The organism is Brucella sp. NBRC 12950, assembly GCF_030268145.1.
In the GTDB taxonomy this organism is placed as follows: domain Bacteria; phylum Pseudomonadota; class Alphaproteobacteria; order Rhizobiales; family Rhizobiaceae; genus Brucella.
In genome coordinates this window covers 226,065-282,907 of sequence record NZ_BSQC01000005.1, presented here as the reverse complement: position 1 = coordinate 282,907, position 56,843 = coordinate 226,065, and the positions used below count along the sequence as shown (strand labels likewise).

The window sequence follows — 56,843 nt, the reverse complement described above, 5'->3', positions numbered from 1 at the left end:
TGGGGCGGCTGGGTAGGCATTATACTGATCTGTAGCGGCGTTCTTGCAATGGCGCTCGAAGCGCGACGTCGTAACGGCGGCACATCGAGCAAAACCGCTTTGCTTGCGCTTGCCAATGCAGGTTTCATTGCAACTTATACCATCATTGATGGTGTCGGCGTACGTGCATCGGGTAACACGCTGTCCTATACGCTGTGGCTGTTTCTGATAAACGCTTTTCCGCTCGGGTGCTGGGCGCTTTATCGTGAGCCGGATCGTTTTCTCAATTATGTTCGTAACCGATGGCGCCCGTCGCTGATTGGCGGCATTGGCACTTTGGCTTCTTACGGCCTGGCACTGTGGGCAATGACAATGGCTCCAATCGCGGTCGTCGCAGCTTTGAGAGAGACGGCAATCCTGTTTGGTGTTCTCATTTCAGCACTTATTCTCAAAGAGAAAGTGGGCCTGCCACGTTTTCTGGCTGCGGGCTTCATTGTGCTCGGCGCCATTACCTTGAGACTTTCTTGAAAATCTATTTCGTCGCAGGTAGTTCAATACGTCAGAAATTCGTTTCTGCGGAACTTCGCTTGCGCTAAAAAGCGCTATGAACCAGCCATCCCCCAGATCAAATATCAAAATCGGACATTCTGCCTGTCCGCATGATTGCCCTTCCACCTGTGCGCTTGATGTCGAGCTGCTGGATGAACGTACAATCGGCCGCGTCCGTGGTGCGAAGGACAACAGCTATACCGCTGGTGTAATCTGCGCCAAGGTTGCCCGCTATGCCGAGCGTGTTCATCATCCGGATCGCCTGAAACATCCGCTCATTCGTGCTGGCCGTAAGGGTGACGGCGAGTGGAAGCAGGCATCCTGGGAAGCCGCGCTTGATCTGATCGCCGAACGCTTCATCAAGGCCGAACAGACCTATGGCAGCGAAACCGTCTGGCCATATTACTATGCTGGCACAATGGGGCTGGTGCAGCGCGATTCCATCAATCGCCTGCGCTATGCCAAACGCTATTCGAACCAGTTTGACAGTTTCTGCACCAATATGGCGTGGACCGGCTATTTTGCTGGCACCGGCAGCCTGACAGGCCCAGACCCGCGTGAGATGGCAAAGGCGGATGTGGTGGTCATCTGGGGGACCAACGCCGCAGCCACGCAGGTCAATGTGATGACCCATGCGGTACGGGCACGAAAAGATCGCGGTGCCAAGATCGTTGTCATCGACATCTACGCCAATGCGACCGTGCGACAGGCGGATATGGGCATTGTGCTTAAGCCCGGAACGGATGGCGCTTTTGCCTGCGCTGTCATGCATGTCCTGTTTCGTGATGGTCTTGCGGACTGGGATTATCTCAATCGCTACACTGACGATCCGAAAGGGCTGGAAGCTCATCTTGAAACCCGCACACCGGAATGGGCAGCTGAAATCACCGGCTTGAGTGTCGAGGAAATCGAAGTTTTTGCACATCTGGTGGGTCAGACCAAGCGCACCTATTTCCGGCTTGGCTACGGCTTTACGCGCCAGCGGAATGGCGCTGTGAATATGCACGCCGCAGCATCGATTGCTTGTGTGACGGGCGCGTTCTTACACGAGGGCGGCGGCGCGTTTCATTCCAATTCCGGCATCTTCAAGATGGATAAGCGCGAGATTGAAGGCAGCGCAATGCAGGATAAAAGCCTGCGTTTCCTCGATCAGTCGAAGATCGGACGTATTCTTACCGGCGATAGCGAAGCGCTATATGGCGGCCCGCCCGTAACAGCGATGCTGATCCAGAACACCAACCCAATGAATGTGACGCCAGAACAGCGTCTGGTGCGTCAGGGTTTTGCCCGTGAAGACCTGTTTCTTGCCGTGCATGAGCAATTCATGACTGATACGGCCAAAATGGCCGATGTACTGTTGCCAGCGACCACATTTCTTGAACATGACGATATTTACCGTGGCGGCGGACAGCAGCATGTGGTGCTGGGGCCGAAGTTGATCGAGCCTCTTGCAGATGCTCGCCCGAATGTCTTTGTCATCAACGAGTTGGCTGAGCGTCTGGGCGTCGCACATCTGCCGGGCTTTAACGTCGACGAGCGCACGTTGATCGACAACATGAATGCCAACAGCGCTCTTCCGCATTTTGATGACTTGAAGGAAAAGCGCTTTGTCGATGTGCAGCCTCCATTTGAGGAAGCGCATTACATCAATGGCTTTAAATGGCCAGATGGAAAGTTCCGCTTCCGTCCCGACTGGACCGGCAGCCCGTCACCAAACAAACCACCGGAAGTCATGGGCTTGCAAGGACCACATCACTCCATTCCAGAGTTTCCGGACTATTGGAATGTGATTGAGGCTGTGGATGCCGAGCATCCATTCCGTCTCGCCACATCGCCTGCCCATAATTTCCTGAATTCGACATTTGCGGAAACACCGACATCTCTCACGAAGGAAATCCGGCCAGAGCTTCTAATCCACCCGGATGATGCGGCTCAACTGGATATCGCAGATGGTGAACGGATTGAAATCGGCAATCATCGTGGTGAAGTGGTACTTCATGCAGTGTTGCGCGCTGGTCAAAAGCGCGGGGTCGTTGTGTCAGAAGGTATTTTCCCAAACTCCACGTTCGAGCGGGGTGAGGGGATTAATACGCTGATTGGAGCGGAGCCCGCGGCGCCATATGGCGGTCTGGCGGTTCACGACACCAAAATCTGGATCAGAAAACTTTGATGAAATAAAAAAACCGCGCTTAGTTTTAATTAAGCGCGGTTTTTGATTGTATCAGGCCGGATTAGCCTGCGTAATTCAGCTTGAGCTTGGAAAGGCCAACAGCTGCGTTGAGGCCTTTCTGGCCCTGAACCGAAATTGGCTGCAGCGAAATTGTCTTCCACGAGCCGCCGGTCAGGATGTTGGTGCCTGCGCCAATGCCGATTGAGGCATTTGCCGATGCGCCGACATAGCGGCCCTTGAGCGCGCCTTCAGGGCGAACGGTTGGAGCCCAGACAGCCCATGCAACGGTGCCGCCATTGATGAAGCCGATATCTACGCCGATTTTTGTGATGTTGCCGGTGTAGTGCTCTACCGGGCCGCGACCGCGAACAGGGCTGAACACACAATCCACGTCCTGCTGGCTGCCAATAATGACGCCGATTGCAGGGGAAATATCACAAGTAAGAGTGCCAACTTCCGAACGCGGCTGGGTGCGACCTGAGCCGGGAGGCGCTACGAAGTCAGCAGCAAGAGCAGGGGCAGTGATAGCAATGCCCGAAACGACGGCCATAGCCGACAGGAAGGAAGTCGAAAAACGGAGAGACATGATGTTGTCCTCTAATAAACACATACTGAAAGAGACGCTTATGCGACTCTCACGGGTTGCCGAAGCAGCTTCCCTTACGAACCTGAATTAGGGCATTTTCGCGAGAATTAAAGTTTTGTTAACAAAAATATTCGGGTGTGATTAATTTGTCGCGTTTAATCACGCTTTTGCAACTTAGGCGCTGATCACCATCGCATCTTGCGACAGGCCTGTTTCCGCGTCACCGCTGGCAAATTTGCTGAGCGCCAAAGCGTAGATCTTGTGTTCGGCTTTCAAAACGCGCGCAGCAAGGCTGCTTTCCGTATCGCCTTCGACGATAGGCACAGCGGCCTGTGCAAGAATCGGACCTTCATCCATGCCTTCCGTCACCAAATGTACGGTGCAGCCAGCGAGTTTCATGCCTGCGTCGAGTGCACGCTGATGCGTGTGAAGGCCTGCGAAAAGCGGCAACAGCGAAGGATGAATGTTGAGGATACGACCTTCATAAGGCGCAATGAACCGGGCAGTAAGAAGCCGCATGTAACCTGCAAGGCAGATAATATCCGGGTTCAATGCGGCAAGTGCCTCAAGGATCGCATCTTCATGCGCATCCTTGGAGGCATAATCTTTGCGGGTAAATACCTGCGTTTCGATGCCCGCAGCCTGCGCTTTGGCTAGTCCGCCTGCATCTGACTTATCAGAGAAAACCGAGACGATTTCGGCTGGAAAATCGGGTGCCTGAGCAGCGCGGATCAGCGCCTCCATATTGGAGCCGCCGCCCGATATGAAAATGACGACCCGTTTGCGGCTCATAGTTTGAGCGTGCCCTGATAGACGACGCCTTCGCCTTCACGCTTGACCATGCGGCCGAGTGTTGTGACGTTTTCGCCTTCATTGGTCAGGGCTGCAATCACTTCGTCCACCTTGTCTGGTGTGACAACAGCGATCATGCCGATGCCGCAGTTGAAGGTGCGCAGCATTTCGAGTGGTTCGACACCGCCGGTCTTTGCAAGCCATGAGAATACGGCAGGAACATCGATTGCATCGAGATTGATTTCAGCCGCAAGACCTTCTGGCAGCACGCGCGGGATATTGTCCGGGAAACCACCGCCAGTAATATGGGCCAATGCCTTGATACCATCCGAAGCACGGATAGCGGCAAGCAACGGCTTCACATAAATGCGGGTTGGCTCCAGCAGCGCTTCACCAAGCGTTGCACCTTCCTTGAACGGCGCATCAGACTTCCAGCCAAGGCCGGACATTTCGACAATACGACGAACCAGAGAGAAGCCGTTGGAGTGAACGCCCGACGACGAAAGGCCGATAATGATGTCGCCTTCCGAAACATCGCCGCGCGGCAGCAGACGGTTGCGTTCAGCAGCGCCAACCGCAAAACCAGCCAGATCGTAATCGCCATCGCGATACATGCCGGGCATTTCAGCGGTTTCACCGCCAATCAGCGCACAACCAGCCTGAAGGCAACCTTCCGCAATACCGGAGACGATAGCTACGCCCTGATCAGGCGACAGCTTGCCGGTTGCGAAATAATCAAGAAAGAACAGTGGCTCTGCACCCTGAACGACGAGATCGTTCACACACATGGCAACAAGATCGATACCAACAGTGTCGTGCTTGTCTGCATCGATTGCAATTTTAAGCTTTGTGCCAACGCCATCATTGGCTGCAACCAGCACCGGATCGGTGAAACCTGCCGCTTTGAGATCGAAGAGACCGCCAAAACCACCAATTTCGCCATCTGCGCCGGGACGACGCGTGGAGCGAACAAGTGGCTTGATCTTGTCGACCATCAGATTGCCGGCATCGATATCGACACCCGCTTCAGCATAAGTCAGTCCATTTTTTCTGGCGGGGTTATTTTCCGTGGTCATCACCTGCTCCTGAAACTGGCCTGAAACGGGGCTGTGCCCCTAGTGGGGAATAATGAGGGCGCAATGACATGAGATTGCGTGTCCTGCAAGGCCAGAAGGCCGGAAAAGCGCAAAACATCGCAGGAATCTGCTGAAATTTCCGCGATTGTGGATTTGCAGTAACCTGTCGATGCATAGCCAGCGCCGCGCTCATAAGCATTGCAATCTTTTTGCTACGATCTAACTATCTCTATCTGCCTGCGCTTACGAGAATAGTAACACCGACATATTATAGCTGAGACGCGGGAAATATCTTTGCAGAGAATGGATCAAAATGGCCAAGAAACCAGCGCCTGCGCGTGACACGACGACCAAGACGATACAGCAGGCTGAGGCTGTAGCGCGGGATGGCGATATTCACGTCAATGTGGAAGTCGGCGGCTTTACAGGTTCTGTCGTTCGTCGTCAGGCCATGTTCTGGACGTGTACTGCGGCGATATTCCTTCTGTTTCTGGTGATTTTCAGCCCGGTTCTTCTGCCCTTTGTGGCAGGCATGGCACTGGCATATTTTCTTGATCCTGTTGCAGACCGTCTGGAACGGCTGGGTCTGTCGCGACTGGCTGCAACGATTGTCATTCTGCTGGTCTTCCTGATGATACTCGTCGTCGGGCTGATGATCATCATACCGGTGCTTGCGACACAGCTCGCAGACTTCATCTCCAAGCTACCGGATTATATCTCGCAGTTGCAGGCGCTTCTTGCCAATGAGAATTCGAGCTGGCTGAAACGCTATATCGGTATCGATAGCTCGGTCATTCAGGAAAACCTCAGCACGCTCCTGCAACAGGGCGCCGGTTTCCTCTCCACATTGCTCCAGTCCCTGTGGAATTCGGGGAAATCTCTCATTGATATTGCGGGCCTTTTCATCGTTACGCCGGTGGTTGCGTTCTACATGCTGCTCGACTGGGATCGCATGGTTGATCGCATCGATTCATGGGTTCCTCGCAGGCAGCTTTATACCGTCCGCGGCATTGCTCGCGACATGGATGCAGCGGTGGCGGGCTTCGTGCGCGGGCAGGGTACTTTGTGTCTCATTCTCGGCACCTATTACGCTATCGGCCTGACCCTGACCGGACTTAACTTTGGCCTGCTTATCGGCTTTTTTGCGGGGCTTATCAGCTTCATTCCCTATATCGGTTCCTTCGTTGGTCTGACGCTTGCAGTCGGTGTTGCGCTGGTCCAGTTCTGGCCGGATTGGATCATGATTGTGGCTGTTGCCGCGGTGTTTTTCCTGGGCCAGTTTGTTGAAGGAAACATCCTCCAGCCAAAGCTCGTCGGATCGTCTGTGGGCCTGCATCCGGTCTGGCTGATGTTCGCTCTGTTCGCCTTCGGTTCTCTGTTTGGCTTCACTGGAATGCTGGTTGCAGTGCCAGCTGCGGCAGCGGTCGGGGTGCTTGTGCGTTTTGCCCTGAATCGCTATCTCCATTCTCCGATGTATGACCCTGCTTACAAGCGTTCGCATTCAGATGTCGGACCGCTGATAGAGGCGGGCGAGAATACAGGCAAAGAGAAATGAAATTGAAACGTAACCGGGCCAGATTTTCAGGAGCCAGACATTCTGGAGGCAGCGATGAGTGACGCGCCGCGTCAGATTCCGCTCGCCCTTGAGCATCAGCCCGGCTATCACCGCGAAGACATCATGGTCACGGGGTCGAACCGTGCGGCGGTGGATCTTATCGACCGTTGGCCGAACTGGGTTGCCCCGGTGGTTATTCTTGCCGGGCCGACGGGCGCGGGTAAAACACATCTTGCAGAAGTGTGGCGTGCAGCAACAGGTGCGTTGCTGGCTGATCCAAAATCCATCAGCGAGCGCGTAGTGCATGGTGCTGCGGAATATCCTGTGCTGATTGATAATATCGGTGGCGCACGTTTTGACGAAACGGGCCTGTTTCATCTCATTAACAGCGTTCGGCAGAATGCAGCCCTTGGTCCGGGGCCATCGCTGCTGATGACTTCGCGTCTTCTGCCCGCAAACTGGAAAGTCAAACTCCCCGATCTCGCATCGCGCCTCAAGGCGGCGACAGTGGTGGAGATTGCCGAACCGGACGACATGCTGCTGGGTGGTGTTATTCACAAGCTCTTTGCTGATCGGCAGATCAGCGTTGAACCGCATGTGGTGAGCTATCTGGTCAGCCGCATTGAACGCTCGCTTCTGTCAGCGATCCAGATTGTCGATCGTCTTGATAACGCCGCTATGGAGCAGAAAACGCGCATAACGCGCACGCTTGCCGCGCAGGTTTTATCCGAAGCTGGTCACGGTGAGGGATGAAGGTCGCTGTCACTGGAGCTGGCGGATTTATCGGAAGTGCTGTTCTGCGCGAGCTGGCCGGCAATGGACACGAAACGCTCGCGCTTTCACGCGATGCGCTTTTGGCGCCAGACTTTGACGGCGTTGATGCGGTCATTCATTGCGCTGCACTTGCGCATCGAACTGGTGCCGAACGCCCGCAGGCGGATGAGTTTGACGCTGTCAATCATCGCCTGACAGTCGAGCTTGCGGAAAAAGCCAGACAGGCCGGTGTACGCCGTTTTATCTTTGTCTCAACAATCTACACGATCGCAGGCAATCCATCGCCGTTAATGCCGGATATGCCGTTTTCACAGCGTGATGATTACGGCCATGCCAAAGCGAAGGCCGAAGCAGCATTGCTTGCGATGCGTGGTATTGAGGTGGTTATTGCGCGTCCGGTACTCGTTTATGGCCCACATGCACGGGCCAATCTGCGGGCTTTAATGAAGCTTTGCGACACAGGACTACCGCTTCCCTTTGGTTTGGCCGATAACCGGCGCAGTTTTGTCTCGCTGGAGAATGTGGCGCGTGCGTTGGTGTTTCTCGTCAATGCACAAAAAGCTCAGGTTTCAGGCCAAATTTTCCATCTCGCCGAGCCAGAACCCCGCTCAACCCGCGAACTTGTCTCAAAAGCCCGCAAAGCAATGGGCCGTCCGTCACGGTTGCTGCCGGTGCCAGCCTTTCTTATGAAGGTTTTGCTGACGCTTGTGGGCAGACAGATGCTTTATGAGCAGCTGTTCGGCGACATGGTCGCCGATACCTCGTCGCTGCTCGCAATTGGCTTTGACTATCTGCCGGGTGATCCGCAAATCGCAGCCATGGCAACAGCCGCACAGAAAACCTAGTTTTTCTGTCCAACGGCCATTGGCGGCTGAATGCGTGCCTTCTGCACGACGGGTGCCGCTGGAGTTGGTGCTTGCGTCTTCTTGGCAATCGAGCCGGTGGTCATCATTTGTGCGCTGTCGGGCTTGTTACGGCCACCGAGCAACTGATCTTCATGAACCCAGCCAATCATGTTGGTTGAAGGCACGACCACGCGATGCCACTTGCCGGTCTTACCATAGGAGCGCATTTCGCGACCCTTTTCGACCGTACCGATGGCCGGTGAGCGATCCCATGCATTCTTGTGAATGGTGAGTTTTGCTTTGGCGTAAATTACCGATGGAGAATGAGCGACCGTATTGGTGCCGCGCGGCGGCATAGGCAACGCGCGTGCGGATGCAGGGGGAGGCGGCGGTGGAGCCACTTTCTGTGTCGCGACTGCGGGCTTTGAAACCTCAATTGCGGCTTGCTGCACAGGCTTGGCCGGTGCGGGCGCTACCAATGCGGCCGGGCGTGGCACCGGACCCACCGCGCCAGCATAATCTCTGCTTTGCGACTTCTTTTCGACCACTGCCTTCTCGGCAGGTTGTCTGGCTTCAACCTTGGCAGGAGCAGACGAAGTGGTTGTCGGGACAGTGCGTTGGAACAAGGCGGTCAATGCTGCTTGCGGGCTTTTATGCTGAGCCGTTGCCCACAGGCTGAACGCACCCAATCCCAAAATAGCGCCAAGCGCCAGAATTGGTGCGGATGAACCTGAATTGTTCTTGCGCCCGCTAGAACGCCCGGTTGAGCGTTTTGTCGGGCGGGAACTCCGTTTCCGTGGCGCCATTTTTCATGTCCCCTGTCCGAATCGCGACAGGAAGACACTACCGTGTCTTCCTTCGCATTTCGTTACCAGGGTTTTTATCAGACCGAGCGGGTGAGGCCGCCATCCACGCGCAGGTTCTGACCCGTGATGTAGGCAGCACCTTCGGAGGCAAGGAATGAAACCGTCGCAGCGATTTCTTCGCTTTTGCCATAGCGCTGCATAGGCACGCTATCCCGGCGTTCTTCTGTTGCTGGCAGACTGTCGATCCAGCCCGGCAAAACATTGTTCATACGGATATTGTCTGCCGCATAGGTGTCGGCGAAGACTTTTGTAAACGAGGCCAAACCAGCACGGAAAACTGCTGAAGTCGGGAACATCGCGCTTGGCTCAAAAGCCCATGCAGTCGAGATATTGATGATCGTGCCGGATTTCTGCTTTTGCATGAAAGGCACGACGAGACGGCTCGGACGTACGACATTCAGAAAGTAAGTATCGAGACCCTTATGCCAATCTTCATCTGTAATATCGAGGATCGGTGCGCGTGGACCGTGGCCGGCACTATTCACCAGCGTATCGATACGCCCCCATTTTTCGATAGTGAGATCGACGAGCTTCTTCAGGTCGTCAGCCGACTGGTTTGACCCTGTGACACCAATGCCACCCAATTCCTCGGCCAATGCTTCGCCTTTGCCAGATGACGAGAGGATTGCGACGGAAAAACCGTCCGCTGCAAGCCGCCGTGCGGAAGCCGCACCCATTCCGCTGCCACCTGCCGTAATGATCGCTACTTTCTGTGTCGACATTTCCTGATCCCAAAATACTGAAATTGTTTCGATATGCAGAAGGTAGCGGACGGGATTGAAATCCCAAGTGAATTTTCTTGAATTTAAGATTTTATAGCGTTGTTCCGGCAATAAAAAACGCCGCTTTCGCGGCGTTCTAACTAAGTGGGTCGGAATGAATTATTCCTGTCCGGATGCCTTGTTGCCCGAAAAGGGTTCACCGGAAGCAGTCTCACCGCGTTTCTGGCTCGCCTCTTTTTGCTGAACAGCATCACGAAATGCTGCCCACTCATTTTCGTGGCGACGATAAAGTGCATCTGAAGTCTGGATATCCATTTCGATCCTCCATTGGCTCTTGGCATGGCAAATAACATGGACCTTGAAGAATCGTTGCATCACAAACGGTAAGCGTTTGAAATCTTAATCGGTTTATATGTTTATAACCGATTTAGACTTGAAACTTTTTGCCGTGTTGACGCGCCTGTCTTAGCCTAAAAGCTTAGTTTTCCTGAATGGAAACGCCACCCTCTCCAATTTTCATTTGGATGCCGGAAGGTTTTGATTCCTCCTGATAGGTATAGATCGCGAACCCTGCGACCACGACAATAAGAGCACCGATAATCAGATAAAGCCCGTTGCGATTCACTCTGAAACTCCTGAAAATTTGAGGATGAAAACAAAACGCACCAGAGCAAGCTTGGTTCCTGGCTGTGAGCTAAGCCATAAACGCACCGAGTGGCGTAACACTGTGAATAAAATTTGAAAAATCTGTTTTTAGCGCTTGCTTTATACACGGCGATTATCTAGGGAAGGGCCGCTTACAAAGCACGGAGCGTAGCGCAGCCTGGTAGCGCACCTGATTTGGGATCAGGGGGTCGGAGGTTCGAATCCTCTCGCTCCGACCATTCTTTCCAGACAATTTGCCAAGATGAGTATGTCGCAGTCAGATGCTGTGGCGTGCGCCTTTATCGCGTTGACATGGTGTGACGTGTAAACTATTGCCTTGGTGAAATTATCGCCCTTCATGGGCTCAAGAGATAGATCAAGGTTTGTCAAATGGTTGCACGTATTTACCGTCCAGCTAAGACCGCAATGCAGTCTGGTAAAGCCAAAACCGATAACTGGCTTCTGGAATATGAGCCAGAAAGCGCTCGTAAGGTCGAGCCGCTTATGGGTTACACATCATCCGGTGACATGAAGAGTCAGATTCGCCTATCTTTCGACAGCCGCGAAGACGCAATTGAATATGCGACCCGCAACGGTATCGCTTATCGCGTAATCGAGCCACATGAAGTGAAGCGTCGCAAGGTTTCCTATTCGGATAACTTTAGCTTCTATCGTCCACAGCCTTGGACGCACTAACAGCTTTTCCCGGCCTCATGCTTTGTGCTATGGCCGGGCTCTGATGGTGAGGTCCCGTAGCTCAGCTGGATAGAGCACCGGCCTTCTAAGCCGTAGGTCACTGGTTCGAATCCAGTCGGGATCGCCATCAAAACAATGACTTGGATCATTGAATCTTCCTCTGCCAAAAACCTCACATTACAGCAATCGTATCCGCCAGCATTAGCGCTGCCGTCAGCAATTCTGCTAATCACCTTCGACACAGTTGCAATTGCGTTCCCAAGTGCTAAACGGGAATTCCGGTAACTCGAAGGAATACGATATGCCGGATCTCTCCACACTTATGCTTTTTGCCACTGCTTGCGTCGTGCTCACTGCTACGCCGGGGCCAGATATGCTTCTCATTGCCTCCCGCAGTATTAGCCAAGGACGGGGTGCAGGTTTTCTCACCTATGTTGGTATTGCCGTGGGCACATATTGCCACGCAGTTGCGGCAGCCCTTGGTCTTTCGCAGCTCTTTTTGGTTTTACCCGTAGCCTATGAAATTGTGCGCTGGGCAGGCTGCATCTACCTCCTTTATCTTGCCTGGAAGACCATTCGCTCAGATGGCACTGTCTTTTCACCCGTGGCGAGCCTTAGGCGTTTTTCTTTGAAGCGGATGTTCGGTGAGGGGCTTTTTACCAATTTGCTTAATCCGAAGATGGTGCTCTTTGTGCTGGCGTTATTTCCCCAGTTTGTGAAGCCTGAGGCTGGTTCCCTCATCTTACAAATGTTGGTTTTGGCAACCGTGCTCAACGGCATTGGTTTGATTGTGAATGGAAGCGTTATTCTTTTGAGTACGCATGTTCGCAATCGCATTAAAGCACGGCCCTCTATGCGAAAGCTGCCACAATATCTGCTGGCGACTGTGTTCGCAGCGCTTGCCTGCCGCCTCGCGCTCGGAGGTCGCAATTAGGTTTCACCTGGTACAATAACAAAAACGCCGCAAATTTTGCGGCGTTTCTCAATTCGAAATTGTTTGTCTTATTGGCCATGGGGTCCATCGCCGGAGCGGCTTCGTGGGAAAAATCGCGGACCACGATCACGATCCCAATTTCTTCCACCACGGTCCCAGTGGCGGCCTCTATCCCATCCACGGCCGCGGTCCCAATGGCGACCACGATCCCAATGACGGCGGTCATAATGACGACGATCCCAGCGGTCGTTTCGGTCGTTGAGGGCAGCGCCAATCGCGACACCAGCAATCAATGGAATGCCGATCAGAGCGGCATTGCGACCAAAATCGTCTGAGTAACCGCCGCTCGATCCTTCACGCATGGCGAGGTAGCGGGATGATGCCCAGCCGGACAATCCGCCGTAACTAATCTGGCACCAGCCATAACCCGAGGTGCAACCATGCACATTGACAGGCGCTCTATTTGGAATGCTGCCGAGCGCGGCATAACCCGTTCCCGGACCTGTGCGTACATTAAGATTGGTTGTTACAATCGCGTTAGCGGCTTGCGCTGCACCCGCAGAAAAAACACCCAGCGCAATCAAGGCGGCTTTAAGAGTGAGTTTCATGGGTCTTCTCCCTGGATTTATATGCCCGGTAAACGAATTTACCGGGCAAGAAGTTCCCAATGGTTCTGCTTATGCGTGTATTTTAGCGACGGTGACGCAGAATGACGGCAATGGCCAGTCCTGCCAGACCAATAGCGATTACACCTTGCAACACGAAAACCCAGTTCATCATGGCATTTCCTTTGGGTGCTTTCGACACCTGAAGACAAAATAGACTTATCTGGTTGGCTTCCTACCGTATTTCAGGGGCATGTGAAATGGATAAGTGCCGAAAAGCAGCCGCGGGCCATGAATGTTGATTTTAAATATCAACTTTTCAATCTATGAAAACAAAAGCGACCATTCGGACGCTTCTGTATTTTCCGACTATTCGTCCCGTCCGAAATATTTGGTTTTCAGCGCAGCCAGCTCTTCGCTTTCCTGAAGGCTGATGATCGCAATCGAAGCGGGCTTAACCAGATCACTATGGCGCGGGAAGGCGAAGCCATATTTATCAGGGCTGAAGGTGTTGCCCACGATCTCGATTGGCGCATCGACATTTTGGTGTACATAATATTCAAGCACAGGACTATCGCCAACGATTGCCGAGATTTCGTCATTGGTCAGTGCGGTTACAGCTTCGGGAAGGTGGTCGAAACCTACAGTTGAGATGGAGCGCGCTGCCATTGTCTGCTCTGCAATACTACCCGTACGCACACCAACCGTCTTGCTTTGAAGGTCAGCCAAGTTGTTGATGTTATTGGAGATATGGGCGACGGTCATAACGCTCGTTACGGACGATGTTACGTAAGCAACCACGGCAATACCAAAAACCAGCCAGAATGCCTGCCATATACGTCCTGCCCAACCGAAGAGATTCTTGCGTGAGCTTTTGCCGGAAGTGGCAAGCGAAACAACGTGATAGAAGCTTTCGGCCAGGCCCTCAAGCCAACGACGTGGGAAATTCTGGTCAAACCGGCGATCAAAGAGCGTAAGCAAAACTGTGGCAACCAGAATGACGATGCCAATCCAGGCGTAGGTGGCAAGATGGCCTGCATCTTCCAGGTCACCTATCAGATCTTCCCAGCCATTTCCCGCTTGGGTGTGAACCATGATCCGAAGGCCTGCATCAAACCATGGATGAGTAAAATCAACCACTTCCGCACGTTTTTCAGTGATTGTAATGTTGGTGACAGCCGCATCGACTTCGCTCTGAGAAACGGCCTTCACCAGCGCATTATAGTTCGGATATTCGACGAATTGAGACGCAAGCCCTAGACGTGTGCTTATACTGCTCCACAAATCGATAGCCATGCCAGTGTAGATGTCGCCCTGTTTGCTGACAAAAGGCTCACTGACATAAACCCCGACTTTCACCTGACGCAGAGCTGTGTCCTGAGCGACAGTCGGAATCGCTGATAGAGTTAGTAAAAAGAGCGCGAGTAGACTCTGCGTAAAAAGGTGAAGCGGATGCTTAATTGAATTCCAAGAAGACACTGACCCAAGCCGATATTTATTTTCGATAGTTCATAAGTATAAATATTCCAACACTCGATGGAAGCAAAAGAATGAGCTAATTTCACCCTAAATTTTTATTTATATATAACTAAAATACTATGTAAAAACAAAGCGGCTCCCTATACCATCAAGAGCCGCTTTGCTATTTTATGTGTCTATTCCGTGGAGACGAGCACGAGATAAGGCAATTCAGATTGCTGCAAAGCCTTTTTCGAGATCGGCAATCAGGTCAGGTACATCTTCAAGGCCGATCTGCAAGCGAATGACTGGGCCCGGATAATCGCCCTTGGCAACCATGCGATCCTTGATGCCAACTTCATTGGCGAGGCTTTCGTAGCCGCCCCAAGAATAACCGAGCCCAAAAATCTCAAGCGCATTCAGAAATGCGTGAGCTTCCTGCCGTCCGCCGCTTTTCAGAACGAAAGCGAAGACGCCTGACGAGCCTTTGAAGTCGCGCTTCCAGATTTCATGGCCGGGATGGCTTTCAAGGGCCGGGTGCAGCACACGATCAACCGCTGGATGGCTTTCAAGCCAATGAGCGACTTCAAGCGCACTTTTGCGGTGATGTTCCAGACGAACACCCATTGTGCGCAAACCGCGCAGGATCTGATAGGCATCGTCAGGTGCAGCACAAAGGCCAAGCGTGCCATGCGTTTCCAGAAGCTGCGGCCAGCACTTTTCATTGGCCGAAATTGTCCCGAAAAGAATATCGGCGTGACCGGATGGATACTTCGTTGAAGCATGGATGCTGATATCAACGCCAAAATCGAGCGGTTTGAAGTAAAGCGGCGTTGCCCAGGTGTTATCCATCATCACAATCGCACCGGCCTTATGCGCTTCTTCTACGATTGCCGGGATATCCTGCACCTCAAATGTGTTGGATGCTGGCGACTCCGTGAAGACGACCTTGGTGTTTGGGCGCATCAGCTTTGCAATGGCTGCACCGATCTCCGGATCGTAATATTCAACCTCGATACCCATACGCTTGAGGATCGTATCGGCAAAGTGACGGGTTGGATTGTAAATAGAATCGACAAACAAAACATGGTCGCCGGGTGACAGGAAAGCCAGCAGAGGGATAGTGACTGCAGCAAGACCAGAAGGCACGCAAACAGTGCCAGCGGAACCTTCAAGAGCGTCTATAGCCTTACAAAGTGCTTCGCTGGTTGGAGTGCCGCGCGTTCCGTAAGTGTATTTCTGCGCGCCCGTCGCCATGGTCTGTGCATCCGGGAAAAGAACGGTAGAGGCGCGCACGACGGGTGGATTGACGAAGCCATAATAATCGCGCGGTTCATAACCATCATGGGCCAACCGTGTGTTTATGCCCAGCTTTTCTGTCTTGTCCTGTTTGTTAGTCACGAAATTGCCTCCAGGCCATGTTGCATGCTTTGCCACCAGTTCTCATTTGGAGAGCTTTGCAAACTTGTTTCCGGCGGATTCAGTCTTGCATGTGCAGGTTTTGGTCCGCTCCGGTGGATACTCCAATTTATTGGATAAGACGCACATGAAGCGGATGCAACATGGCGCTTTGTAACAGTGATAATGTAAACCAGAGAAAGAGTAATTCCGATATGAGTGAGAGTAAGGCCACAAGCACAATTCTTTATCCGATCCGCATCGCTTCGGAGTTGGTAAGGGCGCTTGTCAGGCCGGCTTATCCGGGTGCGCCATCGAGCTGGACACTTGAAATGACGGCGCTTGTAGTTCTGCTGCCCTTTGTTTTGCTTGTTCTGCATATTTGGGATGCGCAGATTGTTCGCGCTGCAATGAACAGCGACTTCTTTGTCATGGAAGTGCTTAGAACCATTACGGATTTGATTCGCACTTTGGTCTGGCTTGGCGTCGGCATTATCGTTTGGCTGAGCACGGCTTTCTTGCTCTCACCAAACATTCGCTTAGCTTCACAAGAAGTGCTCGTCCGTTTTCACAGTTGGGCGACTCTTGTTCTTGCATCGATCGTGGTCGGCAGTTTTCCCACGGAGATCGGAAAGCTCTTGATTGGACGCGCGCGTCCGCTTTTGCTGGATGAATTGGGCTCCGCGTATTTCGCTCCGTTTCGGGGCGAACATTCTTATGAAAGTTTCCCCTCCGGACACTCCATGATGGCCGGTATCATGCTGGTTTCACTGTGGATTTTCTTGCCTCGCTGGCGGTTTCTCACGGTTCCGGTCTGTGTTCTTTTCGTTATCAGCCGACTGGCAGCAGGTGCGCATTATCCGACAGATGTCGTGGCTGGACTGACAATTGGCTTTATCGCGACATGGTGGGTGGCTCGCTATATGGCGACGCGAAATATTATTTTTTCGCTAGATGAAGATCAGGTGATGCCGCGGGTCTGAATGGGGCAAAATTGAGGTGCTGATCGCTATGTTCAGCGCCTCTTTTTATCTGTAACGATCTGTAATTATTGAATTTTAATAATATTCTCTTTTTTATGTTCGGCTGATTTTTCAAGCTGAACGCCTTTACCCTAAAATTGGGAAATCGTGTAAAAATCTGCATGTCGATGACCCATTTTTTAGGCAAACGGGCTTTTTCCACGACGTTAATAGCTTGACCAAAACCAAAATATCGCCTTCGATAGCGCTGTGAAGGCGACAGGCATCACTCCGCCCATAAAAACAACAGAGGGTCGATAACGGCTCCGGGCGAGGGATATCTGCGTAAGCAGGGGTGGGGGAGGTCTTGTGGCCTGTTCTTCAACCTCATGCAAAAAATAAAGCAACAGAGACGTGCATGGATCATTTGTCCACCACGATCTCCAGGGAACATAAAAGGTTGCAGGCCAGATGAAAAAGACTGTTTTGACAGGGGTATTGGGTGCAGCGGCGTTGTTTGGCGCAGCTTCGGGAGCATCGGCCGATACACTTTCGGATGTAAAGGCTAAGGGGTTCTTGCAGTGTGGTGTCAACACAGGTTTGCTCGGCTTCGCATCGCCTAATGACAAGGGCGAGTGGTCGGGTTTTGACGTTGATTATTGCCGTGCGGTTGCTGCCGCGATTTTCGGCGATGCAACGAAGGTAAAGTTCACGCCTCTCAATGCTAAAGAGCGCTTTACTGCATTGCAGTCGGGCGAAGTGGATGTCCTCATCCGCAACACGACATGGACCATCAGCCGCGATACGTCGCTGGGTCTCGATTTCCCTGGCGTCAATTACTACGACGGTCAGGGGTTCATGATTAACTCGAAGAAGCTGTCGGGTATTAACTCAGCACTTCAGCTTTCCGGCGCTTCAATCTGTGTTCAGGCTGGCACCACGACCGAGCTGAACATGGCTGACTACTTCCGCGCCAACAAGATGGAATACAATCCGGTGGTCTTCGAAAAGCTCGAAGAAGCCAACGCAGCTTATGATTCTGGCCGTTGCGATGCCTATACGACTGATCAGTCGGGCCTCTATTCGACCCGCCTCACGCTGGCAAACCCGGATGACCACGTTGTTCTGCCGGAAATCATTTCCAAGGAACCACTCGGACCGGCTGTCCGTCAGGGCGATTCCAAGTGGGCAGACGTTATCCGCTGGACCCACTACGCGCTGCTGAATGCTGAAGAGTTTGGTATTACGCAGGCCAATGTCGAAGAGATGAAGAATTCCGATAACCCGGAAATCAAGCGTCTTCTCGGCTCGGAAGCGGATACCAAGATCGGTACGGATCTCGGCCTCACCAATGATTGGGTTGTGAATATCGTTAAGGGCGTCGGCAATTACGGCGAACTCTTCGAACGCAATCTGGGTGCCAACAGCCCGCTCAAGATCGCTCGCGGTATCAATGCGCAGTGGAACAAGGGCGGCCTGCAATACGGTATGCCGATCCGCTAAGGCCGATCCGTTAAGGAACGCGCTTTTATTGGATAAATATCGGGCGGGGGCAGCAATGCACCCGCCGGATTTGTCGGCTGTATGATTTTGCAGCTGACCTCAGAATCCGCAGCGCATTCAGGGTTCGGCACTCAGGTCCGACGACTGCACCAAGCAATTTAACTCGCGCTTTGTATCTTATGAGCAAGGCTGCAAGGTTCGGCATTTATACGTAACTGCTTTGAAAAGATTTCCCGGTGGGGGTCGGGAGCCACAGCTATTTTCAAAGCTGATGCGAAAGGCCGAAAGAAAACAGGGAACATATGGCTTCCTATTCTGCAACCGAACGACGCCAAAGCGGCGGCGGCACATCACTCCTCTATGATCCGCGGCTTCGCGGCATTTTCTATCAGGTCGTGGTTTTTGCTGCCGTTATTGGCTTGATCTACTGGATCGTGGGTAACACGATCACCAATCTTCAACGCGCCAACATCGCTTCCGGCTTCGGATTCCTGAATGGTCGTGCTGGCTTCGATATCAGTCAGACGCTGATTTCCTATTCAAGCGATTCCACCTATGGCCGGGCCATTCTGGTTGGCCTGATGAACACGCTATACGTCGCTGGACTTGGTGTTGTTCTGGCGTCGATCATCGGCTTTCTGGTGGGTATTGGGCGGCTCTCGCGCAACTGGCTGATCCGCAAGATCTGCATGGTTTATGTCGAGATCTTCCGAAACATTCCTCCGCTTCTGGTTATCTTCTTCTGGTATTTCGGCGTGCTTTCCGTTTTGCCGCAGGCGCGAGAAAGTCTTTCTCTGCCGCTTGGCAGCTACCTCAATAATCGCGGTTTCTTCATGCCGTCGCCCGTATGGGGTGAGGGTGCGTGGCTGTTGCCGGTTGCCTTGTTGCTTGGCATCGTCGTTTCATTTTTCGTTGCGCGCTGGGCGAAGCGTCGGCAGATGGCGACGGGCCAGCCGTTTCATACGGTTCGCGTTTCCGCAGCACTAATTATCGGCCTGCCGATACTGGCGCTGATTGTGACCGGATTTCCTATCTCGTTTGATTTTCCGAAACTCGGAACCTTCAATCTGACGGGTGGTGCTCAGGTTAAGCCAGAATTTCTCGCGCTGCTTTTGGCTTTGTCGTTTTATACGGCATCCTTCATCGCTGAAACCGTTCGTGCTGGCGTTCTGGGCGTCAATAAAGGCCAGACCGAAGCGTCTTATGCGGTGGGCTTGCGTCCAGGTCAGACGATGCGTTTGATCATCGTGCCGCAGGCGCTGCGTATCATCATTCCTCCGCTCTCCAGTCAATATCTCAATCTGATCAAGAACTCTTCGCTGGCCATCGCAATCGGCTATCCGGATCTGGTCGCCGTTGGCGGTACGATCCTTAATCAGACCGGTCAGGCTGTTGAAGTCGTAGCTGTCTGGATGGTGATCTATCTCGGTATCAGCTTGATCGTTTCTGTTCTGATGAACTGGTTCAATGCCAAGATGGCGCTGGTGGAGAGATGACAATGGAAAACGCAAATCTCCAATATGTCCGCCCGCAAATGGTCGAAGGCGACGCACCTCCGCGTTCTGTGCAGGGGCTTTCGCATTGGTTGCGGGTCAATCTTTTTGCCACGCCAGTTGATGCAGCTATGACCATTCTCGGTCTGTTGCTTGTGGCGTGGTTTCTTCCGCCGATCATCCAGTGGTTGTTCATCAATGCAGCCTGGACAGGAACAGACCGCACAGCCTGTCTGACGATCGCACAGGGCGGCACTCAGCCAGAAGGCTGGTCGGGTGCCTGCTGGGCCTTTGTAAATGCGAAATACGAGCAGTTCATTTACGGACGTTACCCGATCTCCGAACGCTGGCGTGTCAATCTGACTGCGCTGATGTTCGTGGTGCTACTCGTGCCGCTTCTCATCCCAAGGGCGCCGCATAAGGTCTTGAATGCGATCCTCTTTTTCTTCGTTTTCCCGATCATCGCCTTCTTCCTGCTGGTCGGCGGCTGGTTTGGCCTGCCATTCGTAGAAACACCGCTTTGGGGCGGCCTGCTGGTAACGCTGGTTCTGTCCTTCGTGGGTATTGCAGTATCATTGCCGTTGGGTGTTGTGCTGGCTCTCGGACGACGTTCAAAGCTGCCGGTTATCAAGACCTTCAGTATTATCTTCATCGAAATGGTTCGCGGTGTTCCGCTGGTGACAGTGTTGTTCATGGCGAGCGTGATGCTTCCGCTGTTTCTGCCGCCGGGCGTGACCTTCGACAAGCTGTTGCGTGCGCTTATCGGCGTGGCACTCTTCGCGTCGGCTTATATGGCGGAAGTGGTGCGCGGTGGCCTTCAGGCTATCCCGCGCGGGCAGTATGAAGGTGCCGATGCGCTGGGTCTCAGCTACTGGCAGAAGACGAACCTCATCGTGTTGCCACAGGCGCTCAAGCTGGTGATCCCGGGTATCGTGAATACCTTCATCGGCCTCTTTAAAGACACCAGCCTGGTCTACATCATCGGCATGTTCGATCTGCTCGGCATTGTCCGTCAGAATTTCTCCGATGCGAACTGGGCTTCTCCACAGACACCTGCAACAGGTTTGATCTTTGCGGGCTTTGTTTTCTGGATTTTCTGTTTCGCCATGTCGCGATACTCTATATTCATGGAACGAAGGCTCGACACGGGTCATAAACGATAAGAATCAAGGGAATAATACAAATGAGTGCACAAAGCGCCCTCCCGCAATCCGAACTCGGTGTCGAACTCGACCGTTCAAAGCTGGAAGTCTCGAAGACCGATGTGGCCATCGAGATCAAGAACATGCACAAGTGGTATGGCGAGTTCCACGTTCTGCGTGACATCAACTTGAAGGTCATGCGTGGCGAACGCATCGTCGTTGCTGGTCCTTCGGGTTCCGGCAAGTCAACCATGATCCGTTGCGTCAATCGTCTGGAAGAACACCAGAAGGGCCAGATCATTGTTGATGGCATTGAACTCACCAATGATCTCAAGAAGATCGACGAAGTGCGCCGCGAAGTCGGCATGGTGTTCCAGCACTTCAACCTTTTCCCGCATCTGACCATTTTGGAGAACTGCACGCTCGCACCGATCTGGGTTCGCAAAATGCCAAAGAAGCAGGCGGAAGAAATCGCGATGCACTATCTGGCACGCGTGAAAATTCCAGAGCAGGCCAACAAATATCCAGGCCAGCTTTCAGGCGGTCAGCAGCAGCGTGTGGCGATTGCCCGCGCGCTTTGCATGAGCCCGAAGGTCATGCTGTTCGATGAGCCGACCTCGGCACTTGATCCGGAAATGGTCAAGGAAGTGCTTGATACAATGGTGAGCCTTGCTGCCGAAGGCATGACGATGATCTGCGTAACGCACGAAATGGGCTTTGCCCGTCAGGTCGCAAACCGCGTGATCTTTATGGATCAGGGCCAGATCGTTGAGCAGAATTCGCCAGCCGAGTTCTTCGACAACCCTCAGCATGAACGCACCAAACTGTTCCTGAGCCAGATTCTGCACTAATCATTCGATTAGTCGAAATATAATACACCCGCCAGAGCGATCCGGCGGGTGCTTTTCTTTGCAGCGGTTTCAGTGAAGACTGAATCGTTGGAACCGCTGTAACTGTTTGGTTTTACGCCTTATCCGACGCATCGCAGCAGGAAAAGAAATCAGTCTGGCGAACTGATTTTCCTACGGAGGCACTTCGCAGGCTTGCTGGAAATGCTATTCGTCATTCGGCCCCTGGCAGAACTGAATGCGATTGCCGAATGGATCAATCACCGCCATGACACGGCCCCATGGCGCGTCCTCGATGCCGGGCCGCATATAGCGATAGCCACGCGCATTAACTTCCCTGTGGAATTCTTCGACACCCTGCATACGGACGAAAATATTTGCGCCCGGACTGCCATCACCGTGATGTTCGCTCAGATGCAAGGTCAGACCAGCGCGGGAAACCTGCATATAAAGCGGCATTCCGTCGGCAAAGCGATGCTCCCAATCAAGTGTGAAACCCAGAAAACCGATATAGAAATCTTTGGCTTTCTCGATATCGAAAATCCGGAAGATTGGGCAGGTCTGTTCAAACTGGATTGTCATTCTGGCTTGCCTTTGCGACTGGTGTATTGTTCACCATTAGAGCGCCTTCCGAAAAGTGTGAAACGGTTTTCGGACCAAGATTCGCGTCAAAACAAATATTTTGGGCGCCGATCTGCTTCAAGCAATTCAAATGCGCTCTAAAGAGGTCGTCATGGCTGAGTATTATTGGTCGGAAGAATTAGCGCCAGCGCAATTTCGCGAGTTTCATGCGTTTTATTGTAAAGAGTGGTGGACTTCGGTGCGTTCATTTGAGGATGTGACGCATATGCTTTCACATTGCGATCTGACGATTTTCTGTCGCGATGCGCACGGATCGATAATCGGTTTTGCGCGTGTGCTAAGCGACTTCACCTTCAAGGCGATGATTTTTGATGTGATTGTTGCGGATCAGTTTCGCGGGCAGGGCCTCGGTAAAGCTCTTGTGGATCGCATAATCACCCACGAAAAACTGCAGCGTGTTAAAAGCTTTGAGCTCTACTGTCCTGATAAGCTCGTGCCCTTCTACGAGAAACTTGGCTTCGTGAAGGGCACGTCTTCAATGTTGTTTAATCAGCGTTGACAAGATTATGCTTCAAATAAAAGGCTTAGAGCGCCTATCTGTTTCAATCAGATTGAAACGCGCTCTAAAGCCATTTCGAATCCTGCGATCGGCGACTTTGATCAGTCTTCGACGAAACGACGCAAACGCTGCAGTGCATCATCCCATTGTGCAGAGACAGTGCTGAGATAGGCCCTCGCATCGACAAGCGGGGTCGGGCAAAGCCTGAAACGGCTTTCACGCCCTACCTTGTCGCGCTCAACCAATCCCGCTTGCTCAAGCACAGAAAGATGCTTGGTCATTCCCTGCCTGCTAATGCTGCCATTTTGTGAAAGCATGACAATTGAGCGGCTTTCACCGTCGCTCAATGTTTCAATGAGGGCCAGCCGGGTTGGGTCGGCCAGTGCTGCAAAAATGGCAGACATGTTTGCTGATTGCGTGAGCGAGGCTTCGGTCATTTGCTTTCGAGGTATTCCTTGATATTGCGCATCTGCTCTTCCCAACCACCCGTGTTCATTCGAAGGGCGATTGGCTGACGCTCCGCAGGCAGGGCATCAAAGCCTGTTTCGATAACCGTGAGTTTTGTGCCCGACTCGATTTCTTCAAGTTTGAATTCTACCAGTGTCTGCGGTTCTTTCGCATAATCTGTTTCAGCTTCAACAGCATAAGGATGCCAGGTGAAGGAAAAATAGTGCGGCGCTTTCATATCCTTGATGAAGGACGTCCATCTGGTGTCGCCACATCCATCAAATGTAAAGCGGCCAGTCGATGCGCTGCCGACAATAAATGGTCCATCAATTTTGACCCGGAACCATTCGCCGAATTCCTCATGATCCGTGAGCGCGCGCCATACCCGATCAATGCCAGCGCGAAGGTTCACGGTCTTCTCAATGCGATCAGTCGATGATGTCGTTGTCATGATATGCAAACTCCTTGATTGGCAACTGTATGGTTGCCAATCTACACGAGTTTTACATATATGCAACCATATGGTTGCTTAATTCATTTTTGTAGCGGTGCTTTTGCTGGAAGTGGAAACAGTGTGATGAATTTTTCTGCCAGAGCATGATCCCCATTCATTGTGAGCAGGTTTGCCTCTTCAAGGGCGATTAAGGGCTGTCCTCCATAGATTGCTGCAGCCATCATGCGGGGAGAACTTTCAAAAGCGATATCATATTGCTCAGCTTTACCGCGCTTTACTTCCAATCTGCCGTTGTGCAGGTGCGCGGTGAAATCTTCATCATCGAGTTTAAGCCCAATCACAGCATTCATGCCTTGCGAGCGTTCGGGATCGATCATCGTTCGTAGTGATAGCAGGAACGACGTGGTCGAAATCGGCAAATTGGGATCATGGCTCGGCGAACGTGCAGCCCAGCGACCAAGTGTTTGCAGGATCGGTTCTGCTTCATAGCCCCATTCAGTCAATTCATAGACCTGCACGGATGCGGGGGGCGGCAATTTCGACTTCCGTAAAATGCCTGCTTCTTCCAGTCCTTCAAGCCGCTGTGTGAGAACATTGGCGCTTATTCCTGGCAAGTCTGATCGTAAATCGTTGAAACGCTTCGGTCCGAACATCAGTTCGCGAATGACAAGCAAGGCCCAGCGTTCCCCAATCAAATCAAGGGCATGTGCTGCTGCGCAAGCATCGTCATAGCTGCGTCTTGCTGTTGGTGTTTCGCGACTAGTTATTTTTTCTAACTTCATAGTTGCTAATTATAACTTATCTGTCATTATGTTCAAGCAATCTTATGATAGTCGGTTTCAAACAACACATAAAATGCCGACTTTATCGCCCGGGGGATCGGGCAGGCGATAGAAAAGCTGCCGTAAAGACAAGCCAAATGAAAATGGGCAGTTCATGCCCGCAATTGGAGGAATTGCCATGCCTAAAATGATTTTCGTAAACCTTCCTGTAAAAGACGTCGCTCGCTCAACCAGTTTCTATGAAGCAATCGGAGCAACGAAGAACCCGATGTTTTCGGACGAAACGGCGTCCTGCATGGTCTTTTCCGACACGATCCATGCGATGATTCTCAGCCATGAGAAATTCAGCCAGTTCACGCCTAAAAAGATTTCCGACGCCAATGCCACAAGTGAAGTTTTGATCTGTCTTTCGGCGGACAGCAAAGCGGATGTGGATGCAACGGTTGAAAATGCAGCTAAGGCTGGTGGTCGCGCTGATCCGGCTCCCAAGCAGGATTACGGTTTCATGTATGGTCGCAGCTTTGAAGATCTCGACGGTCACATCTGGGAGCTGATGTGGATGGATATGGAAGCAGCCGCAAAAGCGATGGGCTAAATCCAAGCATATTCCGAAAAATATGAAACGGTTTTCGAGCGAGAAACGTTTGAAACTAATAGATCGAGCATTTCCAGCCATACAACCAAACTGGAAATGCTCAACAAGTCGGGGGCTGAGACATATGGGAGGAACAATCCATGTCTGGCTTAACAGTATGCCTCTGGTTCGATAACAAGGCTGAAGAGGCGGCCAATTATTACGTATCGCTCTTCAAAGAATTGGGAAAACCAGCCTCTCTGGATGGCTTCATTCGCTTCCAGCACGGTCATCAATCCGGCGGCACCGATGTCGTCACTGCAAACTTTACACTTGACGGACAGGCGATGACTGCCTTGAACGGTGGTCCACAATTCAAGTTCAACCCGGCAACATCGCTTATTCTGAAATGCAAGGATCAGGCAGAGCTTGATGCGTTCTGGAACCGGTTGCTGGAAGGCGGTTCTGCGATGGAATGCAGCTGGCTGACCGACAAATATGGGTTTGCTTGGCAGATTGTGCCGGAGTTCCTGCTCGATATTCTACAGAACGGCGAGCCAGAGGTCAGGCAGCGCGTGGCAAATGCCATGATGACGATGGTGAAGATTGATATTGCCGCTCTGGAAGCTGCGCTCGACGCAGGTTAACTTTTTACCGCCGCAACGGCATCATAGCCATAAAGCCAGTCCAGATCTTTCAGGAAAGTATCTGGGCTGCGCATGGTAAAAAGCATGTCGCGTCCAAGCGCAAACACACCTGATGCGTGATAGGCAAAGCGGTTCAGCTGGCCGCGTTTGGCAACTGCTGCAATCCGTTCTTTGCGAACAGAATCAAATCGCTTCAGCGCTGATTGTGGCTGTTGGTCATCCAATGCTTCGGCAAGTGCTGCCGCATCTTCAATTGCCATGGCAGCCCCCTGCGCTGCAAAGGGTGTGACAGCGTGAGAGGCGTCACCGAGAAATATCGTTCTGTCCGGGCCGACAAACTGAGCATCAGCCATTTCAAAAAGCGGCCAGTAGGTCCACTCGCTTGCCAGGGTCAGCACATCACGTACCGGGGCGCTCCAATCAGCATAGATTGACTGCAGCCGTGCATTGTCACCCGTCTTAGACCAGACTTCACCGGGGTTATCGCCCGTCGTAATGGCGACGAAATTGAAGAAGTCGCCACCCTTTACCGGATAGGCGATAAAATGCGCCTTCTTGCCAAGCCATGCAGAAACGGATTTCTGTTCTGGGATTGCTGCCTTGAAGCTTGCGGGCAGGGCATCCGTTGCAAGTGTCGTACGCCACGCGATATGGCCGCTGAAACGCGCCTTTTCATACCCCGCCTTGGCGCGTTGTGCAGACCAGACGCCATCGCAGGCAATGAGATAGCTGGCAGTAATATCTTCTTCTGCTCCGCCACGTCTAACCGTTGCGGTGATGCCGTTTTGATCTGCCTTATGGCCAATAATCTCAGCACCGAGATTAATCTCGATATTTGGACTGTCGTGGCAGGCATCTAACAGTGCTGTTTGCAGATCAGCGCGATGGCAAACGACATAGGGATGATGCCAGCGTTTGAATGCCTTGTCGCCAAGTTGCATGGCGAGCAGGGGGCGAGCCTTGCGCCCATCCATGAGATAAAGCGCTTCTGGCGTAACGGCTTGTGAGGAAAGGCTGTCGGCCACGCCAAGGCGCTGGAGATGGCGCATCGCATTGGGAGCCAGTTGCAAGCCCGCGCCGACTTCCGACAGGGCTTGCGCTTTTTCAAACAGCTGGACAGTCCATCCGCGTGCCGCACATTCAAGTGCTGCACTGAGACCGGCAACACCGGCCCCTGCAATCAATATGCGTCCCTTGACCAAGCTGCTCATAATATCAGCGGCACGAATGCTGCCATTTATGTTCAGGCAGCTTTGTCAGCAGGTGCTTCGTAAACGCAGCCTGCAGGAACAGTCTCGTCAGCGTGAAGCTGCGGATTGTAACGATAGAGGGTCGAGCAATATGGGCAAACCACTTCGCTTTCGTCACCCATGTCGAGGAAGACATGTGGATGATCGAAGGGCGGGTTCGCGCCGACGCACATGAATTCCTTCACGCCGATTTCAATGGAATTGTGTCCAGCGTCATTCTGGAAGTGCGGGATAATGTGATCGGACATAATAGGCTCCGGAGCTTTTGGATCGCGGCATTCAAATTGGGATGGCTATTTTTCAAGCGTTTACCGCGAACGGCTTGTTTCTGGAAGCGTTTTCATCAATTCTGGGGACATTTCAAGCGGTTTGCTATCAAACTGTCATATGACAGCCATAGGCTTATCGTCGCGCCGGGATTTGCCGGTAGTAACCGGGACAGGAAAAATGAACGAAAACAGCGTTGTGGCAACCCAGTCCGCCGGTTTGACCGCACATGTGGCAGATCAGGCGGCAAATGACCATTCTGCAAACCAGAATGCCAGCAAAGTTCAAAACGCTCACGAAGCTTTGAACACTGATAAGACAGCAGAGCTGATGCAAAGCCCTGAACGCTTCGTCAATCGCGAGTTTTCCTGGCTTCAGTTTAACCGTCGTGTTCTCGAAGAAGCAGGCAATACGCGTCAGCCACTGCTGGAGCGTCTGCGCTTCCTGTCGATTTCGGCAGCCAACCTCGATGAATTCTTCATGGTGCGTATTGCAGGGCTTGCTGCACAGGTGCGTGCAGGTGTTGCCATGCGCAGCGCCGACGGTCGTACGCCGCAGGAGCAGCTTGATTTCGTTCTGGAAGAAGTGGGCCGCCTGCAGGAAGGCCAGCAGGAACGTCTGCGTACGCTGCGTGAAGAGCTTGAAAAAGAGAACATCGAGATCGTGCGCGCATCGGCCTTGTCGAAGACCGAAAAAGATTGGCTGGAAGGTCACTTCCTGGAAACAATTTTCCCGGTTCTGACGCCGCTTTCCATCGATCCTGCGCATCCGTTCCCGTTTATTCCAAATCTGGGCTTCTCGATTGCATTGCAGCTTGCGCGTCGTCTTGATGGCCATCCGATGACGGCGCTGTTGCGCATTCCGGTTGCCCTGAAGCGCTTCATCCAGTTGCCGACCGAGCAGCAGAACGCGTTCCGCTTTATCACCATTGAAGATGCAGTCAGCTTGTTTATCGGTCGTCTGTTCCCGGGCTATGAGGTGCGCGGTGCCGGCACATTCCGCATCATTCGCGACAGCGATATCGAAGTCGAAGAAGAAGCGGAAGATCTGGTCCGCCTTTTTGAAACAGCTCTGAAGCGCCGTCGCCGCGGTCAGGTGATCCGCATCGAGTTCGATGCTGAAATCCCGGAAGCGCTGCGTGTTTTCGTTGCCACCGAACTGGGTGTCTCGGAAAACCGCATAAGCGTTCTGGAAGGTCTTCTGGCGCTCAACATGATTTCGGAAGTCGTTTCGATCCCGCGCGATGACCTGAAATTTGTGTCTTACAATCCGCGTTTCCCTGAGCGCATTCGCGAGCACGGCGGCGATTGCTTTGCCGCGATTCGTGAAAAGGACATTGTGGTCCACCATCCATATGAATCATTTGATGTGGTGGTGCAGTTTCTGCGTCAGGCCGCAGCTGATCCTGATGTGTTGGCAATCAAGCAGACGCTTTACCGTACCTCCAATGACAGCCCGATCGTGCGTGCGCTCGTCGATGCGGCAGAAGCTGGCAAGTCGGTCACAGCCCTTGTTGAGCTGAAGGCCCGCTTCGATGAAGAAGCCAATATCCGCTGGGCACGCGATCTGGAGCGCGCAGGCGTTCAGGTGGTCTTCGGCTTTATCGAATTGAAGACGCACGCAAAGATGTCGCTGGTTGTTCGCCGTGAAGACCAGAAGCTGCGTTCCTATGTTCACCTTGGCACGGGCAACTACCACCCGATCACCGCGCGTATTTACACCGACCTTTCATTCTTCACTTCCGATGCCGATATCGCACGCGATGTGGCGCACATCTTCAACTTCATCACCGGCTATGCGCAGCCTGCTGAAGAAATGAAGATCGGGATTTCACCGCTTACCTTGCGCACGCGAATCTTGAAGCATATCGATGACGAGATCACCAATGCGAAGGCTCATAAGCCTGCAGCCATCTGGATGAAGATGAACTCGCTCGTTGATCCACAGATTATTGACGCGCTCTACAAGGCCAGTCAGGCGGGCGTGCATGTGGACCTCGTCGTGCGTGGCATCTGCTGTCTGAGACCGGGTGTTCCTGGCCTCTCAGACAACATTCGCGCAAAGTCGATTGTCGGGCGTTTTCTCGAGCATAGCCGCATTTTCTGCTTCGGAAACGGGCATGATCTGCCTTCAGACAAGGCAATTGTCTATATCGGTTCTGCCGATATGATGCCGCGCAATCTCGACCGTCGCGTAGAGACACTGGTGCCCATTACCAATGCCACCGTGCATCAGCAAATCCTGTCGCAAATCATGTTTGCCAACATAATTGATAACCAGCAGAGCTATCAGCTACTTGCGGACGGCACCTCTCGCCGGATAGAAAAAGAAGATGGAGAGGAAGCTTTCAACGCGCAGGAATATTTCATGACAAATCCAAGCTTGTCGGGTCGCGGAAAGTCGCTGAAGTCATCTGCCCCCCGTCTGATTGCGCATCGTAAACGTGCGCAGGCGGAAAGAAACACGACTTCATGAGTCCAGCAGTAGCACAAGGCCGGTTGAAAGGCCTCAAGCCCGTCGCGGTAATCGATATTGGTTCCAACTCGATCCGTGTCGTTGTTTACGAAGGCATTGTCCGGTCTCCGACAGTGCTTTTCAATGAAAAGCTTCTCTGCGGTCTTGGCAAAGGATTGGCCAAGACCGGAAAGCTCAATGAGAAATCCGTCGATATCGCCCTGCGCGCATTGAAGCGTTTTCGCGTTCTGGCCGAACAGGCGGGTGCGATTTCCATTCATGCGCTGGCAACAGCCGCAGCTCGCGAGGCGAAAAACGGTCCTGATTTCATTTCTCAGGCCGAGGCTATTCTTGGACGGCACATTGAAGTGTTGTCGGGCAAGGAAGAAGCCTATTACTCCGCTTTGGGTATCATTTCCGGTTTCTACAAACCGCAGGGCGTAACTGGCGACCTTGGCGGCGGCAGTTTGGAGCTGGTTGGCGTCAATGACCATGAGGTCGGTGAGGGGATTACCCTTCCGCTCGGTGGCCTGCGTTTGCAGGACATGTCGAACGAACAACTGCCTGAAGCCGCCAAAATCACCCGCACCGAGCTTGCACGCGCGACTCTTCTTGAAGAGCATCAGGGAGAAGTCTTCTACGCTGTGGGCGGTACGTGGCGAAATCTCGCCAAGCTGCATATGACGGCCAAGCATTATCCGCTGCACGTCATGCATGGCTATGAAATGGACCCGGTGGAAGCAAAAAGCTTCCTCACGCGGGTTGCCAGAGGCAATATCGACACGATGCGCGGCATCGAAGCAGTATCCAAAAATCGTCGCCAGCTTCTTGCTTATGGCGCGACAGTTCTGCTCGAAACTATTCGGCGCATGAAACCCTCCAAGATCGTATTCTCGGCGCTGGGAGTTCGTGAAGGTTATTTGTATTCGCTGCTGCCCAAGAACGAACAGCGGCTTGATCCGCTTTTGTCTTCGGCAGAAGAACTGGCAATTCTGCGTTCGCGTTCGCCGCGTCATGCACGCGAGCTCGCAACATGGACAACGCTTTCACTTCCCGTTCTCGGTTTCGATGAAACCGAAGATGAGAGCCGCTATCGTCAGGCGGCGTGTCTGGTGGCTGATATCAGCTGGCGTGCGCATCCCGACTATCGGGGCTCGCAGGCATTGAACATCATCGCGCATGGTTCGTTCGGCGGCATCGATCATCCGGGCCGTTCTTTCATGGCTCTTGCGAATTACTATCGCCATGAAGGATTAGTCGAAGACGAAATTGCGCCGGAAATCCTACAGCTTGCCTCACCGCGTCTGCGTGAGCGGGCAAAGCTTCTGGGTGCGCTGCTTCGCGTCATCTATCTGCTATCGGCATCTATGCCGGGCGTAATCCCGCGTCTTTACTGGCGTGAGGAAGATAACGGCATTGCTCTGGTCGTACCGGGAGATATCGCCGATCTGATTTCTGACCGCCCAGAAGGACGTTTACAGCAGCTTTCAAAGCTGACGGGAAAGAACCTCTTCTTTGCCATCGGCGACAGTGCGATTGACGCGAACGAGCATCATTGAAAAGAGTATGATTGATAAATCGAAAGGCCGGCGAGAGTTTTCTCCGCCGGCCTTTTTACTTAGTTTACAGCGGTTCCAGTTAAGAATGAATCGTTGGAACCGCTGTAACTGTTTGTTTTTACGCATTATCCGACGCAAAACTGCTTCGCACTTTTGCTGGAAATGCTATAATTCGACAGCTTGAATACGCCGGTTCTCAAATTTAATGCCGATTTTGCCTTCAATGAGATCGAGCGCTTTCTGGCCGAAGACTTCGCGGCGCCAGCCCTGAAGTGCGGGCACATTGGCATTCTCGCCTTCGGCTGCAATCTTGTCGATATCATCGGAGCTTGCGACGATCTTGGCTGCAACGCCGTGTTCTTCGGTCACAAGCTTGAGCAGCACTTTAAGGATATCTGCAGCTGCAGCACTGCCTTCTGGCGAATGAGACTGTTTTGGCAACTTTGGCAGATCTTCTTTTGGAATAGCCAGTGCCGCCTGAATGGCATTCACCAAGCCTGCCGCCTGAGCCGAACGTTCCCAGCCCTTCGGGATCGAACGAAGACGTCCGAGCGCTTCCGCATCTTTTGGCTGCTGCTGGGCGATTTCAGCGATCGTGTCGTCCTTGATGACGCGGCCACGCGGAACATTGCGTTCGCGCGCTTCACGTTCGCGCCATGCAGCAACAGATTGAACGATAGCAAGCTCGATTGGTTTGCGCATACGCGTCTTCACGCGCTTCCAGGCATCATCTGGATGAAGGTCATAGGTCTCACGCGCGCTGAGAACAGCCATTTCCTCGTTGACCCACTCGCTACGGCCTTCTTTCTGAAGCTCATCTTTCAGATAAAGGTAGATGTCGCGCAGATAGGTGACATCGGCCAGCGCATAGTCGAGCTGCTTTTCAGACAGCGGACGGCGGCGCCAGTCGGTGAAGCGCGATGACTTGTCGATGTGTTTTCCAGTGACTTTCTGAACCAGAGCGTCATAGGAAATGGCATCGCCAAAGCCGCAGACCATGGCAGCAACCTGGCTGTCAAAAATCGGGGCAGGGATCAGGTTGCCCAAGTGGAAGACGATTTCAATGTCCTGACGTGCGGCGTGGAACACCTTGACCACTTTTTCATCGGCCATCAGGCGGAAGAAGGGCGCAAGATCGAGACCGGGCGCCAGTGCATCGACCAGAGCTGTATGATCGGGCGAAGCCATCTGAATAAGACAGAGTTCCGGCCAGAAGGTCGTTTCCCGAATGAATTCGGTATCGACCGTTACGAAGTCGGATTTGGCTAGGGCGGATACGGCCTCTTCAAGGGCCTCTGTGGTCGTGATGAGCTGCATGTTTTTCTTTTAGAGCGCATCCCGAAAACTGTGAAGCGATTTTCGGACAAGATGCACGTTTAACAGAGGATTAGCGCGCGCTTCGATATGATTCAGTCAGATTGAAACGAGCACTGGATAATGGTGGGCTGCTTTGGGCTGCGTGCCGCGCCACAAGAAGCATATAGCGATGGAATAACACGTAAATAGTGATTTTTGTCGACATAATCCGTCAAGCTGGTTTAACAAGGCCGGATACGTGCCCGGATACAGGCAGTATCGGCTTGACAAAGCGTGATCAAAATGCGCTTTTCCGCCGGAATTGCAGCGCTTTGCCTGCACAAGATTTATAAAGTTCCAAAAGGCAGAAATCATGCACCGTTATCGCAGCCATACCTGCGCAGCCCTTCGCAAATCGGATGTTGGTTCAAAAGTCCGTCTGTCTGGCTGGGTTCATCGCGTCCGTGACCATGGTGGCATCCTCTTCATCGACATTCGCGATCATTATGGCCTCACTCAGGTTGTTGCAGATCCTGATTCGCCAGCGTTCAAGATTGCCGAAACCGTTCGTGGCGAATGGGTCATCCGTGTTGATGGTGAAGTGAAGGCCCGCGCAGATGAGGCTGTGAATGCCAACTTGCCGACTGGCGATGTTGAAATCTTCGCAACCGAGATCGAAGTTCTTGCCGCCGCCAAGGAACTGCCGCTGCCAGTGTTTGGCGAGCCGGACTATCCGGAAGACATTCGTCTCAAGTACCGCTTCCTCGATCTGCGTCGCGAAACGCTGCACAAGAACATTATGAGCCGCACGAAGATCATTGCAGCGATGCGTCGCCGAATGACCGAGATCGGCTTCAATGAGTTTTCGACGCCAATTCTGACGGCTTCTTCGCCGGAAGGCGCGCGCGACTTCCTCGTGCCAAGCCGTATTCATGAAGGCAAGTTCTACGCGCTGCCGCAGGCTCCGCAGCAGTACAAGCAGCTCCTGATGGTTGCCGGTTTCGACCGCTACTTCCAGATTGCACCTTGCTTCCGCGATGAAGATCCGCGTGCAGACCGTCTGCCGGGCGAATTCTATCAGCTCGATCTCGAAATGAGCTTCGTAACCCAGGAAGAAATCTGGGAAACGATGGAACCAGTCATGCGCGGCATCTTTGAAGAGTTTGCTGAAGGCAAGCCTGTAACGCAGCAGTTCCGCCGCATCGCTTATGACGACGCGATCCGCACCTATGGTTCGGACAAGCCTGATCTGCGCAACCCGATTGAAATGCAGGCTGTTACCGAGCATTTTGCAGGTTCCGGCTTCAAGGTCTTCGCGAACATGATCGCCAACGATCCAAAGGTCGAAGTCTGGGCAATCCCGGCAAAGACCGGTGGTAGCCGCGCATTCTGTGATCGCATGAATTCATGGGCACAGGGCGAAGGTCAGCCGGGTCTCGGCTACATCTTCTGGCGCAAGGAAGGCGACAAGCTTGAAGGCGCTGGCCCGATTGCCAAGAACATTGGTGAAGAACGCACCGAAGCGCTCCGCAACCAGCTGGGTCTCGGCGACGGCGATGCCTGCTTCTTCGTGGCAGGTCAGCCATCGAAGTTCTACAAATTCGCAGGCGATGCCCGTACGCGGGCTGGTGAAGAGCTGAACCTCGTTGATCGTGATCGCTTTGAACTGGCCTGGATCATCGACTTCCCGTTCTATGAATGGGACGAAGACAACAAGAAGCTCGACTTCGCGCACAACCCGTTCTCGATGCCGCAGGGTGGCATGGAAGCACTGGAAACGCAGGACCCGCTGACGCTCAAGGCTTACCAGTACGATCTGGTCTGCAACGGCTTTGAAATCGCTTCCGGTTCGATCCGTAACCAGCTCCCGGATGTGATGGTCAAGGCGTTTGAAAAAGTTGGCCTCAGCCAGCAGGACGTGGAAGAGCGCTTCGGCGGTCTCTATCGTGCATTCCAGTATGGCGCGCCTCCACATGGCGGCATGGCTGCCGGTGTTGATCGCGTTATCATGCTGCTCGTTGGTGCAAAGAACCTGCGCGAAATCTCGCTGTTCCCGATGAACCAGCAGGCGCTCGATCTTCTGATGAATGCACCTTCGGAAGTGTCGCCAGCGCAGCTGCGCGATCTTCATATTCGCTTAGCACCAACGCAGAAGAGCTGATCTTCTCAGGTTTGAAAATCAAAAGCCCGGTCGCGAGACCGGGCTTTTTCTTTGACCTTATCAGTACGGCGAAAGAAAACCCGGTGAGCAGAACTCACCGGGTTTTGTTTGATGAACCTAAGTTCGATCAGTTGTTGGCTTCAACGCCAACTTTCAGAAGTTGGATCAGCTTTGTCGGGTCGAGCGAAGCGGTCGCAACGATGGACGCGAAGCTTACCGACTGGTCAGGCGAAGCCGAAACGGTCAGCGACTTTGGATCGTCGAAGTACTTTTCAGCTGCGGCCTTGAGCTGCTGGGCAAATTCAGGGTTCTTGAGCTGTGTTGCCATCAGCGGAACCATCATCTTCAGCTGTTCGCCGAGCTGCTTGCCATCGGCGCCCTGCTGCTTGCCGTAATATTCGAGGAGCTTCTGTGTCAGTTCTTCGTTGTCAAAGCGGATCGACAGGTTCTTGAGGCTCAGCTGTTCAGCGAGACCGAGAAGAGCGAGGCCAGCTGCGTCTTTTTCTGCATCAGCCTTGGCCATGTTTTCCTGTGTCTTCTGCAGAGCTTCTACGAAAGACAGATCATAGCCGTCGATAGCAGCGGTCAGATTGATCTTGCCGAGTTCTTCAGCATTGATTTCAAACTGATCCAGCGTCGCATTGCCCGAAGTCGGCAGCCATGTACCCTTCGAGTTGATCGAACCCTTAAGAGCGCTCATATCGAGTGGAGCGAGCGGGTTCTTGCCGTTCTTGTCGAAAGTCGCATCAATATCGGCAATGGTGAGATTGTAGTCGATTTTTTCGGCTTTGTTGGCCGAATTCAGAGTCACTTCCATGCCCTTGATCAGAGCGCCATCTTTGCCTGGAGTGCCAACCGAGAATTCGTCGATCTTCATCTTGTCGTAGAAGACCATCTTGGCGAGCGGGCCTTCGGCTTTCTCGGATGGGAGAATAACGTTCTCCATCGAGATGCCTTTGATTGTGGCTTTATCGTTCTTGTCCGCACCTTCAGGAGCGAAGTCCAAATCTGCAACCGAAACTTTTTCGATGCTATAACCGCCTTCTGGCGTGTCCTGCACGTTTTCGAGCGTTATATCGCCGACAGGCGTCGCGCGGTCAGAGATGGTAGGCAGCTTGATTGTTGTGCCTTTGAGCAAAATGTTGTCGCCGTCAGCCTTAACTTCGGCGAAGTTCAGCTCTCCGCCCTGCTTTGTATAGAGGACTTTAACGCGCTCTGCGACTGCATTTGCATCTGCAGCCATTGCCGCACTGCCAAGAACAAGCGAGAGCGCGGTGCTTGCTGCGAAGACGCGCACGGCCTGCTTGCTAACAACGAAAACCTTCATTTATTGGCTCCTGATCATTTGGTAAATTTTAGATAGCCTTCATAAGCCTTTACGCAAGGAAAAACAGCCTGTTTCATTCGTTACGTATAAGTTGTGGAGAAAACCTCTACAATTCCCGTATAGAAGCTAAATGACGGCAACATTGCGACGAATGTACTGGATTGGTTCTCATCCCCACTTGCTGACGAATCGCGCAATTGGTACTGAGAACTATGGGTAAAAGTCTGATTCCGCCGGACGACGGCGACGAACACATCGAACGGGTTGATCTTAAATCGGCCCTCGAGGAACGCTACCTCGCTTATGCGCTGTCCACGATCATGCATCGTGCGCTGCCGGATGTGCGCGACGGTTTGAAGCCGGTTCATCGCCGCATCATGCATGCAATGCGCCTGTTGCGACTTAATCCCGATCAGGCCTATGCAAAATGCGCGCGTATCGTCGGTGACGTTATGGGTAAATTCCACCCACACGGCGACGCCTCGATTTACGACGCGCTTGTGCGTCTGGCGCAGGATTTTGCCGTGCGTTATCCGCTCGTGGACGGGCAGGGCAACTTCGGCAACATTGACGGCGATAATGCGGCTGCGATGCGTTATACCGAAGCGCGGATGACCGAGGTCGCAACGCTGCTTCTTGAAGGCATTACCGAAAACGCCATCGACTTCCGCCCGACCTATAATGAAGAGGACGAGGAACCCATCGTCCTTCCGGGCGCGTTCCCGAACCTGCTTGCCAATGGCTCGGCCGGTATTGCGGTCGGCATGGCCACCAATATTCCGCCGCATAATGTGGCGGAGCTGTGCTCGTCGGCGCTCTATCTTATCAATCATCCCGAAGCGACTGTTGAAGAACTCGTCACTTCGCCGGAACAATGGGAAGAGCTGAAGAAGGAAGCGGAAACCGATCCGGCAGCACTATTGAAGTGCAAGGTGCGTGGTCCCGATTTCCCGACCGGCGGCATCCTGGTGGAAGAGCATGCCAACATTCTCGAAGCCTATCGCACCGGGCGTGGTTCTTTCCGCGCACGCGCGCGCTGGGAAAAGGAAGAGGGCAATCGCGGAACCTGGGTGATTGTTGTCACCGAGATCCCATATCAGGTTCAGAAGTCGCGCCTGATCGAGAAGATTGCAGAGCTGCTTCTGGCCAAGAAGCTGCCACTGCTCGACGATATTCGCGACGAGTCTGCTGAAGACATCCGCATCGTTCTGGAGCCGAAGAACCGCACGGTCGATCCTGAACTGCTGATGGAATCGCTTTTCAAGCTGACCGAGCTTGAGAACCGCGTTTCGCTCAACATGAACGTGCTCTCGCACGGCAAAGTGCCGAATGTTCTGTCACTGGGCGGCGTGCTCAAAGAATGGCTTGAACATCGCAAGGAAGTGCTCGTTCGCCGTTCCGAATACCGTCTGGCAGAAATCGAAAAGCGGCTGGAAATCCTTGGCGGTTTCCTCAAGGCATATCTCAATCTTGATGAAGTCATCCGCATTATTCGTGAAGAGGATGAACCGAAACAGGAGCTGATGCGGTTCTTTGATCTGACGGATAATCAGGCCGAAGCAATCCTCAACATGCGCCTGCGTTCCTTGCGCAAACTTGAAGAATTTGAAATTCGCAAAGAATTCGATGGTCTGACTGCTGAAAAGACTGATCTGGAAGGCTTGCTTGCTTCGGGCACGCGCCAGTGGAAGAAGATCAGCACGGAAATCAAAGCTGTCCGTGAGAAGTTTGGGCCTGAAACCAAACTTGGCAAGCGCCGCAGCACCTTTGCCGATGCGCCAAGGCATGATCTCGAAGATATTCATCAGGCGATGATCGAGCGTGAACCGGTTACGATTGTTGTGTCTGAAAAGGGCTGGCTGCGCGCGATGAAGGGCCATATGGCTGACTTCTCGACGCTCGCCTTCAAGGAAGGCGATAAGCTCAAGCTGGCTTTCCATGCTGAGACGACTGACAAGCTGCTGTTCTTCACGACAGGTGGCAAGTTCTTCACCATCGGTGCGAACACGCTTCCGGGCGGGCGCGGCCATGGCGAACCGATCCGTATCCTCGTTGATATGGAGAATGATCAGGATATCCTGACGGCCTTCGTTCACGATCCTCAGGCCAAGCTTCTGCTTGTATCGCATGAAGGCAATGGCTTCATCGTGTCCGAGAATGAAGCGGTCGCCAATACCCGCAAGGGTAAGCAGGTGATGAATGTGAAGGCGCCAGATGAAGCCAAGCTTTGCCAACGCATTTCGGGCGATCACATTGCGGTCGTGGGCGAGAACAGGAAGATGGTCGTCTTCCCGCTTTCGGACATTCCTGAAATGACACGCGGCAAGGGCGTTCGTTTGCAGAAATATAAGGACGGCGGCGTGTCCGATGTTCGTACCTTCGCGATCAGCGGCGGTCTGTCGTGGCAGGATTCTGCCGAGCGCACCTTTACGCGCAGCAAGGAAGAACTTGTCGAGTGGATTGCGGCCCGTGCCTCTGCTGGGCGTCTGGTACCCAAGGGGTTTCCGCGTTCGGGCAAATTCTAAGGTTCTGCTCAAATAAAAAAGGCGGCATATGCCGCCTTTTTGTTTCTAGCCCTCAAATTTCTGCCAGCCGCGTGGGCCGAGATGCTCCTGCGGCCTGAAGCGCGTCTTATATTGCATCTTGCGCGACCCCTCGACCCAATAGCCGAGATAGACATGGGGAAGGCCAGCAGCGCGTGCGCGCTGGATATGATCAAGGATCATGAAAGTTCCGAGCGAACGCTCGTGCATATGCGGCGTGAAGAATGAATAGACCATAGACAGGCCGTCTGCCATCACGTCGGTAAGGGCTACCGCGATTAGCTCTCCATCGCCTTTCGCACTGATAAAACTGTCCGGGCCACGTCTGCGATATTCGATAATCTGCGTGTTGACGTGGGTATCTTCGACCATCATCGCATAATCGAGCACTGTCATATCGGACATGCCACCAGAATGGTGACGGGCATCCAGATAATCGCGGAAAAGGGCATATTGTTCGGTGCTTGGCTGTGCCTTGTGCTGGCGGCCGATCAGATCGCGATTATGGTTCCAGACCCGGCGCATACTCCGGTTCATCTCAAATTCGCCAGTCAGGATACGCACAGAAACGCAGGCGCGACAAAGCTCGCAGGCTGGACGATAGGCAATGTTCTGAGAGCGACGGAAACCGCCCTGCGTAAGCAGGTCATTGATTTCGCTGGCCTTGTCACCCACAAGATGAGTGAAGACCTTCCGTTCCATCTGGCCGTCGAGATACGGGCAGGGCGATGGAGCCGTTAAGAAAAACTGCGGAGACTGTTGCGGTTGATGGGTCATTCAATATCCACGAAACGGCAATACCGAACCATCTCTTTATGCCCTAAAGATTGAGCCGGCTGCACAAAACGTCAATAGACATTTTGTGCAGCCGGCCCTGAATTTTTTTGATGCTTGCTTTAGCGGTCTGAACGAATGACTGCTGTACCAAGCAAGAGGTCGTGCACGGTACGCTTACGGTCGATCACCAGAGTCGCCAAAAGGATGAACGGTGTAAGCACCACATTCAGGCCCCAGAACAGGACAGTGTGGACCAGTGCCAGCATCGGATCGACTGTGCCGCCTTCAAGGCGCACCAATTTGATGTTCATCATCTGCATACCCTTTGTGGCCTGTTGAGGCCCGCCAAGAGTGCGAGATATGTAAAACAATGCGACTACCGGGAACATGATGGCGTAGAGCGCCCATCCCAGCGAAAGCGTGAGAATTCCAAGGATGAAAATTACGATTGCTGCTGGGATGCAAAGAAAGAAGACAATCATATAGTCGATAAGAAAAGCCATAATACGGCGTGTGCGCACGCCTTCAAAAAATGCGCGGCTTTCAAAACGCGGGCCCATGACTTCGCCGTGCAGAATATGGTCGGACATTTTTCCTTCCAGTCCTTCAAAAGAAGCGTCCGGGAACAACCGTCCGCTGTCCCGCACTGCGCGGAACAGTCTCAAGGTGGTGTATGAAACGGGCTATTTCAAGGAAACAGCGTCTCGGAATTTAGCCCTGGCTTTTCAGCTTCTCAGCAACGTCGAGCGCAAAATAGGTCAGGATGCCGTCGCAGCCTGCGCGTTTGAAAGCCAGCAGGCTTTCCATCATGACTTTTTCTTCGTCGATCCAGCCATTCATGCCTGCAGCTTTGATCATCGAATATTCGCCCGATACCTGATATGCATAAGTCGGCAGGCGGAATGTGTTTTTCAGGCGATGGATGATGTCGAGATAAGGCATCCCAGGCTTAACCATCAGCATGTCAGCGCCTTCAGCCACGTCCTGTTCGGCCTCGCGCACCGCTTCGTCCGGGTTTGCTGGATCAATGTAGTAAGTCTTCTTGTCGCCCTTCAGCAGACCAGCTGTACCGATTGCATCGCGATAGGGGCCATAGAAGGCGGATGCGAATTTGGTCGCATAGGACATGATCGGTACATGGTTGAAGCCATGCGCATCCAGTGCCTGACGAATAGCGCCGATACGGCCATCCATCATGTCGGACGGTGCGATAACGTCTGCACCGGCTTCCGCCTGTGCGAGCGCACCGCGCACGACCATCGCAACCGATTCATCGTTGATAATTTCGCCATTGCGCAAAATGCCGTCATGACCGTGGGTTGTGAACGGATCGAGTGCTGCATCGGTAATGATACCGATTTCCGGCACTTCCTTCTTGATCGCACGCACAGCGCGGTTGATCAGATTGTCCGGACTTGCAACGAAAGCGCCGTCCTCTGTCTTTACTTCTGCCTTTTCGCGCGGGAAGGGCGCAATCGCGGGGATGCCAAGCTTGGCAGCCTTTTCGGCCATGCGTACAGCCATATCGACCGAATAGCGCTCAACGCCCGGCATCGCGTCCACAGGCTCGCTGACATTGGTTCCGTAAGTCAGGAAGAATGGCAGGATCAGATCGTCCACCGTGAGATGTGTTTCCTGAACCAGTCTGCGTGACCAGTCGGCCTTGCGCATTCGGCGCAGACGACGCCCACCGGTCACGTCATCGACGTGGCCTGAAATGTTGGCAGAAGAAATGTTGGACAAACGATCAGTCATATAAATGTTCCCGAGAGAAGAAAGCTTGGGAATCTAACGGTTCGGAAGCTTGTTATCAGATGAGCACGGTTTATCACGGGAAAAGTGGCTAATCCAAGCACAATGGCCTGCGCAGGATTGACGCGGGGCGTTTCACTTTCTACGCATTGAAAGCATTTCCAGCAAAAGTGCAAAGCAGTTTTGCGTGGGACAATGCGTAGATTAAAAGGGCATTTCCAGCAAAAGTGCAAAGTAGTTTTGCGTAGGACAATGCGTAGATTAAAAGGGCATTTCCAGCAAAAGTGCGAAGCGGTTTTGCGTAGGACAATGCGCAAAAGGGAATGATTATAGTGGTTCCAACGTTCAGTCTTATCTGGAACCACTTTAATCGCACGGGAGAGACATGATGCAGATCGATTTCGGTGGTGGCGGTGAAATCAGCTTTGAACGCAAGGGAAAAGCGGGCCTCGTGAAGCTGACGCGCTCATCGGCGCTCAATGCTTTGACGCATAAAATGATTCTCGCGCTCGACCGTGCTCTGCAGGCCTGGGAAACCGATCCGGATGTCGCCTGTGTTATTCTGGATGGCGAAGGCCGGGCGTTCTGCGCCGGTGGCGACGTGGTTGCAGCCTATAAGGCCGGACGCGAAGGCACACCCGCTTTTGATTTTTTCCGCGATGAATATCGACTGAATGCCCGCATCGGACGTTTTCCAAAGCCATATATCTCGCTGCTTAACGGCATCGTCATGGGCGGCGGCGCTGGCATTTCCGTACATGGTTCGCACCGGATCGTGACCGAAAACACGCTTTTTGCGATGCCCGAAACCGGCATTGGCTTCTTCCCGGATGTCGGTGGAAGCGCCTTCCTGCCGCATCTCCATGATAATTTCGGCTATTATCTTGCACTCACCGGCAACCGAATTCGCTGGGGCGATTGCCTGCAGAGCGGCATCGCGACCCATGCAGTGGCCGCCAGCGATCTTGACGACCTTCGCGATGACCTGGTTGCAAAAGCTGACCTTGATGGGGCTTTGGCCAGTGCTCAGTATCCCGATTTTGAGACGGCCCCCGAAACCCGCAAAGTCATCGCGGAGAGTTTCGCACATGCGACGCTTGCCGAATGCCTCGACGCTTTGGAAAAAGCAGCAGCCACGGGCAATAAACCGGCAACGGATATTCTGAATGTTATCGCTACGCGTTCGCCAACCAGTGTCGCTGTCACATTCCGCCAGATTGCCGATGGTCGCGCACTGGATCTCGACGATTGTATGCGGATGGAATATCGCATCGCGTCGCGTATGCTTGCTGGGCATGATTTCTATGAAGGCGTACGCGCGGTTTTGATTGACAAGGATGGAGCACCTGTCTGGAAGCCAGCTTCGACTGATGAAGTGAAGCCGGAAATGGTCAATGCGTATTTTGCTAATCTTGGCGAGAGGGAACTGAGTTTTTGATGCGTCAGGATGAACTGCACCAGCATATACAACCCAGCGGCACTGAATGGTCCTTTGTCTGGTTTATACGGCTGATCGCTTTAGCTGCTCTTGCGAGCGGCGTTTATTACTGGATTAAGCTGATCGGCGTTTATCCAGGCTTGCTGTGGCGTTTCGACCTCATGCCGTGGCAATGGCAGACGGCTTGCGTGGCCCTTGCTCTGCTTATGCCGGTTGCGTCAACCGGGCTGTGGATGCGTGCGCAATGGGGACCGGTGTTGTGGTTCGTGGCGGCTGTCGGTGAGATTGCCATCTATTCTGTCTTTGCGCGCCATTTTGAATACAGGCCCCTTATCGTGGGGTTTAACGCCGTTTGTCTCCTCATTTATGTTGTGTTCCGCGTCCTGCTTTACCTCGAGAAAAGACGACTTTCTCGCGTTCGTATAACGGCCTGAAATCGCGCACCGGTAACAAAACATTAAGTCTGAATCTGCATTTCGCTTGGTAAGCTACTGTTAAGGCTGACTTTTAAGTCGAATTTTATGGATCGCGTCTAAAGTCCTCTCAAGACACGGTGAGAAAATACACCGGACCAACAGGAAAGAGAGTGGCCTCATGTAAGGCTGCTCCGACAGAGAGGCAAAAGAAATGATCAATGCACAGCACAGAATGGATGCATCTGCTCCGCTTTTGAATCCCGAAGCAGCTCTCCGCACACTTTATCTCGAAGCATTGCAGCTGGTTGAACGCCTGCATCGTCGCCTCCTTGATGTCATCAAGGACGAATTCGACCGCGCCGGCCGTAGCGATATCAACGCGACGCAGGCACTGCTCCTGTTCAACATTGGCAATTCCGAACTGACAGCTGGTGAGCTGCGCTCACGCGGTTATTATCTCGGCTCGAATGTTTCCTATAATCTCAAGAAGCTGGTCGAGATGGGTTTTATCCATCACGAACGCTCGAATACGGACCGTCGTTCGGTTCGCGTCAGCCTGACAGACAAGGGCAACGAGATTGCTGATCAGGTACAGGCACTTTACCAGCGCCATATTGCTTCTATCGAGCAGGTTGGTGGTATCCAGGTTGAAGAATTCACCGCGATGAACAAGTCGCTGCAGCGTCTGGACCGCTTCTGGAACGACAGCATTGCTTACAGGCTTTGATATTGCGGATGCCGAAAGGCAGCCGACAACTTAGAAGTTTGTTGCAGAACGGTCACAATTGACCCGGTTTGTATGTTAAAGTTCATTATTGCGAGCTAATTCAGCAAGGCCTGGCTTGAAATCCGGGCTTCGCGACATGAATAAGCCATAAAAACCGACATAAGCGGTTTAATACAGCGCATAAATTAGAGCTATCTGCAGATGCGACGCATCTGGGCGAAACCGGTTAGCCTTTGGGACCAAAACTATGACCAAAACCGACAAGAATGCCGAAGCTTTCAATGTAGGCCGTCGCAGCTTCCTGCGTGGCGCAGCAACGGCCGGTTTGGCTGCTGCTGCAACTGCTATCGCTCCTGCGGCTTTTGCCCAGCAACAGGCTTTGAATGATATTCTTTCGGCGCCACGCCGCGGCAACTGGGATGACCAGTTCGATGCCCGCGCGACCGGCGGTCAGAAAGTGGCAACCAATCAGCCAGTGCTTAGCCAGCAGACTGTGGGCAATCTTCAGTCCGCTATCGCACAATACGCCGATCTAGCAGGTCGCGGCGGCTGGCCACAGGTTCCGGGCAATGCGAAGCTGCAGCTTGGCGTTAATGATCCTTCGGTGCAGGCTCTGCGCCAGCGTTTGATCGTTTCGGGCGATCTTCCGCGTGAAGCCGGTGTGTCCGGTGCGTTCGATACCTATGTCGATGCAGCGGTCAAGCGCTTCCAGTCGCGTCATGGCCTTCCGGCTGATGGTGTGATGGGCCAGTTTACCTATGCAGCAATGAATGTGGATGCCAATACGCGTCTTGGCCAGCTGCAGACCAACCTCCAGCGCCTGTCCGGCATGACATCTGCAACACAGTCTGAACAGCGCTTTGTGATGGTCAACATCCCGGCTGCTCGTATTGAAGCAGTAGAAGGCGGCAGCGTTTCGCAGCGCCATACAGCTGTTGTTGGCAAGATCGACCGCCAGACGCCGATCCTTGACTCCAAGATTCACGAAGTCATTCTTAATCCTTACTGGACCGCGCCAAAGTCGATCATCCAGAAGGATATTATTCCGCTGATGCGGAAGAACCCGCAATATCTCGCGAATAACAAGATCCGTCTCTACAACGCTCAGGGACAGGAAGTTCCGCCGGAAAGCGTAGACTGGAATACCGACGATGCTGTGAAGCTGATGTTCCGTCAGGATCCGGGCAAGATCAACGCCATGTCCTCGACAAAGATCAACTTCCACAATCAACATGCCGTTTACATGCACGATACGCCGCAGAAGAGCTATTTCAATAAGCTCATGCGCTTCGATTCGTCGGGCTGTGTCCGCGTGCAGAATGTCCGCGATCTTGATGTCTGGCTGTTGAAGAACACCGCTGGCTGGGATCGCCAGAACATTGAAGGCACAATTGCATCGGGTGTGAATACGCCTATTCAGGTTTCCGATCCTGTGCCGCTGCATTTCGTTTACATCACCGCCTGGTCAACAGGCGATGGCGTGGTGCAGTTCCGCGACGATATCTACAAGATGGATGGTGCAACCGCTTTGGCGCTCGGCACCGATACTTGATCCCAATTGACTTACAAAAAAGCCGTCCGAACTCGTTTCGGACGGCTTTTTTGTTTTGGGTGCTGATCCAAGCTACGTCATGCCGCATTTTGGAACATGCTTTTCGCTTAGCGGCCATTGGCCTTGCTAATCGAAGTGTGATACTGCGCCTCATACCATATAGCTATCACCGGCTAACCGGAGGGTGTGAAACATGTCGCAAGCCAATAACGCTTTTTTCAACGCAACTCTTGAAGAAATCGATGCCGATATTTTCGGTGCGATCCGTAATGAACTCGGTCGTCAGCGTCATGAAATCGAGCTGATCGCCTCGGAAAACATTGTTTCTCGGGCGGTTCTTGAAGCTCAGGGTTCCATCCTCACCAACAAATATGCCGAAGGTTATCCGGGCAAGCGCTATTACGGCGGCTGCCAGTATGTTGACGTTGTTGAAGAATTGGCAATTGAACGCGCCAAGAAGCTGTTTGGCGCAGAGTTCGCAAACGTACAGCCTAACTCCGGCAGCCAGATGAATCAGGCCGTGTTTCTTGCGCTTCTGCAGCCAGGCGACACCTTTATGGGCCTCGACCTGAATTCCGGTGGCCACCTGACACATGGTTCGCCAGTCAATATGTCAGGCAAGTGGTTCAACGTTGTTTCCTATGGCGTTCGTGAAGACGATCACCTTCTGGATATGGAAGAAATTGCTCGCCTCGCACGCGAACACAAGCCAAAGCTGATTCTCGCTGGCGGTACCGCTTATTCCCGCATCTGGGATTGGAAGCGCTTCCGTGAGATCGCTGACGAAGTTGGCGCATATCTGATGGTCGATATGGCTCACATTGCTGGTCTGGTCGCCGGTGGCGTACACCCATCGCCAGTTCCACACGCCCATGTCTGCACCACGACGACTCACAAGTCGCTGCGCGGTCCACGCGGCGGTATGATCCTCACCAACGATCCTGATCTGGCGAAGAAGTTCAATTCGGCTGTCTTCCCAGGCCTGCAGGGCGGCCCGCTGATGCATGTGATTGCTGGTAAAGCAGTTGCTTTCGCGGAAGCTCTGAAGCCAGAATTCAAGGTCTATGCTCAGAACGTCGTCGACAATGCGCGTGCGCTTTCGGACGAACTGAAGTCGCAGGGTCTCGATATCGTTTCCGGCGGCACAGACAACCACCTGATGCTGGTCGATCTGCGTCCGAAGAATGCAACAGGCAAGCGCGCTGAAGCAGCTCTCGGTCGTGCGAACGTGACCTGTAACAAGAACGGCATTCCTTTCGACCCAGAAAAGCCATTTGTAACTTCTGGTGTTCGCCTTGGAACGCCTGCTGGCACGACCCGTGGTTTCGGCAAGGCTGAATTCAAGGAAATCGGCTCGCTGATCGCAGAAGTGCTCGATGGTCTCAAGGTTGCAAATTCCGATGAAGGCAATGCATCGGTTGAAGCAGCGGTTAAGGCAAAGGTCATTGCACTGACCGACCGCTTCCCAATGTACGGCTATCAGGGCTAAAATTGCTCACAATTTGATGAAGCCCCGCTCAACCCTGTTGAGCGGGGCTTTTTCAATTATGCCCTAATTATGCATCAACTTAACGATGGGGTATGATTGTCAGGAATCAGTCAATCTAAGGCGTGCCTTTCAAATCGGCGCGCTTGGAAACAAAGAGTGAAGTGCGTCGCGTAAGCTATATGCAGATGCGCTTTCGTAAGTGAAAGAGTGCCATGCGTTGTCCCTATTGCCAGTCTGAAGATACGCAAGTTAAGGATTCCCGCCCGGCGGAGGATGGTGCCGTTATTCGCAGGCGCCGTGTTTGCTCGGTCTGTGGCGGACGTTTTACCACTTTTGAACGCGTACAGCTTCGCGACCTCATGGTCGTCAAGAAGAGCGGTCGCCGTGTACCTTTCGATCGCGAAAAGCTTGCCCGCTCCATCGATGTGGCATTGCGCAAGCGCGACGTGGATGAGGAGCGCGTAGAACGTGCAATCTCCGGCATCGTGCGCCAGCTCGAGAGTTCGGGTGAGGCGGAAGTCACATCAGACGAAATTGGTCGTCTTGCCATGGATGCTCTCAAGGGCGTCGATGATATTGCCTATATCCGCTTTGCTTCCGTTTATCGCAATTTCAGCAAGGCCGTTGATTTCCACAACGTCATTGATGAACTGACGGTAACTGAAACAGATCGTGATCCGGACGCATAAAATGAGCCGAATGGAATTCCCGCACGCAAATGTGACGTCGGATGACGTTCGCTTCATGGAAGCGACCATTCGACTTGCCCGTCGTAACAAAGGCCTCACAGGCACAAACCCGTCAGTTGGTACTATCCTCGTTAAGGACGGTATCATCGTCGGACGTGGCGTCACCGCAATCGGTGGGCGCCCTCATGCGGAGCCTCAAGCGCTCGCAGATGCAGGTGAAGCGGCCCGCGGTGCTACGGCCTATGTCTCGCTGGAGCCCTGCGCCCATCATGGTCGCACCCCACCATGCGCCGAAGCGCTGGTGCGGGCTGGTGTTGCGCGGGTGGTGGTTGCCGCAACCGATCCGGATGACCGGGTGAGCGGAAAAGGCTTCGCCATATTGCGGGACGCGGGCATTGAAGTGGTGCCGGGTGTTCTGTCGGACAAGGCGGCTGATGACCTTGCAGGCTATCTGAATCGATCTTCTAAAAAACGTCCGGAAGTGATTCTGAAGCTTGCACTTTCTGCCGATGGCTACATTGGGAAAAAGGGCGAGGGGCAGGTTCCTATTACCGGTCCGATTGCGCGCGCCCAATCGCATATTCTGCGCTCGCAGACCGATGTGATCCTCATCGGAGTTGATACTGCAATCGCGGATGATCCTATCCTGAATTGCCGTCTTCCGGGGTTGGAACAACGTTCGCCAGTTCGCCTCATATTGGACAGCGGATTGAAATTACCGCTCGATTCAAGGCTTATTCGCACTTCGGAAGCCCTTCCTTTGTGGCTTTCCTGTTGTGAAAATGTGGCGCCGGAGAGGCGATACGAGATGCAGGCTGCAGGATGCCGCATCATTGCAGCGGAAAGCGATGAGGGACGCATCGCTTTGCCGGAGCTGATGGATGATATTGCCGCGCAGGGTATTTCGTCCGTTCTGGTCGAAGGTGGAGCCAGTGTTGCCACGAGTTTCCTGAAAGAAAAGCTGGTTGACCGGCTTGTTCTGTTCCATTCGCCTGTGGAAATCGGCGCGACGAATGGGGTTGCCGTCACGGATCTGCAATCCCATATCGATAACGAATTTACAATTTTGCGCAATGCGCAGTACGGCGACGATGCCTGTATCGAGTATGTAAGGAAAGCGTGATGTTTACTGGGATTGTCACCGATATCGGTAAAGTGGATCGTATCAAGCCTTTGAATGAAGGCGTTTTGCTGCGTATTGAAACAACCTATGATCCCGAAACGATCGAGCTTGGTGCTTCGATTGCTTGCTCTGGTGTGTGCCTGACAGTCGTGGCACTGCCGGAAAAAGGCACGAATGCCCGCTGGTTTGAAGTTGAAGCCTGGGAAGAGGCGCTGCGTCTGACCACGATTTCAAAATGGGAAAACGGCACCCGCATCAATCTTGAGCGCTCGCTCAAGCTTGGCGATGAAATGGGCGGCCATCTCGTTTCCGGTCACATTGACGGGCAAGCTGAAATCGTAGAGCGCAAGGAAGAGGGCGACGCTGTACGCTTTACCCTGCGCGCGCCGGAAGAACTTGCACCCTTTATTGCACAGAAGGGTTCCGTTGCGCTTGATGGCACTTCGCTGACGGTCAATGGCGTTAATGGCAATGAATTTGACGTTCTGCTCATTCGTCATTCGCTGGAAGTGACGACCTGGGGCGATCGCAAGGCTGGTGACAGGATCAATATTGAGATCGATCAGCTCGCACGGTATGCAGCAAGGCTTGCGCAATATCAGAAATAAGCTTAGAGCCTACACTCTAAAGCTATAACAGCATTTTCCGAATTTAGCGTTGACCGCAGGTTTTGCGGTCCGCGATTTCTGCCATGGAGTCTCTCATGTCGAAGCACGAGGCGCACGCGCCGCATTTGCTCATTGTTGAAGCGCGTTTCTATGAAGAACTGTCCGACGCGCTTCTTGACGGCGCGAAGGCTGCTCTCGATGCCGCTGGCGCAACATATGATGTTGTGACAGTACCCGGCGCGCTTGAAGTGCCAGCGGCGATTTCTTTCGCACTTGATGGCGCGGAAAATGGTGGCACTTATTACGATGGTTATGTTGCGCTCGGCACAGTTATTCGTGGCGAAACCTATCATTTCGATATCGTTGCCAATGAATCCTGCCGTGCGCTGACTGATCTTTCGGTTGAAGAAGGTCTTGCTATCGGCAACGGCATTCTGACAGTTGAGAACGACGAGCAGGCCTGGGTCCGTGCGCGTCGTGAAGACAAGGACAAGGGTGGCTTCGCTGCCCGCGCTGCGCTCACCATGATTGATCTGCGTAAGAAATTCGGAGCCTGATACGATGACTTCTTCTTCTGAAGGCCGTTCTGCACCGAACGCGCCACGATCTGCAAACAAGCGTGGCGTTGCACGTCTTGCAGCCGTACAGGCGCTCTACCAGATGGATGTCGCCGGTACCGGCGTCATGGAAGTCGTGGCTGAATATGAGGCCCATCGTCTTGGCAAGGAAGTCGATGGCACACAGTATCTTGACGCTGATCCGCAGTGGTTCCGCGCCATTGTCGCGGGCGTTGTTGATAGCCAGCTCAAGCTCGACCCGATGATTCATCAGGCGCTCACAGAAGACTGGCCGCTGTCGCGTCTCGACTCGACACTGCGTGCCATCCTGCGTGCCGGTGCATGGGAATTGCAGACCCGCAAGGACGTGCCTACAGCTGTCATCGTTTCGGAATATGTGGATATCGCAAAGGCGTTCTACACTGAAGATGAGCCAAAGCTTGTTAACGCCGTGCTGGATCGTCTGGCTTTTGAACTACGCGGCGAAAGCCGTGGTGCAAAGCCGCGTGGCCGATAAACCTTAGCCACTCTGTAAATACTCAAAAAGGCTGCGAGAAATCGCGGCCTTTTTTGCATTCTGGCACAATAAACTACGGCTTGACCTTTGCAGATAGCTTCCGCATGTTGGACACGCGGCATTGAGAATGCTGAAATGCAGAAACATCAGCCAATTATTTGATTTTTGGTCGATGTTTTCAGAATAACAACAAGCCGAAGAAGCCCGGTGAATGGTCGGTTTCAGGCACTTCCATGCCGCTGTTCTTAGGCCCGGGGAGGGGTTTTCGGGCCTTTCATGCGCTGATGTGTGCAGGCAACCGCCACCCTTGTGAGCGGTCTGCCTGTGACTGGCGCGAGCTCATGGGAGTTGGCCTAAATGGGAATTGGAGTTCTTCTTCTCGTCATTGCCTGTGGTGTGCTTTCCGTTCTTTTTGCCGTATGGGCGATCCGCTCTGTACTTGCGGCCGATCAGGGCACACCGCGTATGCAGGAAATCGCTGGTGCCATCCGTGAAGGTGCTGCAGCCTATCTCACCCGACAATATACGACCATTGCCATTGTTGGCGTCGTGGTCTTTCTGGCAGTCTGGTATCTGCTGTCTATTTCTGCCGCCGTGGGCTTCCTCATCGGGGCAGTGCTTTCCGGGCTGACCGGCTTCATCGGTATGCATGTTTCCGTTCGTGCAAATGTGCGCACCGCACAGGCGGCATCCTTGAGCCTCGCAGGTGGTTTGGAAATTGCTTTCAAATCCGGCGCTATCACCGGGATGCTGGTGGCGGGTCTCGCTCTGCTGGGCGTCTCAGTCTATTATTTTATCCTGACTTTCTGGCTGGGTTATTCACCTTCCGACCGCACGGTCATCGATGCCCTTGTGGCACTTGGCTTCGGCGCTTCGCTCATTTCGATCTTTGCGCGCCTTGGCGGCGGCATCTTCACAAAAGGTGCTGATGTCGGTGGCGATCTCGTGGGTAAGGTTGAAGCAGGTATTCCGGAGGATGATCCTCGCAATCCTGCAACCATTGCCGATAATGTCGGCGACAATGTTGGTGACTGCGCAGGCATGGCAGCGGACTTGTTCGAGACCTATGCCGTAACTGTCGTTGCAACCATGGTTCTGGGCGCGATTTTCTTCACTGGCTCAGACGTTCTCTCAAGCGTGATGCTCTATCCGCTGGCGATTTGCGGCACTTGCGTCATCACTTCGATTGCTGGCACGTTCTTTGTCAAACTCGGCGTCAATGGCTCGATCATGGGCGCGCTTTACAAAGGCTTGATCGCAACCGGACTTTTGTCCGTGGTGGGTTTGGCGATTGCCAACACGCTTACCATTGGCTGGGGTGACATCGGCACTGTCGCAGGCATGTCGATCACGGGCACCAATCTCTTCATATGCGGGCTGATTGGTCTCGTCGTCACCGGTCTGATCGTGGTGATTACCGAATACTACACCGGAACCAACAAGCGTCCGGTCAATTCGATTGCTCAGGCTTCGGTCACTGGCCATGGCACCAATGTTATTCAGGGCCTGGCTGTTTCGCTGGAATCGACTGCTTTGCCAGCAATTGTCATTGTTGGCGGTATCATCGGCACATATCAGCTCGCGGGCCTCTTTGGCACAGCAATTGCTGTTACGGCCATGCTTGGCATTGCCGGTATGATCGTGGCCCTCGACGCTTTTGGCCCGGTTACGGATAATGCTGGCGGTATTGCTGAAATGGCCGGTCTTGATCCGGAAGTGCGTAAATCGACCGATGCTCTCGATGCCGTCGGCAACACGACCAAGGCCGTCACCAAGGGCTATGCAATCGGATCGGCGGGTTTGGGTGCGCTTGTGCTCTTCGCAGCCTATTCAAACGATCTGGCTTATTTTGCCGCCAACGGGCAAACCTATCCATATTTCGCGGATATGGGGCCGGTGTCGTTCGAGCTCTCCAATCCCTATGTGGTTGCCGGTCTGATTTTTGGTGGCCTTATTCCATATCTCTTTGGCGGTATGGCGATGACGGCTGTTGGTCGTGCGGGCAGTGCGGTGGTGCAGGAAGTGCGTCGTCAGTTCCGTGAGAAGCCGGGCATCATGACGGGCAAAGATCGTCCGGATTATGCGCGAGCTGTCGATCTTCTGACGAGAGCCGCCATTCGGGAAATGATTATTCCGTCGCTTCTGCCGGTTCTGGCGCCGCTTGTCGTCTATTTCGGCGTGTTGCTGATCTCAGGCTCCAAAGCCGCAGCCTTTGCAGCACTCGGTGCCTCGCTGCTGGGCGTTATCATCAACGGCTTGTTCGTGGCCATATCCATGACATCAGGCGGTGGCGCCTGGGATAATGCCAAGAAGAGCTTCGAAGATGGCTTTACGGATGCTGACGGTGTGAAACATCTCAAGGGATCGGAAGCGCATAAGGCTTCCGTGACTGGCGATACCGTCGGCGATCCTTACAAGGATACGGCAGGTCCAGCTGTTAATCCTGCAATCAAGATCACCAACATCGTGGCACTCTTGCTGCTTGCGGTGCTGGCTCACATGGCTTGATGAAGCACTAACAAAAAAGCCCCTCCAAAAGAGGGGCTTTTTTAATTCTTTGTATTGGATCAGTTGTTCGCGCCGCCAGCAGCACCCGGCAATGATGTCGGAGCTTTGGAAACGCCCTGAATAATCTGACCAATGAAGGTCTGGTCCTTGCCGCCAGTTGGCGTGGTGCGCGATACGAAATCGAACAGCTTGCCGTCCTGAAGGCCGTAATTGGCAATATTGCTGACCTTGCCGTCCTTGTCGAAGTAAACGGCAAGGATATGACGGTCGATAATTTTGGGCTTCATGAACTGAGCCGCACGATAACGCTTCTGCGAAATGTAATAAAACACTTCGTTATCGAAGGTCGCCGTAGTGGATGGCGTACCGAGTGCGAGAAGCACCTGTTCACGGCTGGAGCCAACCGGAACCGAATCAAGTGCCTCCTGATCGAGCACGTAACCCTCTGTAAGTGTTTCCGACGGGTTTAGCGTGGACGCAGTGTTGCATCCGGCGAGAGCCGCCGAAAAGAGAATTGCTGTGCCTGCGAGAAGGGCACGCTGTTTGCGTGCGCTTAGGAAAATTCGCTGCAACAAAGACCTCTCCATACATTCTATATCAGCGCGGCACTTTCGCCGTCGGGAGAACTTCGGTAAACCACCTTGCTTCTGGATGCAACAAGTACGGTCGTACGGGAATGATTCTTCGACTTTTTCGCCGCAAATCTAAAGCAAATGAGACAGTTGTGCTTCGCGTTTACGAGACGATCGTGGCAGCGGCGCGGCAAAAGCGTTTTTATGCACAATTTCAAGTGCCTGATACGCCTCTCGGTCGCTATGAAATGCTCTCAGTCCATATTTTTCTCGCTCTTCATCGCATGAAAGGCGAAAAATCTGCATTATTGCCGCTTGCGCAGGACATTGCAGACGAATTTTTCAAGGATGTCGATCATTCCTTGCGGGAATTGGGAATCGGTGATCAGGGCGTTCCCAAGCGCATGAAAAAGCTTGCACGCATGTTTTATGGTCGTGTCAGCTCTTATGGGACTGCATTGGATGCCGGTGATCGCGACATGCTGGCAACAGCTTTGACACGCAATATCCGCCCGGACCTCGAATTATGGCCGCATTCTCACTATTTGAGTGAATATCTGTTTGCTTGCCGTGATCGGCTGGCAAAAATTGAGGACAGTGCTTTGGCGGCAGGCGACATATCCTTTATGGATGCTGACGAGATGGCGTTTGCGCCAATATAGCACTTCCAGCAAAGGTGCGAAGCGCCTCCGCAGGGAAATCAGTTCGCTGGACTGATTTCTTTTCCTGCTGCGATGCGTCGGAAAATGCGTAAAAACAAACAGTTACAGCGGTTCAATATTAACTGGAGCCGCTGCAAATAACGAAACAAAGGCTAAAGAGAATGACTGATAAACCGGCGCTGACCTATCCCGTTCCGGTTCTGCATCTGCCCCCCAAGGGCATAACGGTGAAGATTGGGACCACTGACAAGGAAAGAGCTGCTTTGGCTGCCCAGCATGGCTTAGAGGCCGTGAATTCCTTTGCTGCAGAGTTTTTGCTGACGCCTTGGAAAAAGAGCGGCATTCGTTTGCGCGGAACCGTCAATGCGGAAATCGTGCAGTCATGCGTGGTTACACTTGAACCGCTTAATGCGGCGATTGCGGAAGAAGTCGATACGATCTTCGTGCCAGAAAATTCACGCCTTGCGAAAATTCAGCTCGATGAGAGCGGAGAATTGCTTCTGGACGCCGATGGCGCGGATATTCCCGAGACTTTTGCTGGCGACAAAATTGATATTGGCGCTGTCGCTGAAGAATTTTTCGAACTGGCGCTCGATCCATACCCTCGCAAACCCGGCCTGCCTGACGATGCCGAGCCAGCCGTATTTGGCGATGTTGAAGAGGAAGAGAAGCCTGATTCGCCTTTTGCCAAGCTCTCGGAATGGTCCAAGAAGCCCTGATTTAACCGATGCTTGAGAGAATCTGGTTGTGCGCGACCGGAAAAACACTATTTTCGCGGAAAACCCCTATGTTTATAAAGAAGCAAATGGGGCAGGGATCGCACAGGAATAATCAATAGTGATAAAAATTTCGATTGACGCCATGGGCGGTGATTTTGGCCCTGAAGTGGTCATCCCTGGTGCTGCGAAGGCGCTTGAGCGTCATCCTGATATCCGGTTTATTTTCTTCGGTCTGGCTGGTCAGGTCGAGCCCATACTTGCGCGTTATCCAAAGCTACAAGCTGCTTCCGAGTTCCGCGCCAGTCAGGTTGCGATCAAGATGGATGACAAACCAAGTCAGGCGCTGCGCGCTGGTCGGGGCAAGTCTTCCATGTGGCAGGCGATTGAAGCGGTAAAGACCGGCGACGCCGATGTCTGCGTTTCTGCTGGTAATACCGGCGCACTGATGGCCATGTCCAAATTCTGCCTGCGTATGCTGTCTGATGTCGAGCGTCCGGCAATTGCCGGTATCTGGCCTACACTGCGCGGCGAGAGCATCGTTCTCGACGTTGGTGCAACGATTGGTGCCGATGCACGTCAGCTTGTCGATTACGCGGTTATGGGCGCGGGAATGGCGCGGGCGCTTTTTGAGGTGCGCAAGCCGACGGTCGGTCTCCTCAATGTCGGTACGGAAGAAGTCAAAGGTCTCGACGAGATTAAGGAAGCTGCCCAGATTCTGCGCGATACACCGCTGGAGGGTTTGCAATATACCGGCTTCGTCGAAGGAAATGATATTGGCAAAGGCACGGTCGATGTCGTCGTCACAGAAGGCTTTACGGGCAATATCGCTCTGAAAGCCGCCGAAGGCACTGCTCGTCAGATGGCAACGCTTCTGCGCCAAGCCATGAGCCGTACCTTGCTTGCCAAGATCGGTTATATTTTTGCCAAGGGTGCATTTGATCGTATTCGCGAGAAGATGGACCCGAACAAGGTGAATGGCGGCGTTCTTCTTGGATTGAGCGGTATTGTTATCAAGAGCCATGGCGGCGCAACGGCAGAAGGTTTCTGCTCGGCGGTCGAAGTCGGCTATGACATGGTGCGTAATAAGCTTCTTCAGAAGATTGAAGCGGATCTGGCGCATTTCCACCACAGTCATCCGCATTCTGCGTCTAATGACGGCAACGAAACAGCCAAATGATAATTAACCCATAACAGGGTATGAATTTTGACCGGCAGGCGTGGGTCTGCGATGGTCAGGCTAGGACAGGAAAATAAGATGATAAGATCTGTCGTAAGAGGTATTGGTTCGGCTCTGCCTAAGCGGATCATGAAGAATTCCGATTTTGAGGGCGTGGTTGAAACCTCTGACGAATGGATTGTCCAGCGTACAGGTATTCGTCAGCGTCACATTGCTGGCGAAGGCGAAACGACAGTATCGTTGGGTGCAGCTGCTGCCCGCGCTGCATTGGAAAATGCTGGCCTGCAGGCTTCTGATATCGATCTAGTTCTGGTCGCAACCTCGACGCCAAACCATACGTTTCCTGCAAGCGCAGTCGAAATTCAGCGCGAACTCGGCATCACGACCGGCTTTGCATTCGATCTGCAGGCGGTTTGCAGTGGCTTTATCTATGCCGTCACGACTGCTGACCTCTATATCCGTGGCGGACTCGCACGTCGTGTTCTGGTTATCGGCGCAGAAACCTTCTCGCGCATTCTCGACTGGAATGATCGCACCACCTGCGTTCTGTTTGGCGACGGTGCCGGTGCGCTGGTTCTCGAAGCCGGCGAAGGCAAGGGCTTGACCTCTGATCGCGGTATTCTAGCTGCCAACCTTCGTTCCGACGGCAATCACAAGGAAAAACTCTTTGTGGATGGCGGCCCGTCGACGACACAGACGGTCGGTCATCTGCGCATGGAAGGCCGTGAAGTCTTCAAACATGCCGTGGGCATGATCACGGACGTGATCGAAGCATCCTTTGCTGAAACAGGCCTTAGCGCCGACGATATCGACTGGTTTGTGCCGCATCAGGCCAACAAGCGCATTATCGATGCTTCGGCCAAGAAGCTGAATATAGCTGAGGAAAAGGTCGTTATAACCGTCGATAGACACGGCAACACCTCTGCTGCGTCGGTTCCGTTGGCTCTTGCTACGGCTGTCGCTGACGGTCGTATCAAGAAGGGCGACCTCGTTCTTCTGGAAGCTATGGGCGGTGGATTTACCTGGGGCGCAGTTTTATTGCGCTGGTAATAAAAAAATT

The 56,843-nt window shown here is 53.2% G+C and carries 56 protein-coding genes and 2 tRNA genes (1 of these 58 only partly in view); 36 read left to right on the top strand and 22 right to left on the bottom strand.

What is annotated here, in order from left to right; all coding sequences use genetic code 11:
* Both QSJ70_RS10895 and QSJ70_RS10890 read left to right on the top strand, forming a co-directional pair.
* Nucleotides 1-507 carry the 3' portion of an EamA family transporter gene (locus QSJ70_RS10895; RefSeq protein ID WP_007874366.1) on the top strand. It extends 339 nt beyond the left edge of the window, so 507 of the gene's 846 nt are visible here — the last part of the coding sequence; the start codon falls outside the window, past its left edge; it ends in the stop codon at nt 505-507.
* Between the two features lie 76 nt (nt 508-583).
* The gene (locus QSJ70_RS10890) at nt 584-2,698 is read left to right on the top strand and encodes a molybdopterin oxidoreductase family protein (protein WP_285536309.1); all 2,115 of its coding nucleotides are present in this window, start codon (nt 584-586) and stop codon (nt 2,696-2,698) included.
* Between the two features lie 61 nt (nt 2,699-2,759).
* Here the strand turns inward: QSJ70_RS10890 and QSJ70_RS10885 are convergent, their stop codons facing one another.
* The 3 genes from QSJ70_RS10885 to purM form a co-directional block, all read right to left on the bottom strand.
* Nucleotides 2,760-3,284, bottom strand: a complete 525-nt coding sequence (locus tag QSJ70_RS10885; RefSeq protein ID WP_007874368.1) for a DUF992 domain-containing protein — start codon at nt 3,282-3,284, stop codon at nt 2,760-2,762.
* 174 nt (nt 3,285-3,458) lie between these two features.
* Complete coding sequence (gene purN, locus QSJ70_RS10880) at nt 3,459-4,076, bottom strand: phosphoribosylglycinamide formyltransferase (protein WP_285536306.1); 618 nt, start codon at nt 4,074-4,076, stop codon at nt 3,459-3,461.
* Complete coding sequence (gene purM / locus QSJ70_RS10875) at nt 4,073-5,152, bottom strand: phosphoribosylformylglycinamidine cyclo-ligase (RefSeq protein ID WP_007874370.1); 1,080 nt, start codon at nt 5,150-5,152, stop codon at nt 4,073-4,075. Before purM ends, purN begins: the two co-directional genes overlap by 4 nt.
* Nucleotides 5,153-5,465: 313 nt before the next feature.
* Here purM and QSJ70_RS10870 point away from each other — a divergent pair, with 313 nt between their 5' ends.
* Genes QSJ70_RS10870 through QSJ70_RS10860 form a run of 3 tightly spaced genes read left to right on the top strand, consistent with a single transcriptional unit; the run spans nt 5,466 to nt 8,326 of the window.
* Complete coding sequence (locus QSJ70_RS10870) at nt 5,466-6,707, top strand: AI-2E family transporter (protein ID WP_285536304.1); 1,242 nt, start codon at nt 5,466-5,468, stop codon at nt 6,705-6,707.
* A 42-nt stretch (nt 6,708-6,749) separates the two neighbouring features.
* Nucleotides 6,750-7,460, top strand: coding sequence for a DnaA regulatory inactivator HdaA (gene hdaA, locus QSJ70_RS10865; protein WP_171380035.1), 711 nt, complete (start codon nt 6,750-6,752; stop codon nt 7,458-7,460).
* On the top strand, nt 7,457-8,326 hold the full coding sequence (locus QSJ70_RS10860; protein WP_285536302.1) for an NAD-dependent epimerase/dehydratase family protein: 870 nt from the start codon (nt 7,457-7,459) through the stop codon (nt 8,324-8,326). Before hdaA ends, QSJ70_RS10860 begins: the two co-directional genes overlap by 4 nt.
* Here QSJ70_RS10860 and QSJ70_RS10855 read toward each other — a convergent pair.
* From QSJ70_RS10855 to QSJ70_RS10840, 4 genes are all read right to left on the bottom strand, one after another.
* Entirely contained in the window at nt 8,323-9,132 is an 810-nt protein-coding gene (locus QSJ70_RS10855) for a hypothetical protein (RefSeq protein WP_105518357.1), read from the bottom strand. The genes QSJ70_RS10860 and QSJ70_RS10855 overlap by 4 nt on opposite strands.
* 77 nt (nt 9,133-9,209) lie before the next feature.
* Nucleotides 9,210-9,914: an SDR family oxidoreductase gene (locus tag QSJ70_RS10850; protein WP_007874379.1), complete on the bottom strand. Its 705-nt coding sequence runs from the start codon at nt 9,912-9,914 to the stop codon at nt 9,210-9,212.
* 159 nt (nt 9,915-10,073) lie between these two features.
* Nucleotides 10,074-10,229: a hypothetical protein gene (locus QSJ70_RS10845; protein WP_007874380.1), complete on the bottom strand. Its 156-nt coding sequence runs from the start codon at nt 10,227-10,229 to the stop codon at nt 10,074-10,076.
* A 163-nt stretch (nt 10,230-10,392) separates the two neighbouring features.
* Entirely contained in the window at nt 10,393-10,539 is a 147-nt protein-coding gene (locus QSJ70_RS10840; RefSeq protein WP_285536297.1) for a hypothetical protein, read from the bottom strand.
* Nucleotides 10,540-10,721: 182 nt separating this feature from the next.
* On the opposite strand from QSJ70_RS10840, the gene QSJ70_RS10835 reads away from it, so the two are divergent.
* The 4 genes from QSJ70_RS10835 (at nt 10,722) to QSJ70_RS10820 (ending at nt 12,189) form a co-directional block, all read left to right on the top strand.
* A tRNA-Pro gene (locus tag QSJ70_RS10835) sits at nt 10,722-10,798 on the top strand.
* A gap of 151 nt (nt 10,799-10,949) precedes the next feature.
* Nucleotides 10,950-11,255 carry an ETC complex I subunit gene (locus QSJ70_RS10830; RefSeq protein ID WP_007874386.1) on the top strand — a complete coding sequence of 102 codons (306 nt, stop codon included), beginning with the start codon at nt 10,950-10,952 and terminating at the stop codon, nt 11,253-11,255.
* 50 nt (nt 11,256-11,305) lie between these two features.
* Nucleotides 11,306-11,382 (top strand) — tRNA-Arg (locus QSJ70_RS10825).
* 174 nt (nt 11,383-11,556) lie between these two features.
* Entirely contained in the window at nt 11,557-12,189 is a 633-nt protein-coding gene (locus QSJ70_RS10820; RefSeq protein ID WP_285536294.1) for a LysE family translocator, read from the top strand.
* Nucleotides 12,190-12,257: 68 nt separating this feature from the next.
* Here the strand turns inward: QSJ70_RS10820 and QSJ70_RS10815 are convergent, their stop codons facing one another.
* The 3 genes from QSJ70_RS10815 to QSJ70_RS10805 form a co-directional block, all read right to left on the bottom strand.
* Nucleotides 12,258-12,797, bottom strand: coding sequence for an SH3 domain-containing protein (locus QSJ70_RS10815; protein ID WP_285536292.1), 540 nt, complete (start codon nt 12,795-12,797; stop codon nt 12,258-12,260).
* Nucleotides 12,798-13,163: 366 nt separating this feature from the next.
* A complete protein-coding gene (locus QSJ70_RS10810; RefSeq protein ID WP_247645072.1) occupies nt 13,164-14,153 on the bottom strand; it encodes a transporter substrate-binding domain-containing protein in 990 nt (329 codons plus the stop codon).
* A gap of 330 nt (nt 14,154-14,483) precedes the next feature.
* Entirely contained in the window at nt 14,484-15,653 is a 1,170-nt protein-coding gene (locus QSJ70_RS10805) for a cystathionine beta-lyase (RefSeq protein WP_285536289.1), read from the bottom strand.
* Nucleotides 15,654-15,865: 212 nt separating this feature from the next.
* On the opposite strand from QSJ70_RS10805, the gene lpxE reads away from it, so the two are divergent.
* The 5 genes from lpxE (at nt 15,866) to QSJ70_RS10780 (ending at nt 21,601) form a co-directional block, all read left to right on the top strand.
* Nucleotides 15,866-16,633 carry a lipid A 1-phosphatase LpxE gene (gene lpxE, locus QSJ70_RS10800; protein ID WP_007874395.1) on the top strand — a complete coding sequence of 256 codons (768 nt, stop codon included), beginning with the start codon at nt 15,866-15,868 and terminating at the stop codon, nt 16,631-16,633.
* Between the two features lie 450 nt (nt 16,634-17,083).
* Nucleotides 17,084-18,115 carry an amino acid ABC transporter substrate-binding protein gene (locus QSJ70_RS10795; protein WP_007874396.1) on the top strand — a complete coding sequence of 344 codons (1,032 nt, stop codon included), beginning with the start codon at nt 17,084-17,086 and terminating at the stop codon, nt 18,113-18,115.
* Nucleotides 18,116-18,417: 302 nt separating this feature from the next.
* Nucleotides 18,418-19,611, top strand: coding sequence for an amino acid ABC transporter permease (locus QSJ70_RS10790; RefSeq protein ID WP_079211725.1), 1,194 nt, complete (start codon nt 18,418-18,420; stop codon nt 19,609-19,611).
* Nucleotides 19,612-19,613: 2 nt separating this feature from the next.
* Nucleotides 19,614-20,771 (top strand): amino acid ABC transporter permease, encoded by a 1,158-nt coding sequence (locus QSJ70_RS10785; RefSeq protein ID WP_285536286.1) that lies wholly within the window; start codon nt 19,614-19,616, stop codon nt 20,769-20,771.
* Between the two features lie 20 nt (nt 20,772-20,791).
* A complete protein-coding gene (locus tag QSJ70_RS10780) occupies nt 20,792-21,601 on the top strand; it encodes an amino acid ABC transporter ATP-binding protein (RefSeq protein WP_007874402.1) in 810 nt (269 codons plus the stop codon).
* 204 nt (nt 21,602-21,805) lie between these two features.
* Here QSJ70_RS10780 and QSJ70_RS10775 read toward each other — a convergent pair whose 3' ends face one another.
* Entirely contained in the window at nt 21,806-22,180 is a 375-nt protein-coding gene (locus QSJ70_RS10775; protein ID WP_007874404.1) for a glyoxalase superfamily protein, read from the bottom strand.
* A gap of 151 nt (nt 22,181-22,331) precedes the next feature.
* Here QSJ70_RS10775 and QSJ70_RS10770 point away from each other — a divergent pair, with 151 nt between their 5' ends.
* Entirely contained in the window at nt 22,332-22,739 is a 408-nt protein-coding gene (locus tag QSJ70_RS10770; protein WP_285536283.1) for a GNAT family N-acetyltransferase, read from the top strand.
* Nucleotides 22,740-22,840: 101 nt separating this feature from the next.
* Here QSJ70_RS10770 and QSJ70_RS10765 read toward each other — a convergent pair whose 3' ends face one another.
* From QSJ70_RS10765 to QSJ70_RS10755, 3 genes are all read right to left on the bottom strand, one after another.
* Complete coding sequence (locus QSJ70_RS10765; RefSeq protein ID WP_285536281.1) at nt 22,841-23,176, bottom strand: ArsR/SmtB family transcription factor; 336 nt, start codon at nt 23,174-23,176, stop codon at nt 22,841-22,843.
* A complete protein-coding gene (locus tag QSJ70_RS10760) occupies nt 23,173-23,637 on the bottom strand; it encodes an SRPBCC family protein (protein WP_064320426.1) in 465 nt (154 codons plus the stop codon). The genes QSJ70_RS10765 and QSJ70_RS10760 overlap by 4 nt, the downstream gene beginning before the upstream one ends.
* Before the next feature lie 83 nt (nt 23,638-23,720).
* Nucleotides 23,721-24,422: a winged helix-turn-helix transcriptional regulator gene (locus QSJ70_RS10755; RefSeq protein ID WP_285536280.1), complete on the bottom strand. Its 702-nt coding sequence runs from the start codon at nt 24,420-24,422 to the stop codon at nt 23,721-23,723.
* Between the two features lie 178 nt (nt 24,423-24,600).
* Here QSJ70_RS10755 and QSJ70_RS10750 point away from each other — a divergent pair, with 178 nt between their 5' ends.
* Nucleotides 24,601-25,017 carry a VOC family protein gene (locus QSJ70_RS10750; protein WP_007874416.1) on the top strand — a complete coding sequence of 139 codons (417 nt, stop codon included), beginning with the start codon at nt 24,601-24,603 and terminating at the stop codon, nt 25,015-25,017.
* Between the two features lie 140 nt (nt 25,018-25,157).
* On the top strand, nt 25,158-25,643 hold the full coding sequence (locus tag QSJ70_RS10745; protein WP_237853564.1) for a VOC family protein: 486 nt from the start codon (nt 25,158-25,160) through the stop codon (nt 25,641-25,643).
* Here QSJ70_RS10745 and QSJ70_RS10740 read toward each other — a convergent pair.
* The gene (locus QSJ70_RS10740) at nt 25,640-26,845 is read right to left on the bottom strand and encodes an FAD-binding protein (RefSeq protein WP_285536450.1); all 1,206 of its coding nucleotides are present in this window, start codon (nt 26,843-26,845) and stop codon (nt 25,640-25,642) included. The two genes, QSJ70_RS10745 and QSJ70_RS10740, sit on opposite strands and share 4 nt — an antisense overlap.
* 41 nt (nt 26,846-26,886) lie before the next feature.
* Entirely contained in the window at nt 26,887-27,141 is a 255-nt protein-coding gene (locus tag QSJ70_RS10735) for a zinc-finger domain-containing protein (protein ID WP_007874421.1), read from the bottom strand.
* A gap of 250 nt (nt 27,142-27,391) precedes the next feature.
* Between QSJ70_RS10735 and QSJ70_RS10730 the strand changes: the two genes are divergently transcribed.
* The gene (locus tag QSJ70_RS10730; protein ID WP_407976332.1) at nt 27,392-29,635 is read left to right on the top strand and encodes an RNA degradosome polyphosphate kinase; all 2,244 of its coding nucleotides are present in this window, start codon (nt 27,392-27,394) and stop codon (nt 29,633-29,635) included.
* Entirely contained in the window at nt 29,632-31,173 is a 1,542-nt protein-coding gene (gene ppx / locus QSJ70_RS10725; RefSeq protein WP_007874427.1) for an exopolyphosphatase, read from the top strand. The genes QSJ70_RS10730 and ppx overlap by 4 nt, the downstream gene beginning before the upstream one ends.
* A gap of 165 nt (nt 31,174-31,338) precedes the next feature.
* Here the strand turns inward: ppx and rnd are convergent, their stop codons facing one another.
* Entirely contained in the window at nt 31,339-32,490 is a 1,152-nt protein-coding gene (rnd, locus tag QSJ70_RS10720; protein WP_007874429.1) for a ribonuclease D, read from the bottom strand.
* A 352-nt stretch (nt 32,491-32,842) separates the two neighbouring features.
* On the opposite strand from rnd, the gene aspS reads away from it, so the two are divergent.
* The gene (gene aspS / locus QSJ70_RS10715; protein ID WP_064320430.1) at nt 32,843-34,630 is read left to right on the top strand and encodes an aspartate--tRNA ligase; all 1,788 of its coding nucleotides are present in this window, start codon (nt 32,843-32,845) and stop codon (nt 34,628-34,630) included.
* A 127-nt stretch (nt 34,631-34,757) separates the two neighbouring features.
* On the opposite strand, the gene QSJ70_RS10710 is transcribed toward aspS, so the two are convergent.
* Nucleotides 34,758-35,957, bottom strand: coding sequence for an aq_1923 C-terminal domain (locus tag QSJ70_RS10710; protein ID WP_285536271.1), 1,200 nt, complete (start codon nt 35,955-35,957; stop codon nt 34,758-34,760).
* Between the two features lie 212 nt (nt 35,958-36,169).
* Here QSJ70_RS10710 and QSJ70_RS10705 point away from each other — a divergent pair, with 212 nt between their 5' ends.
* Entirely contained in the window at nt 36,170-38,482 is a 2,313-nt protein-coding gene (locus tag QSJ70_RS10705; protein ID WP_285536269.1) for a DNA topoisomerase IV subunit A, read from the top strand.
* 45 nt (nt 38,483-38,527) lie between these two features.
* On the opposite strand, the gene QSJ70_RS10700 is transcribed toward QSJ70_RS10705, so the two are convergent.
* The 3 genes from QSJ70_RS10700 to hemB all read right to left on the bottom strand — a co-directional run bounded on the left by QSJ70_RS10700 (nt 38,528) and on the right by hemB (nt 41,032).
* Nucleotides 38,528-39,277, bottom strand: coding sequence for an arginyltransferase (locus QSJ70_RS10700; protein ID WP_064320432.1), 750 nt, complete (start codon nt 39,275-39,277; stop codon nt 38,528-38,530).
* A 119-nt stretch (nt 39,278-39,396) separates the two neighbouring features.
* On the bottom strand, nt 39,397-39,867 hold the full coding sequence (locus tag QSJ70_RS10695; protein WP_007874442.1) for an RDD family protein: 471 nt from the start codon (nt 39,865-39,867) through the stop codon (nt 39,397-39,399).
* Nucleotides 39,868-39,988: 121 nt separating this feature from the next.
* Nucleotides 39,989-41,032, bottom strand: coding sequence for a porphobilinogen synthase (gene hemB, locus QSJ70_RS10690; RefSeq protein ID WP_007874444.1), 1,044 nt, complete (start codon nt 41,030-41,032; stop codon nt 39,989-39,991).
* Between the two features lie 385 nt (nt 41,033-41,417).
* Here hemB and QSJ70_RS10685 point away from each other — a divergent pair, with 385 nt between their 5' ends.
* The 11 genes from QSJ70_RS10685 to QSJ70_RS10635 all read left to right on the top strand — a co-directional run bounded on the left by QSJ70_RS10685 (nt 41,418) and on the right by QSJ70_RS10635 (nt 52,653).
* Nucleotides 41,418-42,467 (top strand): enoyl-CoA hydratase/isomerase family protein, encoded by a 1,050-nt coding sequence (locus QSJ70_RS10685; RefSeq protein WP_285536448.1) that lies wholly within the window; start codon nt 41,418-41,420, stop codon nt 42,465-42,467.
* Nucleotides 42,467-42,901, top strand: a complete 435-nt coding sequence (locus QSJ70_RS10680) for a DUF6163 family protein (RefSeq protein WP_285536265.1) — start codon at nt 42,467-42,469, stop codon at nt 42,899-42,901. Before QSJ70_RS10685 ends, QSJ70_RS10680 begins: the two co-directional genes overlap by 1 nt.
* Nucleotides 42,902-43,094: 193 nt before the next feature.
* Nucleotides 43,095-43,610 carry a transcriptional regulator LdtR gene (ldtR, locus tag QSJ70_RS10675; RefSeq protein ID WP_007874450.1) on the top strand — a complete coding sequence of 172 codons (516 nt, stop codon included), beginning with the start codon at nt 43,095-43,097 and terminating at the stop codon, nt 43,608-43,610.
* A gap of 247 nt (nt 43,611-43,857) precedes the next feature.
* The gene (locus tag QSJ70_RS10670; protein WP_007874451.1) at nt 43,858-45,162 is read left to right on the top strand and encodes a L,D-transpeptidase family protein; all 1,305 of its coding nucleotides are present in this window, start codon (nt 43,858-43,860) and stop codon (nt 45,160-45,162) included.
* A gap of 193 nt (nt 45,163-45,355) precedes the next feature.
* Nucleotides 45,356-46,651 carry a serine hydroxymethyltransferase gene (gene glyA / locus QSJ70_RS10665; RefSeq protein ID WP_007874454.1) on the top strand — a complete coding sequence of 432 codons (1,296 nt, stop codon included), beginning with the start codon at nt 45,356-45,358 and terminating at the stop codon, nt 46,649-46,651.
* A gap of 212 nt (nt 46,652-46,863) precedes the next feature.
* Nucleotides 46,864-47,340 (top strand): transcriptional regulator NrdR, encoded by a 477-nt coding sequence (gene nrdR / locus QSJ70_RS10660; RefSeq protein WP_007874456.1) that lies wholly within the window; start codon nt 46,864-46,866, stop codon nt 47,338-47,340.
* Between the two features lies 1 nt (nt 47,341).
* Nucleotides 47,342-48,463, top strand: a complete 1,122-nt coding sequence (ribD, locus tag QSJ70_RS10655) for a bifunctional diaminohydroxyphosphoribosylaminopyrimidine deaminase/5-amino-6-(5-phosphoribosylamino)uracil reductase RibD (RefSeq protein WP_285536261.1) — start codon at nt 47,342-47,344, stop codon at nt 48,461-48,463.
* Nucleotides 48,463-49,071, top strand: a complete 609-nt coding sequence (locus QSJ70_RS10650; protein WP_105518372.1) for a riboflavin synthase — start codon at nt 48,463-48,465, stop codon at nt 49,069-49,071. Before ribD ends, QSJ70_RS10650 begins: the two co-directional genes overlap by 1 nt.
* Nucleotides 49,072-49,166: 95 nt before the next feature.
* Nucleotides 49,167-49,628 carry a 6,7-dimethyl-8-ribityllumazine synthase gene (locus tag QSJ70_RS10645; protein WP_285536258.1) on the top strand — a complete coding sequence of 154 codons (462 nt, stop codon included), beginning with the start codon at nt 49,167-49,169 and terminating at the stop codon, nt 49,626-49,628.
* A 4-nt stretch (nt 49,629-49,632) separates the two neighbouring features.
* Nucleotides 49,633-50,145 carry a transcription antitermination factor NusB gene (nusB, locus tag QSJ70_RS10640; protein ID WP_007874461.1) on the top strand — a complete coding sequence of 171 codons (513 nt, stop codon included), beginning with the start codon at nt 49,633-49,635 and terminating at the stop codon, nt 50,143-50,145.
* 357 nt (nt 50,146-50,502) lie between these two features.
* On the top strand, nt 50,503-52,653 hold the full coding sequence (locus QSJ70_RS10635; protein WP_285536254.1) for a sodium-translocating pyrophosphatase: 2,151 nt from the start codon (nt 50,503-50,505) through the stop codon (nt 52,651-52,653).
* A 59-nt stretch (nt 52,654-52,712) separates the two neighbouring features.
* On the opposite strand, the gene QSJ70_RS10630 is transcribed toward QSJ70_RS10635, so the two are convergent.
* Nucleotides 52,713-53,228: an outer membrane protein assembly factor BamE gene (locus QSJ70_RS10630; protein WP_039859655.1), complete on the bottom strand. Its 516-nt coding sequence runs from the start codon at nt 53,226-53,228 to the stop codon at nt 52,713-52,715.
* Nucleotides 53,229-53,329: 101 nt separating this feature from the next.
* On the opposite strand from QSJ70_RS10630, the gene QSJ70_RS10625 reads away from it, so the two are divergent.
* From QSJ70_RS10625 to QSJ70_RS10610, 4 genes are all read left to right on the top strand, one after another.
* Entirely contained in the window at nt 53,330-53,887 is a 558-nt protein-coding gene (locus QSJ70_RS10625) for a ubiquinol-cytochrome C chaperone family protein (protein ID WP_113158484.1), read from the top strand.
* Nucleotides 53,888-54,048: 161 nt separating this feature from the next.
* On the top strand, nt 54,049-54,606 hold the full coding sequence (locus tag QSJ70_RS10620; protein WP_064320441.1) for a YceD family protein: 558 nt from the start codon (nt 54,049-54,051) through the stop codon (nt 54,604-54,606).
* Nucleotides 54,607-54,724: 118 nt separating this feature from the next.
* Nucleotides 54,725-55,783 (top strand): phosphate acyltransferase PlsX, encoded by a 1,059-nt coding sequence (gene plsX / locus QSJ70_RS10615; RefSeq protein ID WP_007874476.1) that lies wholly within the window; start codon nt 54,725-54,727, stop codon nt 55,781-55,783.
* A gap of 78 nt (nt 55,784-55,861) precedes the next feature.
* Complete coding sequence (locus QSJ70_RS10610; protein ID WP_064320443.1) at nt 55,862-56,833, top strand: beta-ketoacyl-ACP synthase III; 972 nt, start codon at nt 55,862-55,864, stop codon at nt 56,831-56,833.
* Nucleotides 56,834-56,843: the final 10 nt, after the last annotated feature.

Coding starts and splice junctions, on each gene's coding strand:
- hemB (WP_007874444.1), bottom strand. CDS start 41,032: ATGACTGATCGTTTGTCCAACATTTCTTCTGCCAACATTTCAGGCCAC.
- QSJ70_RS10845 (WP_007874380.1), bottom strand. CDS start 10,229: ATGGATATCCAGACTTCAGATGCACTTTATCGTCGCCACGAAAATGAG.
- ribD (WP_285536261.1), top strand. CDS start 47,342: ATGAGCCGAATGGAATTCCCGCACGCAAATGTGACGTCGGATGACGTT.
- QSJ70_RS10695 (WP_007874442.1), bottom strand. CDS start 39,867: ATGTCCGACCATATTCTGCACGGCGAAGTCATGGGCCCGCGTTTTGAA.
- aspS (WP_064320430.1), top strand. CDS start 32,843: ATGCACCGTTATCGCAGCCATACCTGCGCAGCCCTTCGCAAATCGGAT.
- glyA (WP_007874454.1), top strand. CDS start 45,356: ATGTCGCAAGCCAATAACGCTTTTTTCAACGCAACTCTTGAAGAAATC.
- QSJ70_RS10685 (WP_285536448.1), top strand. CDS start 41,418: ATGCAGATCGATTTCGGTGGTGGCGGTGAAATCAGCTTTGAACGCAAG.
- QSJ70_RS10755 (WP_285536280.1), bottom strand. CDS start 24,422: ATGAAGTTAGAAAAAATAACTAGTCGCGAAACACCAACAGCAAGACGC.
- QSJ70_RS10780 (WP_007874402.1), top strand. CDS start 20,792: ATGAGTGCACAAAGCGCCCTCCCGCAATCCGAACTCGGTGTCGAACTC.
- QSJ70_RS10700 (WP_064320432.1), bottom strand. CDS start 39,277: ATGACCCATCAACCGCAACAGTCTCCGCAGTTTTTCTTAACGGCTCCA.
- QSJ70_RS10650 (WP_105518372.1), top strand. CDS start 48,463: ATGTTTACTGGGATTGTCACCGATATCGGTAAAGTGGATCGTATCAAG.
- QSJ70_RS10710 (WP_285536271.1), bottom strand. CDS start 35,957: ATGAAGGTTTTCGTTGTTAGCAAGCAGGCCGTGCGCGTCTTCGCAGCA.
- QSJ70_RS10765 (WP_285536281.1), bottom strand. CDS start 23,176: ATGACCGAAGCCTCGCTCACGCAATCAGCAAACATGTCTGCCATTTTT.
- QSJ70_RS10620 (WP_064320441.1), top strand. CDS start 54,049: ATGACTGATAAACCGGCGCTGACCTATCCCGTTCCGGTTCTGCATCTG.
- QSJ70_RS10645 (WP_285536258.1), top strand. CDS start 49,167: ATGTCGAAGCACGAGGCGCACGCGCCGCATTTGCTCATTGTTGAAGCG.
- QSJ70_RS10860 (WP_285536302.1), top strand. CDS start 7,457: ATGAAGGTCGCTGTCACTGGAGCTGGCGGATTTATCGGAAGTGCTGTT.
- QSJ70_RS10745 (WP_237853564.1), top strand. CDS start 25,158: ATGTCTGGCTTAACAGTATGCCTCTGGTTCGATAACAAGGCTGAAGAG.
- QSJ70_RS10820 (WP_285536294.1), top strand. CDS start 11,557: ATGCCGGATCTCTCCACACTTATGCTTTTTGCCACTGCTTGCGTCGTG.
- QSJ70_RS10850 (WP_007874379.1), bottom strand. CDS start 9,914: ATGTCGACACAGAAAGTAGCGATCATTACGGCAGGTGGCAGCGGAATG.
- QSJ70_RS10670 (WP_007874451.1), top strand. CDS start 43,858: ATGACCAAAACCGACAAGAATGCCGAAGCTTTCAATGTAGGCCGTCGC.
- QSJ70_RS10890 (WP_285536309.1), top strand. CDS start 584: ATGAACCAGCCATCCCCCAGATCAAATATCAAAATCGGACATTCTGCC.
- QSJ70_RS10680 (WP_285536265.1), top strand. CDS start 42,467: ATGCGTCAGGATGAACTGCACCAGCATATACAACCCAGCGGCACTGAA.
- QSJ70_RS10750 (WP_007874416.1), top strand. CDS start 24,601: ATGCCTAAAATGATTTTCGTAAACCTTCCTGTAAAAGACGTCGCTCGC.
- QSJ70_RS10770 (WP_285536283.1), top strand. CDS start 22,332: ATGGCTGAGTATTATTGGTCGGAAGAATTAGCGCCAGCGCAATTTCGC.
- QSJ70_RS10795 (WP_007874396.1), top strand. CDS start 17,084: ATGAAAAAGACTGTTTTGACAGGGGTATTGGGTGCAGCGGCGTTGTTT.
- QSJ70_RS10870 (WP_285536304.1), top strand. CDS start 5,466: ATGGCCAAGAAACCAGCGCCTGCGCGTGACACGACGACCAAGACGATA.
- rnd (WP_007874429.1), bottom strand. CDS start 32,490: ATGCAGCTCATCACGACCACAGAGGCCCTTGAAGAGGCCGTATCCGCC.
- ldtR (WP_007874450.1), top strand. CDS start 43,095: ATGATCAATGCACAGCACAGAATGGATGCATCTGCTCCGCTTTTGAAT.
- QSJ70_RS10815 (WP_285536292.1), bottom strand. CDS start 12,797: ATGAAACTCACTCTTAAAGCCGCCTTGATTGCGCTGGGTGTTTTTTCT.
- QSJ70_RS10855 (WP_105518357.1), bottom strand. CDS start 9,132: ATGGCGCCACGGAAACGGAGTTCCCGCCCGACAAAACGCTCAACCGGG.
- QSJ70_RS10625 (WP_113158484.1), top strand. CDS start 53,330: ATGATTCTTCGACTTTTTCGCCGCAAATCTAAAGCAAATGAGACAGTT.
- QSJ70_RS10705 (WP_285536269.1), top strand. CDS start 36,170: ATGGGTAAAAGTCTGATTCCGCCGGACGACGGCGACGAACACATCGAA.
- nrdR (WP_007874456.1), top strand. CDS start 46,864: ATGCGTTGTCCCTATTGCCAGTCTGAAGATACGCAAGTTAAGGATTCC.
- QSJ70_RS10635 (WP_285536254.1), top strand. CDS start 50,503: ATGGGAATTGGAGTTCTTCTTCTCGTCATTGCCTGTGGTGTGCTTTCC.
- QSJ70_RS10775 (WP_007874404.1), bottom strand. CDS start 22,180: ATGACAATCCAGTTTGAACAGACCTGCCCAATCTTCCGGATTTTCGAT.
- purN (WP_285536306.1), bottom strand. CDS start 4,076: ATGAGCCGCAAACGGGTCGTCATTTTCATATCGGGCGGCGGCTCCAAT.
- lpxE (WP_007874395.1), top strand. CDS start 15,866: ATGAGTGAGAGTAAGGCCACAAGCACAATTCTTTATCCGATCCGCATC.
- ppx (WP_007874427.1), top strand. CDS start 29,632: ATGAGTCCAGCAGTAGCACAAGGCCGGTTGAAAGGCCTCAAGCCCGTC.
- QSJ70_RS10610 (WP_064320443.1), top strand. CDS start 55,862: ATGATAAGATCTGTCGTAAGAGGTATTGGTTCGGCTCTGCCTAAGCGG.
- QSJ70_RS10735 (WP_007874421.1), bottom strand. CDS start 27,141: ATGTCCGATCACATTATCCCGCACTTCCAGAATGACGCTGGACACAAT.
- QSJ70_RS10785 (WP_285536286.1), top strand. CDS start 19,614: ATGGAAAACGCAAATCTCCAATATGTCCGCCCGCAAATGGTCGAAGGC.
- nusB (WP_007874461.1), top strand. CDS start 49,633: ATGACTTCTTCTTCTGAAGGCCGTTCTGCACCGAACGCGCCACGATCT.
- QSJ70_RS10790 (WP_079211725.1), top strand. CDS start 18,418: ATGGCTTCCTATTCTGCAACCGAACGACGCCAAAGCGGCGGCGGCACA.
- QSJ70_RS10830 (WP_007874386.1), top strand. CDS start 10,950: ATGGTTGCACGTATTTACCGTCCAGCTAAGACCGCAATGCAGTCTGGT.
- QSJ70_RS10885 (WP_007874368.1), bottom strand. CDS start 3,284: ATGTCTCTCCGTTTTTCGACTTCCTTCCTGTCGGCTATGGCCGTCGTT.
- QSJ70_RS10760 (WP_064320426.1), bottom strand. CDS start 23,637: ATGACAACGACATCATCGACTGATCGCATTGAGAAGACCGTGAACCTT.
- purM (WP_007874370.1), bottom strand. CDS start 5,152: ATGACCACGGAAAATAACCCCGCCAGAAAAAATGGACTGACTTATGCT.